The organism is Vibrio sp. Of14-4, from assembly GCF_022347625.1.
Lineage (GTDB): Bacteria > Pseudomonadota > Gammaproteobacteria > Enterobacterales > Vibrionaceae > Vibrio > Vibrio pristinus.
In genome coordinates this window covers 1-48,124 of the sequence record NZ_JAKRGI010000024.1, presented here as the reverse complement: position 1 = coordinate 48,124, position 48,124 = coordinate 1, and the positions used below count along the sequence as shown (strand labels likewise).

The window sequence follows — 48,124 nt, the reverse complement described above, 5'->3', positions numbered from 1 at the left end:
AACCCCAGCAGCAATGCTGGGGTTTTTTACTTTTATGAGCCCCAATCAATTATAAGGCTTTAAGACCTCACGGACATGTTGTCTGATAAATGGAACCACTTCAGATTCAAACCATGGATTGCGTCGCAGCCATAGCGTGTTGCGGCAAAGGTACTTAGAATTTAATCAGTGTATAAAAAAGCCGGCGAAATAGCCGACTTGATTAGATTGAGTAAAGGTGGTTATGCTTGCACTAATGTGAGTGCTTTTTTAGACACTTCACGTGCTGCTACTGTCATGTTTTGTTTCTCTAATGCATCAGCTAGGCAGGCATAATCTGCAAGGCTGGAACGAATTGACAGCGCTTTCTCTAAGTGACCTTGGGCATCAGCCCAATCGCCTTTTCTTAAATGGAACCGAGCTAAGGCACTATGAGCACAAGCGTTGCTATCGTCCTTTCTTAACATACTCTCAAGAAAAGCAATGATCGGATGAGTATCGGCTAGGTTCATATCCGGTAGCAGCTCATATAAGCTAGAGCTAGGGTATTTCTTTAAGTGCTCTTTTATTACAGTGAAGGCATTGGTGTCTGACTTGCGTACCATGAGTTGTTTCGCAAAGCACTCAACAAGATGGGTATCCGTTTTTAACTTGCGCGGTAAGTTATTCCAGTATGTTGAGACTCCATCGCTACCTTGCTGCTCTGCTATTTGCTCTAGTAAACCACATTGAGCTTGGCGATTGAGTAATATACGTTCTTCTTTGGAAATTATTTTGTTCTTTTCCAACACAGGCAGACTATCAAGTAGGGGTTGCCACATTTTGAGCTCTGTATGAATGCTTTTAAGCAATGTGAGGGCAACTTGATTATTCGGCTGATTGGATTTTAACTCTGATAGAGTATCAAATGCTGCTGCATAATCTTTTTCAGCGACCTGTTGTTTTGCACGTGTAAGAGCGACTGCTAACACAGAGTTGTCTTGTTGCGAAGCAAGGTCTAAGTATTGGTCTCGCTTTACTTTATCACCTAGCCCATGGGCGGCTTCAGATGCAACTAGATAGCACAACAAAGGCATGTCATGGTGATTCGCTTGGCGAGTAACTTGTTTCTCTGCAGATTTAAAATCACCTTCCAGCAGCTTGATAATACCTTCATTGGTGTGACGTCGAGCTTTTCTCACTTTTCGCACTGAAAAATAGTTCCAAGTTAATGAGCTCGCATAGAAAGCCTTTTTTATGACAAACTCTAAGCCAAATAAAATGAACACTCCAAGGGTTGCCAAAATTATCAAGGTTGTTACGCTCATTTCGAGGGTTTTATTGGCAACGGAAATAAGCACATAGCCTTGTTGACCCGCATATTGAGTGCCTATAAATAGTCCTGAGCCTAAAACAACAAACAGAAATGCTAGCCTAAACATTATTTATCCTCCGTGATAAGTGTTGCAACATCTCGACGAAGGCGATCTTGGATAACATCAGATAAAACCTGTTGTGTTTCAAGCTTAATTGGGTAATCAACATGAATATTCTGTTTACTTAGCATAGCTAGCGCACTATTAAACTCATTAACCATATTGGACTCTTGGTTGAAATAAGTGCTAGACCAATTGTCAGCTGTTGTTAGTGCTGTTGAATAGATGTTTTGTTGTTCAATGTAAACTGCTTTGATTGCAGTCTCGAGTTTGGCTTTGATATTTTCTCTTAGATAGAAATGCTGCTGTGGTGAGAGCAGTGGTATCGCACTACCATCTCGCGTGCGAAATGTAATGAAGTTTTGCGAAAAATCTTTAAGTGACGTTAGTAAATTCGATTTCCAATCATGGATGTCGCTTGAGACACTAGGCTGCTCATTTTTTTGAGTATCAGGAAGAATGGCATTAGCCAGTGGCAAGTTATCTACCTGCTGCTGCAACGAAGTGAGCCTAAGCACAAGACCATCTTTATCTATGATAGGAATGGATTTTAGTGTCATGATGTCATTGCTCATGGATTGACGTAGTGGTACCAAGCTAGGATCGTTTAGTGTCGCGATACGTTGATCTGCGCTTTCCATTAGCTCAGTTGCACTTGCTGCATCATGTTCAAGAAATAGTTTTCTACCAGCCAGTTTAACTAAGTAATCCGCTTCAGCAAGCAGCCAGTCGTTGGGGCGCCGCCCTTGAACATCAGCTAATGCGAGTTGCAAGCTATTGATACTTCTCTGTTGTTGAGCAAGGCGAGTTTCAGCGTTTTGTGAGGCATTTTCTACTTTTGAAACTGTTGCCTCTTGGTTGGCGTTTAATTCTTGCTGAATGGATGTCTTTGCTTGCAGTAGCTGAGCTTGTAGAGAGCTGACTTGTATTTGATATTGATAACTTTGTTTATAAGAGTAATAGGCAACACCACTTGGCAATACTATGGACAGAGCGATTGCAAGCCATCCGAGTCTCATTGAATTAGGGGTTGCTTTGTTGTGTATGTGCTCTTTCTTGATGTCTTTATTGGGTGCTTTTGCCTTATCTTTTACTATTTCTTGTGCTGTAATGTCTTTTTCAGGTTCGATCGAATTGTTTTTATCTTTGCTTGTCATTACATGTATTCCTGTTCTACTTTGGCTTGAGTGCAGCCAGTAAGTCCTTGTTTGAAGGGCTGCCCGTGGTGATCACGTCAAGAAAACCCAATTTTTGTGCCTCTGTTGCAATTCGTTGACTAGGAACGAAAAGCTGCAGCGTAACCACCCAGTTTTTCTGTGTTTGAGAGAGTTGTGAAACAAAGTGATTCAGTTGACCTAAGCTGGTGATCACTATTTGCTTAATGCGATTGTTTTTCCAACTAACGGTTTCAATATCAGCATCGAAAGTGATGTTCTCTCTTCGATAGATTTCGAGATAACTCACTTGTGCTCCTCGTGCGAGTAATGTGTTGTGAATTAACTCCCTACCTCCATTACCGCGTAGAATAATAACTTTCTTTCCATCTACTTGGCTTAGTTGCTTAAGCTCAAGCAAGTGCTCGCTATCTGATACATCAGGGTAGTGTACGTTTTGTTGGCTGTGTTTACTTAATACATGTGCTGTTTTATGACCAACCGCAATATAGGTTGATTTACATGGCCATGTACCAGAGAGTGCTTGCTGAGTGAAAGTAACCGCATTTGGGCTAACCGCTATGATTATATCGACCTCGGCTAGCTCTTTCTTAGCGTTATAGAAGTCCTTGCCAGATGTGATCTTGAGCAAGGGCAAGTAGAAAGCGCTGGTACCTGCTGTTTTCAGTAGTTGGCAAAGCGCTTGGCCTTGTTCTCCTGGACGCGTAATCAGCACAGCCATAGCGTTAGCCTTGCTTCGCGTATAATCTGGTTAGTATGTCACGAGCACCATTATCCAGCAGCTGATTTGCGAGTGTCACACCAAGTGCTTCTGCCTCATTCCTAGATCCTCGAATTTCACCTCGGATAATTTTTGAACCGTCAGGCTCTCCAACTAAGGCTCTGAGCCATAGCTCCTCTCCTTGCAAAACAGAGTAGCTGCCGATTGGTACTTGGCAGCCGCCTTCTAGTGTTAGATTCATTGCACGCTCACTCATAACTTTATCGTAGGTCGCTCTATGATTGAGCGGTTCAAGAAGTTTTATTAGATATTGGTCGTCAAGACGACATTCGATACCAATAGCTCCTTGGCCGACCGCAGGTAAAGATTGCTCAGGCTCTATAAAGCTACGTATGCGCTGTTCCAAATTAAGCCGCTTAAGTCCCGCAGCTGCTAGAATAATGGCGTCATATTCGTTGGAGTCGAGCTTATTTAGTCGGGTGCCGACATTACCTCTGAGTTCTTTTATCTCTATATCTGGGCGATACTCTTTGAGTTGACACTGTCTACGTAAGCTACAGGTTCCAACAATCGCTCCTTGAGGGAGTTGGTCAATGCAATCGTATTTATTGGATACAAACGCATCTCTGGCATCGTCGCGTTCGCAAATCGTAACTAAACCTAGGCCCTCTGGAAAATCAACCGGTACATCTTTCATTGAATGAACGGCTAGGTCGGCACGGTTTTCTAGCATGGCAACTTCAAGCTCTTTAACAAATAGGCCTTTACCCCCAACCTTTGCTAAAGGAGTATCTAAAATGACATCGCCTTTGGTAACCATAGTGATGAGTTCAACCTTCAGCCCTGGGTGTGCCGCTTGTAGCGCTTCTTTTACATAGTTTGCCTGCCATAGTGCAAGGGGGCTTTTTCGTGTAGCAATACGAATTGGGGTTGATTGAGTCATATTGGTATATTTAATGTGAGCTATAGATGCTCTAATCCTACCACTCTACAGAAAAAAATCTTACTGCTAGATCTTGGCGTTGGTTGATTCATTTCGGCCTAGCATATAATATTCAAAATTGTGTGATTTTGATCTCATTTATATATTGAACTATTGTTACTAAAGAGAGATACGTACCACACTATGACGCAAGCGTATTGATTAACAAAACAATGTTAATGTGGTCATACCTTTCTTTACCAATGGCAATAAAAGTGTTAAATTGATCACGTTTTGTCAGTGCTTTCGAATACTTTGTCATCAAGGCACCGTTAGGAATTTACAAGGATTTTACCTTGCAGGCTTATACAAAGACGCTTATCCAGAGACTAGATAATTTAAACCAGCAGCGCATTGAGCGTGCACTGGCTCTAATGGATATTCAAAGCCAGCATGTTTTTCACTTGATTCCAGCGCTCCTTCATTTCAATCATACCTCTATCCCAGGTTATTACGATGCTCATGTCCCGTTTGGGGTATTTGGTCTCGAGTTTAATCCGGTTCAGCAGCAATTTATCGATGATACTGAGCTCACAACGGGTCAACCTTTGGAGACATGTTCTCAACCAGCTATTTTAGCTTTGTATACCATGGGAAGCACCTCATCTATCGGGCAAAGTACTTCCAGTGACCTAGATATTTGGGTTTGCGTTTCACCAATGATGAGCTGCGAAGATAGGGAGAGCTTGTCCAATAAGTGTTTATTAATCACAGAGTGGGCACAGAACCAAGGTGTCGAGGCCAATTTCTTTGTGATGGATGAGAAGCGCTTTCTTACCAACCAATCAGAAGAAATGACGGGAGACAACTGTGGTTCTTCTCAGCACCTTTTGCTACTTGATGAGTTTTATCGGTCAGCCGTTCGTTTAGCTGGGCAAAGGTTACTCTGGCAAATTGTACCTCCAGAGATGGAAGAATGTTACGATGAATACGTTCAAGGTCTTTGTCGCCAAGGTATCATTGACTGTGCTGATTGGATTGATTTTGGGCAGTTAAGTCGTATTCCAGCAGAGGAATACTTTGGGTCAAATTTATGGCAGTTATATAAGAGTATTGACTCGCCTTACAAGTCAGTATTAAAGGCTATTTTACTCGAAGCTTATTCTTGGGAATATCCGCATACTCAGCTCCTTAGCATAGACACTAAACGTCGTTTTTTTGCGCATAAACCTGATCTCTATGGGATGGATGCCTACTATCTGATGCTGGAGAAGGTGACACGATATCTTGAACGTATCGGCGACCATGCTAGGCTCGATCTCGTTAGGCGTTGTTTTTACCTCAAAACACACGAAAAGCTGTCACGTGAGCCTGGAGTGGGCTCGGTTGCATGGCGTCGTGAAGCATTAAGCGATATGATTGACAAGTGGCAGTGGGATGAAAAGGTACTTGCCGAGCTTGATGATCGTCGCAACTGGAAAGTAGAGCAGGTTAAGGTAGTGCATCACACGTTGCTTGATGCACTTATGTTAAGTTATCGAAATTTAATTCAGTTTGCTCGTCGCAACGATATTACTTCTGCTATAAGCCCACAAGATATCAGTATACTGGCCCGTAAGCTCTATGCCGCTTTTGAAGTTTTACCCGGTAAAGTGACCTTACTTAACCCGCAGATCTCTCCTGATTTGCATGAACCAGATTTAAGTTTCATAGAGGTGCAGCCGGGGCGAACAAACAAAGCAGGTTGGTATTTATATAAACATCCGCTCAAAGCAGAGAGCCTCATTGGTCAGACATTTTTGGAACACAATGAATATCTCAGTAAGTTAGTTGCTTGGTCTTTCTTCAATGGTTTGATAACTGAATCGACTCGTTTGCACTCTGTAGTTCGAGGTGCACATCTTGATATTGATAAGTTTTATCAAATGGTCAGCGATCTGCGTAACACGTTTTCATTGCGAAAACGTAGGCCGACAATGCAAGCTTTAGCAAGCCCATGTGAAATTAGTCAGTTGGCCATGTTCATCAATTTTGAAGAAGATCCCACCAGTGAACTGAGCGGGCGTTCGCTAAAAGTTGATTTGAAGACCACCGATATCTTCAGTTTTTCAGACCAGCAGGTAAGTCTTGTTGGTAGTGTTGACTTAGTGTATCGCAATTCATGGCATGAAGTGCGCACCCTGCATTTTCGAGGTGAAACAGCTATGCTGGAAGCTTTGAAGACTATTTTGGGTAAAATGCATCAAGATGCGATTCCTCCGGAATCTGTGGATGTATTCTGCTATAGCAAAAATTTGCGTGGGGTTATGCGCAATATGGTGTACCAGCTGCTGGCTGAATGTATAGATTTGCGTTTAAAACCGATCGAGCAGGAGAAACGTCGTCGTTTTAAAGCGTTGAAAATTGCTCAGCAAACTTATGGCCTTTTCTTTGAGCGTCGTGGAGTTTCTGTTCAAGTACTAGAGAACTCAGTGGATTTTTATCGTAGTATCTCAATTAGTAAACTTAAAGGCTCTCCGTTGTTAATGTTGGACAAAGAACAGGAGTTCCAATTACCACAAATTGTCGATTGCTACGCAAGCGAAGGTCTAATTCAGTTCTTCTTCGAAGATAGCGAACAGGGCTTTAACATTTACGTGCTAGATGAAGCGAATCGTGTCGAGGTTTACCATCAGTTCAGTGGTATGAAAGATGAGATGATTGCCAGTGTTAATAGTTTTTATACATCAATCAAAGACGATAACCAACTGCCTACCCAATTGATAAACTTTAATCTGCCTCAATACTATCAAATTGTTCACCCTGCAGACGGTGAGTCTTACATCGAACCTTATCGTAATGACGGTACTAACTACGCTAAGTCTGATAAAGCAGTGAACGCGTAACAGCCTGTTGGCCACCCCAAGGTGTTGTTCGAGGCGCCAACACAGGCTGAGCCATTATGCCCAATCTATTTCTTCGTTGCAGTGCTTAACACATTCTTGCTTTACCATGGAGATAAGCTCTATCCCCGTTTTGGAGCATATCCACTTTGAATCGACCAAAGCAAAATGAAAGCCACCTGATTTAGATGCTATCCATATTTCTTTCATTGGCTCTTGACGGTTTATGATGATTTGACTTCGGTCTTCGAATTCTAGAGTCATCACATTACCTGAGGTTTCATAGTCAATATCTGCACCGGAATCATCAATCATTTCCTCGATGATCTGCATTTGAATATCTACCAACTGATGAAATTCAGTATCGTTCATCTTGTTACCCTATTGCTTTTCTAGAATGTGGTGCGATTATAGGGGGCATTGAAAGATTAATCACGATACAAGGCATGAAAAAATCACTCGTTGCTTTATTTGTTTTAACCCTTCTTGGTTTGACCGCTTGTGGTCAAACTGGACCTCTTTATATGCCCGAAGATGCGGCTCAAAATGAGCAGCCTTCACAACAATAACTATTTTTCACAAGGGATCGCATTTTGGATTACTTTAACTATCAGGATGATGGCCAGCTTTGGGCCGAAGATGTACCTCTCACTCAGTTAGCAGAACAGTATGGGACTCCTTTATACGTATACTCACGCGCTACACTTGAACGTCACTGGAATGCGTTTGATAAATCGGTTGGGGAACACCCGCACCTAGTTTGCTACGCTGTTAAAGCAAATTCGAATTTGGGTGTTTTGAATACTCTAGCACGTCTAGGCTCTGGCTTTGATATTGTATCTGGTGGTGAGTTAGAGCGTGTCATTGCCGCAGGTGGTGAACCTAGCAAGGTGGTATTTTCCGGTGTGGGTAAAACCTCACAAGAGATGGAACAAGCTTTAAAACTTGGCATTAAATGTTTCAATGTTGAGTCTGAGCCAGAACTTGAAAGATTAAACCAAGTTGCTGGTAAGTTAGGTTTGAAAGCACCTATTTCGTTGCGTATCAATCCAGATGTGGACGCAAACACTCATCCCTACATTTCAACTGGGCTACGTGACAACAAGTTCGGGATAGCTTTTGACAGGGCGCCAGCAGTATATAAATTTGCTCAAGGCCTTGAGCATTTGGATATTCAAGGGATTGATTGTCATATCGGATCACAGCTTACCGACATTGAGCCTTTCATTGATGCGACCGATCGTCTTTTAGCTTTGATCGATGATCTTAAGACTCAGGGTATAAATATTAAGCACCTTGATGTTGGTGGAGGCTTAGGGGTGATTTACCGAGATGAATTACCACCTCAGCCTTCAGATTACGCTAAGGCTCTGTTGGGAAGGTTAGAGAACCATCAGGATCTTGAACTCATCTTTGAACCTGGTCGTGCCATAGCCGCTAATGCAGGGGTTCTGTTGACTAAGGTTGAATTTCTTAAACATACAGAGCATAAGAACTTTGCCATCATCGACGCTGCGATGAACGATTTAATGCGTCCTGCGTTATATCAAGCGTGGCAAGATATTGTACCTGTCGTGCCAAAGGATGGACAAGCTGTCACTTATGATTTGGTGGGGCCAATTTGTGAAACAGGCGATTTTCTCGGTAAAGACAGATCATTGGTTATCGAAGAAAATGACTTGTTGGCCGTACGATCTGCTGGGGCATATGGCTTTGTGATGTCTTCCAACTATAATACTCGAGCTCGTGCTGCTGAGGTTATGGTTGATGGTGATAGGGTGCACTTAGTACGTCAGCGTGAAGAATTATCGAGCTTGTGGGCACTAGAGAATATTCTTGCGGAGTGATTTGATCATATGCATTTCCATTTTTCTAAAATGCATGGTTTGGGTAATGACTTTATGGTTGTCGATTGTATTACCCAAAACATCTTCTTTTCCCCTGATTTGATCCGCCGTTTGGCGGATCGTCATACAGGTGTGGGTTTTGATCAGCTTTTAGTCGTTGAGGCACCCTATGATCCAGAAACTGATTTCCACTATAGGATCTTTAATGCCGACGGGAGTGAAGTTGAACAATGTGGTAATGGTGCTCGATGTTTTGCTCGATTCGTGCGAATGAAAGGCTTAACTAATAAGTTCAGCATTAGTGTTAGTACTAAAAAAGGTAAAATGATTCTCAATATCGAGGATGATGACCAAGTTACGGTGAACATGGGTGTGCCGGAATTTGAACCAAGTAAAATCCCTTTTAAAGCCAAGCAGGTAGAAAAGACCTACATCTTACGTGCTGATGAACATACCTTATTTTGTGGTGCGGTCAGTATGGGAAATCCGCATGTTGTGACAGTGGTGGATGATATCCAGACTGCCGATGTTGACACTCTTGGGCCTCTATTAGAATCACATGAGCGTTTTCCAGAGCGAGTTAACGCAGGATTTATGCAGATAGTGAGTCGCAATGAAGTTAACCTCAGAGTATATGAACGCGGTGCTGGAGAGACTCAAGCATGTGGCAGCGGCGCGTGCGGCGCTGTGGCCGTTGGGATAGTGCAATCCTCACTGGACGAAACAGTGAAAGTTAATTTGCCAGGTGGTTCGTTAAAAATTAGTTGGAAAGGCCCAGGTAAACCACTGTTTATGACAGGTCCAGCATGCCATGTGTTTGATGGTCAGCTAAGCTGTTAAAAGAATAATCTGATAACGGAGTTAATGTGTCACAAGTTGAGCTAGAAGGGCTAACAGCTGAGATTGTTGCTGATTATTTGCGAGACCATCCTGAATTTTTTATCGGCCGCAGCGGGTTAATCGACAGACTGGTTTTACCCCATAATGAAAGTGGTACTGTTTCTTTAGCTCACTTGCAAATGCAGAGGCAACGTCAACGTATTGAAGAGCTGGAAGAAAAAATTACGGCTCTGATGTCACTGGCAAAAAGTAATGATCGAACTTTTCACGAGTTTATGGCACTTGAAGAACGGATTCTAAAGTGTGACAGCATGGTGTCTGTTATTGAAGTCGTTGAAGAGACAGCAAAGTCGATGGGATTAGTCGCTTACTTCCGTTTGTTAGATGTGCCTTCAACGCACTATTCTCTTAACAAAACTGAGTATCAAGGTTTCGCCACTAGTCATTTGAATGGTAAAAGTGCTTACTTAGGGCGGCTGCGTAAAGCTGATCGCATTAGGCTACTTGGGGATGGCATACAGGCCCCTGAAATGGGCTCTTATGTCATTTTGCCGCTAAAAAATAAATCACTTCAGGGCATTCTCGCCTTTTCAAGTAGTGATGGTGGGCACTTCCAACCTAATATGGATACGTTGTTTTTGAGGCACCTTGCGCTTGTTTTGTCTCATTTGATTTACACCTTACCATGGAAAAATGAGGCCTATGAAGCCACCAACCATTCCTCTTCCTAGTGATTTACAAGATCCATTGAATCGTTTCTATGAATACTTAAGAAGTGAAAAAGGACTGAGCCTACACACCCAGCGTAATTACAAACAACAACTAGAGGCTATGGCAGGGCATTTGGTCACGATGGGCTTAAAAGACTGGTCTCAGGTTGACTCCGCATGGGTTCGACAGCTTGCCAGTAAGGGTATGCGCGATGGAATGAAGGCGAGTAGCCTTGCAACACGATTATCATCATTGCGTAGTTTTTTCGACTTTTTAATCTTGCGTGGCCAACTCACTGCTAATCCAGCAAAAGGTGTCTCTGCGCCACGTAAACAAAGAACCTTGCCAAAGAATCTTGATGTTGATGAAGTAAATCAGCTGCTTGAAGTGAATGAAGATGATCCATTAGCCATTCGCGATCGCGCTTTGATGGAACTAATGTATGGTGCAGGGCTTCGATTGGCGGAGACAGTGAGTATCGATGTTCGTCATCTAAGCCTATCTTCTGGTGAAATTCGTGTAGTCGGTAAAGGAGACAAGGAGCGCAAAGTGCCTTTTTCAGGTATGGCAAGAGAATGGGTAACCAAATGGCTTAAGGTTCGCGCTAGCATCGCTAATGCTGATGAGCCAGCCCTGTTTGTGTCTAAGCTCGGAGGAAGAATTTCTCATCGTAGTGTACAAAAACGTTTAGCTGAATGGGGGCAAAAGCAGTCAGTGGCGAGTCATATCAGCCCACATAAGCTGCGTCACTCCTTTGCGACTCATATGCTAGAGTCAAGCCAGAACTTGAGAGCAGTTCAGGAGCTTTTAGGGCATGAGAATATTTCCACCACTCAAATATATACTCATCTCGACTTTCAGCATTTGGCTGATGTGTACGATAAAGCGCATCCCAGAGCGAAGAAAAAAGAGGAAAAATGATGAGGTTCTTTCGTCCATTATCCGCAATCGACGCTATGACTTTCGATTTGGATGATACTTTGTACGATAATCGCCCTGTCATCAGGCGTCTAGAAACTGAATTTGTCTCATGGTTACATAAACATCATCCTATATCAGCAACTCAACCTATGAGCTGGTGGCGACAGTTGAAAAAAGAGTTAGTTAGTCAAGATGCTTGGTTAGCCAATGATCTATCCTTGTGGCGCTATAAGCAGATTGAACTTGGTTTATACCGTTTAGGGTATGAAAAGCAGCAAGCTCAGCAGGCAGCAGACGAGGCCATGGAGAAAGTGCGTTACTTAAGAAGTGACTTTGAAGTGCCTCAGCAAACTCATCGAGTTCTGCAAGCCTTAGCCAAACAAATCCCTTTAGTGGCGATCACTAATGGTAATGTCGATGTTGAGCGTATTGGCTTGGCGGACTATTTCTCTTTGGTACTGAAAGCTGGGCAAGATGGGTGCGCAAAACCTCATCGACAAATGTTTGATAAAGCCATCGAGTATCTCCAGCTACCACCTGTTAAGGTATTGCATGTTGGAGACCATCTGCTGAGTGATGTGAAGGGTGCTAAAGATTGCGGACTGCAAACCTGCTGGTTCAACGACCAATCTGCACAGCTTAGTAAGCATCCGAGTGCTCGGATTTTGCCCGATGTCGAGGTATCTAGCTTGATTGAGCTTGCGTCATTAGTTGGTAATATAAACACTGATTAGTTATCTTTCAAAGTTGTTGTCGCTACTGTTTTCCCTTTGAAATGAACTGGGTAGATTAGAACTGATGGCCGCTTTTATCTGCATGAAATACCTTGTTGTAATGGTCAAGAAACAAGCGTAGCTTTTCGGCAGAGCCTGTATCACCGAGCGCTTGAACAATTTCAGCTCCTACTTCTAGGGTGCATAAGTGGCCAGGTTCTTGATTTCGGCGAAGTTGGTAGTTTGAAGCAGCACTTGTTTGCAGACTGACCTTTGGTAACTTTGCGAGCCATGGACTTTTACGTAATATTTTTTTTGCTTCCTGCCATGTGCTGTCAATGATGATAAAAAGTGGCTTTTTACCTTGTTCTTCACTTAGCTGTATGGCCTTCTTTACCAATTGGCTCTCTTCTTCCGGGAAAAGTAAAAAGGTTTGGTAGCTTGGGTCTGATATTAAAGACATGAGCTTAGAACAAGGCTTGTTTCTTTGCCAAATATGCCGACTGGTTGCTTGAATGGATTCAAGTAGCCAGCGCCCTGTATTAGTCTCTCGCGATTGCTCATTTTCATGCATCAAAATTGCAATGTGTGCACGGACATCAATTGATGGTAAGTGCTCACATACGCAATTATATTTTAGTCGACATAGGTTACAAGCAGTAGGCATGCTAAAGTTTGATTCCTCCTTGGTGAGGTGTTATGCCATCAGCAAAAAGCTGGATAGGGCTTATTTCTTGATAGTTAGCAACAGGCGCATTGCTTGGGTTAAGCGGATATTGGCTCCCATCAAACTTTAATGTGTGCTGATTGGGAATGGCTCCGCCACCACTAACAAACATCACGAGATCTCGCCAGTTATGATGACTGTTCGTGCCTAAGTTTAATGGCGTTTGCACTAATGTGATGCGGCTATTGAACTGCCACTCTCTATTAGTGTTACTAAAAATCAACATGGTACAGCCACCTGAACCACACCAATCTAATTGGACTAACAGCTCTTCTTGCCCATCATTATTCAAATCATACGTAAGCCAGCGATAACGTGTGTCGGCAGCGTCCTGATTGGTCTTGGTAAAGTAAGAACGTAATGCGTGGTCCACTTTAGGATTAAACTCGGCACTTGAAAATACTTTGTTGCTGTCTGATACAGTAGGTTTATCTGAGCCTATGTTTGCTGATTTGTAGAGGTTTAAGCCACCGTCAGCAATATCGTATACCACAGTTCCCACTTTTTCTTTTGTTGCTTTTAGCTGGCCGGATTCAAATTGAGTGTAGATGCGCTCAGAGCGTAACACTTGACCTTGTATATGAGTACTGACCACTTGGATTTGTTGGTTGTTTAGCTGCTGCCAAAACCCTTTTTCTACCGTGTCTTCACCGCCATTTTGGTAGCTGTATGTGGTGCTAGCAGTATGATCTGGATTTAATGTCAGGCTAACACTAAAGGCTGAGCTTTTAGTCGATTTGGCCTGATAAGTCGCGGCCCAGTTTAATGAGGGATCTTGATTGGAAAGTGTGGCACAGCCTCGATAGTTTTTATCACTAAGACTGAGTGATGCGATCCAGCCATATAGGCTATCACTCATGGTATCTGTACAGCTTTGTTGGTTGAGCTCTAGGTGTCCATTGCTGAACGTGTATCGGCGACGTTTTTGTTGAAGCTTGCTTGATTGTAAATCGAGTTCTTGTTTTGGATAGCCCATTTGATTAAAAAGTAGTGAGCTTTGCTTGAATTCTACTGACCAAAAGGGTTCATTACCGAAGGCTTTTGTTGGCTGAGCGGGTTGACTACAGCGTTTGGGGTTTTCTGCCGTCAAAAGGTTGATCTGTTCAACAACGAAGCGAGCAGAATAGTTGGCATCAATGCCTTTTTTATCTGCTGTCTCCAAGTGACCTATCATTTCTCCATATAAGGGAGCGTATGGGGAGGGGGCTAGCTTTTGTCCTTGTTGAAATCTGTCTTCTGGCATATCTAGCCAGTACTGCTGTTTACTGCCACAAGGTGCAATTGAGCGGACCTCATTACCTAAAACGACTTCCCCTCGTATAACGAACGATTGAGGTTTGATAGATGAAGGGTTACTGAGTGTAGCAAGTGGTGTGTCTGCTTGGTTAGACTGGAAACTAGAACAAGCTTGGAGTAGTAAAGCAGCTGTGACCACTACTGGGTTTTTTAACGCCTTCATGGTATATCTTCCTCGGAGTAAATCATTCGGACCCCATTATGGCATATTGGCTATTCAAAACTGAACCAGACACTTTCTCTATTGACACACTTCGCACACAGGTTACTTCCTGCTGGGAAGGTGTCCGTAACTACCAAGCGCGTAATATTCTTAGAGACAAAGTTAAAGTTGGTGATTTGGTATTCATCTATCATTCGTCTTGCAAACACCTTGGTGTGGCTGGAATTGCTAAAGTGATAAGAGAGTCCTATCCGGATCATTTCGCCTTTGACCCAGAGAGTGAATATTTTGATGCTAAGTCTTCAGCCGAGAATCCACGCTGGTTTATGGTGGATATTGAGTTTGTGAGAAAAACGCAGCGTGTGATCCCGTTATCTGTGATGAAAGCAATGCCAGAGCTTGAAAACATGCCGTTAGTGAAACCTGGCAGCCGCCTGTCAGTCATGCCGGTCAGTGACGATGAATGGCAGGCGATACTCGAAAAAGAAGCAGGAGCTTGGTTGTAGTTAAGCGTCTACGTTAGAAAAGGTGGGTATGCAGGTAGTGGGCAACTGCATCATTAGCATTGCTGCCTATCACTTCGTTATCTGGAAGAGCGTTTTTTACTTTGTCATGCGCCGTTTCCATTACAAGCCCTTTACCTGCCATTGTGAGCATTTCAACATCATTCATTCCGTCGCCAAATGCAATGCAGTTTTCAAGTGTTAAACCAAGAGACGTAGCGATAACTTTAAGCGCTTCACCCTTAGATACTTCGGCTGCCATTACTTCAAGGCACCAAGGTGTTGAGAAGGCGACATTGAGTTTTCCTGCAAATTTATCATTTAACAAGTTCTCAAATTGAACTAAATGTTCATGATCTTTATTCGGATGAGTAAAGAAAATTTTAGCAATGCCTGAGGTTGGTGCAGCATGGGAGTCAAACATCTCAACATTAAAGTCAGACTCACTATGAAAGATTGCGGTTGTTTCATCTTCACGGTTTAATAACCAAGTTTCGTCTTGATAAATGTGAATAAAAATATCAGGGTCTTGACGCACTATATCTATTACAGGTTGGACCAAGTCTGATGGTATGTTATTGCTGTACATCAGATTATCGTCTTTATCATGAACTCGAGCACCGTTAGAGGTGATCATGTAGGCAGGAATTCCTACCTGGCTTCGAATGCCAGCGACATCAATGTGATGACGACCAGTTGCAAAAATAAAGGTATAACCTTTTTGAAACAGCTCTTTCAAGGTGTGTTTGGAGAATTCGCTGAGTTTATGATCAGGTGCGAGTAAGGTGCCATCTAAATCTGAGGCGACGAGTTGAAAAGGGGTTTCTGTGCGTATTTCTGTCATATCATCCTCACGATTTATTGATAAATACTGCTTAATGGGTCTGAATCTTTATGGTACAGCAGTGATAAGAATAAAAAGAGGGTAAAGATGGCTTTGATTTTTTTCCTAGTTTGTCAATAACGGCGGTAAAAAGAGAGAATGCTATCGAGAGCTTGGTTTCGATATTCATCCTTTTCAAATAAAACCTCGTGGCGCGAGTGGTCGATGATTTTTAAAACACAGTCATGATTGTTTTTAATCACTTTGTTGTAAAACTTTAGTTGATCACAGTTGGAGACGATTTTGTCATCGCCCGCTTGCAGGATAAGAAGCGGATTCTTAATGTGTCTTGCCATAAGATGACATTTTTGGGCGGCCATAAGGCCTTGCCATACCCATCGATGGCTAGCGCCACCAATTTTAAGTTCCGGCTTTTGCTCGTACAAGGCTCTAAACCATTGGTAGCGGACTTGGCTTTGACTGAGTAGGTTTCCACCAAAGGGTTTTGGATAATAAGGTTGTTGTCCTGGAGCAAATTTTGGCTGGCTTGAAAGCAAGGCTATAAGCTGATTAAAAGGAATCGCAACCAGTTGAAGGTACCAAGGCAGATTGACACCAAACATGGGTGCACTTAGCGCAATAGCGGCAAAGGGATGTTGAGGGTATGTTTGAAGGTAACGAGCTACGATATTGCCACCCATGGAGTGTCCCATAAGGTAGCGACTTTTGTATTGCTCCAAATTAAAGTGTTGCACTAGGTGATGTAAATCATGAGTATAGTCCTCAAAATCATCAACGTAGCCCATCTGGCTGTCATCGATTAATCGCTCGGATAAACCCTGGCCGCGATGATCGAAAGAATAAATGTTATAACCTTGCTGGAAGAGGTCAAAGAAGAGTTCTTGATACTTCCAGACACACTCAATACGTCCATTGACGATCACAATGGCTTTGTTATGGTGGGCTGATGAAATTTTTATCCAGTACAAACGAGTTTTATCAAAGGATTGAATAAAACCTTCTTCACGTCTTGCCCATAGCTGAGCAATATCACTATTGATTACTTGCTCAAAATCCAACTCTTGGGTATAAGAGGGTTGAATATCTAAGGATGATTTATTCATAATCTTGGGTCTACTGCCGACACGAATAAAATTAATGAGTTTAAATTATGTGTCCCCAAGGTCGTTTAGTCGAGGAGAAAATACAGTGGATATGCATGTTTGGTTCGCCTATGTAGTCACAGCGGTTGTGTTTAGTTTGGCTCCCGGTTCTGGCATGGTAAATTCTGTTAGTAACGGTATTTCCTACGGTACCCGAAAATCATTGGCTGCGGTTGCGGGACTACAGATTGGCCTGGCAATACATATCGTGTTGGTTGGGGTTGGTATTGGCGCACTCGTCGCTCAGTCTGCCACTGCATTTACTGTTATCAAATGGTTTGGAGCGGGATATCTAATTTGGCTTGGGGTTCAAAAATGGCGAGACACCTCTACCTTGACCACTCACCACGCCGATAAAGCCTTGCCAGCCAGTGCCATGATGCGCAAAGCGACACTGATTAATCTGACCAACCCTAAGTCGGTTGTTTTTTTGGTCGCACTTTTTCCTCAGTTTATTGACCCTACCGGTGAGCAACTAACGCAATTCTTAGTTTTAGGTGTTACCACAGTCGTGATTGATTCCATAGTCATGGTTGGATACACGTCTTTAGCTGCGCAAATGGGGCGTTTTATTCGCTCCGATAAGGTCATGAGTAAACTCAATAAGCTATTTGGCTCCATGTTTATATTTTGTGGGGCACTACTAGCGACAACAAAAGCCTAGTGTGTGGTAGTTAATGCGTGATACATATGTAGCTCGTCAGCCAATTTTCAACGCTAGGCGACAGACATTGGGATACGAGCTGCTCTTTCGTGATGGGGAGCAGAATGCTTATCCCGCTCATATTGAGTCGAATCGAGCGACATATAGGCTGATTGTTGAGAACTTTTTATCTCTCGGGGTTAATCCTGCTTTGGTGCAATCACGTAGCTTTATTAACTTTCCCCATAAAAGTTTACTTAGGCGCTTGCCTCTTACTTTACCAAAGGACAAGGTTGTTATCGAAGTGTTGGAAACCTGTTCTCCCACTGATGAATTATACGAGGCAATTAAAGAAATCAGTCTTGCTGGATACATTGTTGCTTTGGATGATTTTGTATATAGCCAAGAGTGGGAGCGCTTCTTACCTTATGTCCAAATTATAAAGCTCGATATTATGGCTATGGGGTTAGATGAGGCTTGTGAGTTTGTTAAGCAGCATAAATCTCGCGGTAGTCGACGTAAATTTCTTGCAGAGCGTGTTGAGACTGAACAAGACTTTTTAACGGCTCGTTCTGCTGGGTTTACCTTTTTCCAAGGCTACTTCTTTAGTAAACCAGAGATGATAAAGCAGCGTTATATCAGCCCTGAACAGGTCATTGCAATGGAGTTACTTAGTGAAGTTTGCAAGATGGAGGTCGACTTTCAAAAGGTAGAAGCGATTGTGGCTAAAGATGTCGCTCTATCTTACCAATTGCTTCGTTTTGTCAATACGATGTCCGAAAGGTTAGCAGTGACTATTTCATCGTTTCGCCAAGCCTTGGTGTATCTTGGGGAAGATAGGCTACGAATTTTTGTATCGCTCGCCGTTGCCTCTTTTATCTCGATTAAAAAACCGAAAGAGCTTTACAATTTGTCTCTTCAACGTGCGCAGTTTTGCCAATTGATGGCCTGTGACAACCCATTTAACCAATATAGGGAACAAGCATTTCTTATCGGACTTTTCTCTACACTAGATGCCTTGTTGGATCTCTCTCTTGAAGAACTCGTTAGGCAGTTACCTCTCAACCAAACCATTGAAAAAGCGCTATTAGAGCGCCAAGGTCCTTATGGTATCTTGCTTAACTTAGAAGAGTGCTATGAGAAAGCCGATTGGCTCGGGATGCAAAGAGCGTGTCACCAGCTTAACTTGTCGGTTGATGAGGTCATGGCTCGAATATCAGAAGCACAACGCTGGAGCCGAGATATCCACCGGCTCGTTTGAACTCTCACAATTCATTCGATGAACTTTTTATGACAATGTTAATCTCCTATTGATTTTTCTTTTTTTATAAATAAATATATACGCATATTCGAATAAGGTTATATTATGTTGCCACATCAGTTTTTTAAATTACTTTCAGATGAAACCAGAGTGCGTTGTGTATTGTTGATCGAACGTGAGCAGTGTCTGTCTGTGGGTGAATTGACCGAGGCCTTGCAGGAAAGTCAGCCAAAAATCTCGCGCCATCTTGCTCAGCTTAGATCAAGTGGAATCTTAGTCGATATTCGTCAAGGACAGTGGGTTTTTTACCGACTAAGTAAAGACTTGCCTGGTTGGGTGAAGAAATTGGTCGATAATTTGGTTGCTTCACAGTGTTTAGCAACGCTATATCAGAAAGATGTTGAAAGACTTCATCGTATTTCTGGCCGACCAGTTTGTTGTCAGGATAGATAATAGGAGAAAGTGATGACTATTAAAGTTGGAATCAACGGCTTTGGCCGTATTGGACGGTTGGCTTTACGTGCTGCATTTGATTGGGAAGATATCGAGTTTATCCAGATCAATGACGTTGCAGGTGATGCACAGACGCTAGCGCATTTATTAGAGTTCGACTCAGTGCAAGGGCGCTGGCATCATGAAGTAAAAGTCGAAGCTGACGATATGCTGATTCAAGGACAAAGGATTAAAACACATCGCGAGAAAGATATTGATGCTGTTGATTGGTCTGGCTGTGATGTTGTGATTGAATCGACAGGTAAACATCGTAAGACCTCTTTGCTCGAGAAGTATCTAACTCAAGGCGTGAAACGTGTTGTTGTTTCGGCGCCTGTAAAGGAAGAAGGCGTTGCCAATATTGTAGTTGGTGTTAACGATAATATCTTTGATCCTGAAAAACACCGAATTGTTACTGCGGCATCATGTACAACCAATTGTATCGCTCCGATAGTTAAAGTGATCCATGAGCATCTCGGTATTGAGAAGTCGTCATTTACGACTATTCATGATTTGACCAATACTCAAACTATCCTTGATGCGCCGCATAAAGATTTGCGCCGTGCAAGAGCTTGTGGCATGAGTTTAATTCCAACGACCACCGGCAGTGCTACCGCCATTATTGAAATATTTCCAGACTTAAAAAACAAGATTAATGGACACGCCGTTCGGGTCCCACTAGCCAATGCATCGTTGACAGACATTATTTTTGAAGTCAAACGAGACACGACACCAGAGGAAGTGAACCAGCTACTCAAAGAAGCATCAGAAGGAGAGCTTCAAGGTATCCTTGGTTTTGAGAAGCGTCCACTAGTGTCCATAGATTACAAAGGCGATCAGCGCTCAACCATAGTGGATGCACTATCAACTATGGTGGTTGGTGAGCGGATGGTGAAAATCTATGCTTGGTATGATAACGAGATGGGGTATGCAACACGCACTGCTGAGCTAGTAAGAAAAGTAGGGCATGTGTGAGAGCAAACCAAGATGAGGCATAATCTGTGAGTGTACTTTTGGCTAAAAATATCCGCCAATATATGTTGGTGACGTTCAATTATTGGAACTTCACCATTACAGATGGCGCATTGAGAATGCTGGTGGTTTTGTATTTCCACGATTTGGGATACAGCACATTGGAAATCGCCTCTCTGTTTTTGTTTTATGAGTTTTTTGGCGTAGTGACCAATCTAGTCGGTGGTTTTTTGGGAGCTAGACTTGGTCTCAATAAGACCATGAACCTTGGATTATTGATGCAGATCATTGCTTTAACCATGTTGGCTGTTCCTACTGCATGGTTAACCATCCCCTGGGTAATGTTGGCTCAAGCTTTATCCGGCATTGCAAAAGATCTGAATAAAATGAGTGCCAAAAGCTCTATCAAATCTTTGGTTCCAGAACAGCAACAAGGAGCTTTGTATAAATGGGTCGCTGTTCTTACAGGGTCTAAAAATGCGTTGAAAGGAGTGGGATTTTTTATTGGTGGGTTATTACTCTCTTTAGTTGGATTTAGATATGCTGTGGTTTTGATGGCAGGAATATTGACCTTAGTTCTTATTGGCAGCTTGTATGGTTTAGAAGGTGATTTAGGTAAGGCGAAAAATAAGCCAAAGTTTCATGAAATTTTTTCTAAGTCACGTTCTATTAATATTTTATCTGCCGCACGCATGTTTTTATTTGGTGCGCGAGATGTTTGGTTTGTTGTTGCTTTACCTGTTTACTTAGGGAGTGTCTTTGGCTGGAATCATTCTTGGGTCGGTGGCTTTTTGGCCACTTGGGTGATTGCTTACGGCCTTGTGCAGGGTATAGCGCCAAAAATAACAGGCAGTTCTGAAGCTGGAGCACCGGATGGCGCTTCGGCGTTATTCTGGGCTGGCTTGCTCGCGGTGATCACAGGGGGTATCGCATATGGGGTTCAAATCGGGTGGCAGCCAGAGTTGGTCATTATTTTGGGTTTGCTCATGTTTGGCGCAGTGTTTGCGATCAATTCATCTTTGCACTCTTACCTTATCGTTAGTTATGCCAAAGGTGATGGCGTGTCTTTGGATGTGGGCTTTTATTATATGGCCAACGCGATGGGACGCTTAATTGGGACTATACTCTCGGGTTGGATATTTCAAATAGCGGGTCTGGCTGCTTGTTTGTGGGTTTCTTTTGTTTTTATTCTTATAACTACGTTAATTTCTATTCAGTTACCGAGCAGGCGTCACCAAGCTGCATAGACAACCATGGTTTTTATGACAGAAAGCTGACTGAGGTTGCATCTTGGTCGGCTTTTTTGTTGTTATATTTTTATGGTGGTTAAAAACGGTTGAAGAGTTGAAAATGAAAAGACGATGGATGCTATGTTTGATGTGGTTTTCTGTGCCTCTAGCCTACGGGTATGAAGGTGGTTATAACGATGCAGAAGTGCACTTTGTCGACTATTTTCAACGAACTGATGGCATCAAATACTTAGTGCACAATATGGACAAAAGCCATATTGATTATGCTTTTTTAATGGGGCTGCCAGTCATAAAAAAATGGAGCGCATATGACCCTAAGCCACCTAGGTATATGCAAGGAGACGATTCACCAGTTTATTATTATTCTCGTACTGATGATCTACTTTATCGTGCACTGAACACATCACCACATAAAGATAGATTTTTCCCTTTTATTACAGGGTTTAATCCTACAGATATGTTTGCCGCCGAACAAATAGAACAAATGATTGACGACAATCCCGGCTTTTGGAAGGGGATTGGAGAGGTCTTAACACGGCATGACAGCTTGTCGGCTTTGACATTAGGTGAACAGGCACGGGCTAATCATCCTGCTCTAATGAAGGTTTATAAGGTAGCAGCCAAGCATCATTTACCGGTGGTATTGCACAGTAATATTACTTCTGAACGTGAAAAAAAGCCGCTGTACAAACATGAGTTGGTGGAAGCTCTCGAGAAGAACCCCAAAACGCGCTTTATATGGGCTCATGCAGGAACAAGTGCGACATTGCTCAAGCGTCAAGATTTGTCTTTTCTTATTGATGAGGTTGCGCAGTTGCTGGAAGACTATGAGAATCTTTATATACTTGCCTCTTGGTCTTTACGTGATGTTATATTAAGCAGCCCCCAGTCTAAAGAAGAATGGGCATCTCTTATTACTAAATATCCGCACCGCTTTATGATGGGCTCTGATGTGGTGGGTCGATTTAGAAATACTGGCAAAGTACTGTCTGGTTGGGATGAAATCTTGGATGCCCTACCACCTGAAGTGGCAGATGATATGGCAAAGAACAATATGCTGAAAATGGTGAAACAATAAACTGGCTTTGTTAGCACAATGCAAAAGCACATCGCCTTGTGATATGCAAAAAAACATTATCACTAAGGTTTATGAACTGAAAATAGTGAACACCAATGTGGTATGGACATTTTGAGTCAGTCATTCCTTTTGTACATAAATCCAGAACTTACCTTGGCTTTGTCTTTGTAGCATTCTTCGAGACACATCACACGTTAGCCAGTTATTTTTCAGTATCCTGATATGGCTAGTCTTTGATTATTCTACATTACTAATGGATTGAAGTTAGTTATAGATAGTGAGCTTTGAGTGTTGATATTTGTCTGGAGGCTGGTTTTGTACGCTAATGATAGTAGCGATGGAGAGCATTATGTCTGATATAGAAAAGGTAGTAACGAGGACACGGAAGATTGAAACCTTGCTTCGTACACAGTATCACGCAGAGGGTAAGGGGTTACATCAACTGGTTACCAGCTGCGAGGAGCGCCTACCGCACGATGTTATTGGAAAGCTACGCTATATCGCAACTATTCGTAATAAAGTTGTCCATGAAGATGATTACCAATTAGAGAGCCGTAAGGACTTTCTTGCTGTGTGTGATGAATGTGAAAAAGAGTTAACTCCAAGAAGTAGCCGCTTTGTCTGGAGGGCCGCTATTACTCTAATGACTTTGATAACTTTGGCTGCACTTTTGTTCTATTATGCTCACTGGGACACTTTGTCCAAACATTTGTAGCTAAGCCTTTAAAACCGTAACTACGCGGGAAATAGTCAAATGTTGTTACTTGTCGAATAAATAATCCATGTTTGACTATAAAGCTATCACAAAACCAAAAGGGACGCGTTAGCGTCCCTTTTGGTTTAATTGGATATGATCTAGTACATCATTGGCAGTGTCATTAGGCCAACAACAACTGCGATCATTACAAGTCCTTGTTTTTGTGAAGAAGTAATCATAACCCTGCTCCTCGATGCTTATGTTTTAATCTATGATTCTAAGAATAGCAGTACTTTCGTAGTTTGATCAAGTGTTAATTATTATAAATCTCATGATATCAGCGGCTAAGGTCCTTAAAGTGAAAGATAAAGTTAGATTAAATCATGTTTAAAGCTGACTTTTTATATGTTTAAAATTTGTTTTTTAACTTTCTATCTTGCATCAAGTGTTTGATTTTTAATTATTTTTTAATATTTCTATCTTGGTTTTTTATATAGTTTACTATTTGTGGTGGTTTTAAGGTATACCAATGTCATGGTTAGGTAAAATGTATGATTAGTGGAGTTTTCTTATGAGCAAAACCGAAAGAGCCTTGGTTTTCTTCTGTGATTTTGAGTAAGTTAGGTTTTAATATAAATGTGTATGTTTATTGAACTTTCCGTTTTTTATTTAAGATGCTGATTTTGTTTTGTTTTTATTATTTTTTCATTTTGATTTTTAAGTTTTCTTTGGTTTTTTCTATGTGTTTGTTTTTTTTGTTTATAGATGGCTAAAATGAGTAGGTTTTCCATTTTTATTGTCACTTTTAGTTATAACATTGCTCAGTATAGAGCCTAACCCAGATCGAAATTTTGTCTTTCATTTCTGGACTTCTTTGCTTGCCTGCCTACACTGGCGACTTGATTTTGAGTAGGGGGAAGCATGTGGAGCTGGCTTTCAGTCGCGTTATCGGGGTTCATTAGCGTCAATGCTAACGAACGCAGCCAATATGATCAGGCTGCTGTGTTTAAAACACTTTCTCTTGGTATGCTGGTAATTATATTGTGGACGCAGGGTAGGCCTGATGATGTGTCCGTATGGTGGGTTACCTTGGGCATAGTGGTTTCTATGTTTGCCGATGTTCTATACATCTATAAAAAAAAGAAAAAGCTATGCTTTTCAGCGTTTATTCTTGCTCAGCTATGTTATAGCGCTGCTTATTGGTTGATGCTGTCTGGTGGAATAGTATGGTGGCTTCCAGCTATGCTGCTTGCGATCAGTGTCGTTGTGTTTTTTCTTATGCTGCCGAAAATAGATCGGGTCATTTTCCCCGTTGTCATTATGGGTATGGTTTTATTTCAGTTTAATTGGGCTGCAGGAGAATTATGGCTAACAGCAGAAACAGTGGCAAGCATGATGGGATTTGTGGGAACCCTTACATTGACGTGTTCTGCGGCGCTTTTGGCTGTACATGATTATAAACACTCTATCACCTATGGCCGTTATTTGATCTCTGGTAGTTATTTACTTGCCCATTCCTTGATTGTCGCTTCCTTAATTACTTGATAATCAAGCATTCGACGCACCAAGTATAAAGCCATGATAGATTGATCTAATAACACTGATTGATGGTTAATTGTTTTATTTATCAATGTGAGAGTTGATTTGCTTGCAATGATCAGAGTGCTCGGGCTAAATTTGGAGGCTCGCAACTCTCTGCCTTTGGAGGCTCATTGATGGAAATCCTTTCTGCTGCGACCATGCTATTTCTTATTATGGATCCGCTTGGCAATCTCCCTATCGTTTTATCGATTTTGAAACATTTGGACCCAAAGCGCCGACGCAAAGTGCTAATTCGAGAGTTGATTTTTGCATTGTTGATATTGATGTTATTTTTATTTGCAGGCAAGGCGATTTTGAGCTTCCTTCATGTACAGCCCGAAACATTGAGTATCTCTGGTGGAATCATTTTATTTATTATTGCGATTAAAATGATTTTCCCAAGTGCAGGAAGCATTACAGGCCTAGCCGCGGGTGAAGAGCCCTTCATCGTACCTATGGCGATTCCTATGATCGCTGGCCCTTCGGTCATCGCAGCCTTATTGCTTTTGTCAACGCAGCATCCAGATAATTTAGTGGAGCTATCCGCAGCTGTAATCTTGGCTTGGGGAGCGACGTTTTTTATTCTTATGTTTTATAGCTTCTTTCACCGAATTTTGGGAGAGCGAGGGCTTAAGGCGATTGAGCGTTTGATGGGACTTTTACTTGTGATGATTTCTACTCAGATGTTTCTTAACGGTGTCAAAAGTTATCTCAGCTAAAACTAAACCGCCGCTCATTGTGAGCGGCGGTTTAATATCACGTTACATCATATGTTTGCGGCGAATATCCAGCAGGGCGAATACGCCAAATATTAAAATTGACCACTTTTCCCACTTTGTCATCTCAATCTTGTCGCCAAATGCGCCAATGAAAATAGCCGATTGTAGGCCGTGCATCATGAACAAAAAGGCCGTTAATATATAGAGTGCAATGGCTGCTTTGCCTGGGAAGGGCATAAAAAAGTTTAGCAGCAGGATTAGCCATACAAATCCAATTGCCATTTTAGCCATTATCAGTAGTGCTTTCATAATATTCTCTTGTCGTCTTGAATTCTTAAAAATAGTCGATAGCTTACTTGTCCTGCGTGCTTTTCACGATGTAAATGCCAATTACTGGGAACGCCTTCCAGCTTAAGCTCTTTTTCTGTTTCAATATAAATCATGGCATCGTCTGCCAACCATCCGTTGTTTTCGAGCAGACAAACGGTTTGTTTCAATAAGCCTTTATGAAAGGGGGGATCGATAAAGACAATGTGATGGGGCGATCCAGATTGCTGCAGATAGCTCAGAGTATCAGTCTGGATGGCTTTGAGATTTTTGGCATTTAGCGATGAGATATTTTGCTTTAACTGTGCAAATGTACTTTGGTTGAGTTCTATCATAGTAACCTCTTCCGCTTGTCTAGAAGCAGCTTCAAAGCCCAAAGAACCAGAGCCTGCATATAGGTCAAGACATTTAGCATGAGGTATGTCTTGTGCCAGCCAGTTAAAGAGAGTTTCTTTTACACGATCAGTTGTTGGCCGTAACCCTTCTGCATCATGAACAGGCAATTTTCGCCCTCTCCATAAGCCACTAATGATCCGTACAAAACCGGAGGAAGGCTTTTTTTGTGATGTGTTTTGCTGGCGACGTCGTACCATAGATTCTTTGACCGCTAATAAAGTGATACTATACCCAGTCGCTCAGTGAGTTCGATCTGAGTAAAGCCCAAATTTGTTGATGATAAAGTGTATACCATCACACCTGTGCTGAAAACTTTTCACTTTGTTGTCATTTTTCTTTTCGTAATCGGGACAATACCCGATGAAAAGTGTCAGAGTAAGTTAAGACGATCTAGGATATCCCCAGATGACGGAAAAAAAGAAACGCGGATTACTTTCTTGGTTAGGTTTTGGTGAAGAAGAGCAAAATAGCCAAACAACCCATGAACAGAAATCACAGGACATCGCTGAAGTTGTTGAACAGGTAGAGGTTATTGAACAACCTGTACAAGAGAGTCAACAAGCATTACAAGACGTAGAACCACAACAAGAAGATAGAGCTGTTGAGCAACAGAAACCAACCGAGAGTTTTTTTGTTCGTCTAAAGCGCAGCTTGGCTCGAACGAAAGCCAATATTGGCGCTGGCTTTTTTGGTTTGTTCAAAGGGAAGCAGATTGATGATGAGCTGTTTGAAGAACTGGAAGAGCAATTACTGATTGCCGATGTTGGTATGGATACCACGCTAAAAATCATTGATAACTTAACTGAAAAAGCCTCTCGCCAAGAGCTTAAAGATGGTGAAGCCCTGTATGGTCTGCTTAAAGAAGAAATGGCGGGAATATTAGCAAGTGTTGAAAAGCCACTTGAGATTGAATCTGATAAAACGCCATACGTAATTTTGATGGTAGGTGTAAACGGTGTAGGCAAAACAACAACCATAGGTAAGCTAGCCAAGCAGTTCCAAGCTCAAGGTAAGAAAGTGATGTTAGCCGCTGGCGATACATTTCGTGCCGCAGCTGTGGAACAGCTACAAGTATGGGGAGAGCGTAACCAAGTTCCTGTGGTTGCCCAACATACTGGTGCAGACAGTGCTTCAGTCATTTATGATGCGATTGAATCTGCAAAAGCAAAAGGGTTTGATGTGGTTATCGCAGATACGGCTGGACGTTTGCAAAATAAAGCTAACTTAATGGAAGAGTTAAGAAAAATTGTCCGGGTAATGAAGAAAGTCGATGATACCGCACCTCATGAGATCATGCTGACATTGGACGCTGGAACAGGCCAGAATGCGATCAGCCAAGCAAAGCTGTTTAGTGATGTGGCGCCTTTGACAGGGATTACCTTAACTAAGCTAGACGGAACAGCAAAAGGCGGCGTTATCTTCGCTCTTGCTGATCAGTTCCAGATCCCTATTCGCTATATTGGCGTAGGAGAGAATATTGACGATCTACGTCCGTTTGAGACTCAGGAGTTTATAGACGCTTTATTTAGCCGCGAAGATTAGGCCTAGTGAGAGGAATGACGAGTGATAAAGTTTAAGCAAGTAAGTAAAGCGTATCGTGGTGGTAGACAAGCCTTACAGAAAGTGGATTTCTACTTGCGTCGTGGTGAGATGGCTTTTCTCGGAGGGCACTCAGGGGCAGGTAAAAGCACCTTACTCAAACTGATTTGTGCGATAGAGCGACCAACAGATGGTAAAATTAGCTTCAACGATCATGATATCACTCGTATTCCAAACAAAGATATACCTTTTCTACGTCGTAATATAGGTATTGTTTTTCAAGACCATAGATTGCTGATGGATCGTTCGGTATTTGATAATGTTGCCTTACCCATGCGTATTGAGTCTATTGCTGAGAGCGATATCAAGCGGCGGGTCTGTGCTGCGCTAGATAAAACCGGCTTACTCGATAAAGCTAAGTGTTTACCGAGCCAGCTTTCGGGCGGAGAGCAGCAGCGAGTCGGTATTGCTCGCGCTGTAGTTAATAGGCCTACGTTACTTCTTGCTGATGAGCCTACAGGTAATCTTGACCCAGATTTATCAAATCGAGTGGTGAAATTATTTGAAGAGTTTAATCGTGCAGGTGTAACTATATTGCTTGCCACTCACGATGCGGGTCTAGTGAATACTCGCCCACAATATCGTCATCTAGAGCTGAACCAGGGCTTTCTTAGTGAGGTAGAAGACTATGCCTAATGTGCGCAATCGAAAAACCGCTAAAGTTCGACCTCAAAATCATGTTAAGCGTGATAGTTTTATTGCGGTGCATATCAGGCAGGCGAAAGCGTCTTTTACACAGATATGGTCTCGCCCTCTAGGTAATGTTCTCACACTAGCAGTGATTTCTATGGCTTTGGCTATGCCTTCTGCTTTGTATTTGTTAGGGAAGAATATATCTGTTGCCTCAGTAAATGTGACCAGTCCTTCCAAAGTGAGTGGCTATATAAAAGAGCAAACTCCTGAATCTCGGATTATGGTCTTAAAAGATAAATTGGAAACTATGGATAAGGTTTCCAAAGTAGAATACATCTCTCCTCAACAGGGCCTCGAAGATTTGAGCCAGCACTCCGGCTTTGAGCAGGCGATATCATTGCTTGATGATTATGCTTTGCCTGGTGTGTTAGTTGTTACACCTAGTACTGAAAATAAAGCGGAAATAAAGCAACTAGCCTCCGACATTGCGAAAGAGGAGGAAGTCACTGATGTTCGCTTGGACGAAGATTGGCTAACGCGGTTGGATGCAATAAAAAAACTAGTGTGTGGGATTGTCATTACACTTTCAGTGCTTATGTTGGGTTCAGTATTTTTGATTGTTGGGAATACCTTGCGCTTCAATGTGCTTGCTAACAAAGAAGAAATCCAGACCATGAAGTTGATAGGCGCGACCAATGGTTTCATCTTGAGGCCATATCTGTATTCAGGCATGTGGTTTGGTCTCTTAGGTGCTTTATTTGCTTGGGCTTTAACGGTTTTAATTACGCTTGTACTCAATACAAGTGTGGAAGAGTTGGCCTTACTCTATGACAGCCAGTTTCGGCTAGTGAGTTTGAGTTGGGATGAAAGTCTATTATTATTAATGCTCGGAGTCTTCCTCGGGTGCTTGGCTGCAAAAATCTCTGCTCAGCGTCACCTGAAAGAAATTGAACCAGTATAAGCCTGTGTTGTCTCAAAACAGAGTCAGGCATAATGAGCCTTTTACTTGTATCAGCGAAAGGTTTATGCATAATAGTTCTGATATGATTGAATCTTGCTCACGTTAGATTCAACATTAACTGAACAAAACCAAACCCAGATCTCCTATTTAAATGAGGAAATGAATGACTAACCAAACATATCCAATGGCTGTAGTTACACAAGATAGTTTAGATAGTTATATCCGCACAGTGAACAGCTACCCTATGCTGAGTGCTGAAGAGGAACGTGAGCTGGCAGAGCGATTACATTATGATGGCGAAATTGAAGCAGCTAAAGGCTTGATTCTTTCTCATCTGCGCTTTGTTGTGCATGTTGCTCGGGGTTATTCTGGTTATGGCTTGCCAATGGCAGACTTAGTTCAAGAGGGCAACATTGGCCTTATGAAGGCGGTCAAACGTTTCAACCCAGAAGTTGGCGTACGTCTTGTCTCATTTGCTGTTCATTGGATTAAGGCGGAGATTCATGAATATGTCCTACGAAACTGGCGCATAGTTAAAATAGCAACGACTAAAGCTCAGCGTAAGCTTTTCTTCAACTTACGTAAGTCAAAAAAGCGTTTGGGCTGGTTTAATAATGGTGAGGTAGAAACCGTAGCTAAAGAGCTTGGTGTAGAGCCAGCAGAGGTTCGAGAAATGGAATCTCGCCTTGCTGCACAAGACGCTGCGTTTGAATTGCAAAGTGATGATGATGATTCTGGGGCGTCTTACTCAGCGCCAATGCTTTACCTTGAAGATAAGGCATCAGATGTTGCAGATAATGTTGAAGCGGCAAACTGGGAAGCTCATACCAACCAGCGTCTCAGTTTAGCGCTATCAAGCCTTGATGAACGCAGCCAACATATTGTGCGTTCTCGATGGTTAGAAGATAACAAGCTGACTCTACAGGATCTAGCAGAGACCTATAATGTTTCTGCAGAGCGCATTCGTCAATTAGAGAAGAATGCTATGAAAAAGCTTAAGCTTGCCGTTGGTGACTTCTAGCAAAAGTTGATAGTAATTTAAGAACCGAGATCGTAAGGTCTCGGTTTTTTTGTTTTTTGGGATCGACAAACTATTTCGATACTCGGGTGTTGGATCGAATTTTGCGATACTTGCCTGTGGGTAACTCTGTGAGAAATTTATTTGCTTAATGTAAAAAATACGGGTAAACAAAGGCTCTAGGGCTAATTTTTGATTGGGGATACTTTGTATGATCCACACAGAAAAATAAGGATCATCACTATATGTTGTGGATCGATTATTGTTTGTATACCTTATCAACGCAATCCACAGATTTATCCACAGATGGTAAAGAAATAGCCAAAAGTGGATAACCATATTGACAGAGTGTACTTGTTTACCACTGGATAGGTTACAATAGCTCTCAATATTGGTGTTTACAAAGAGGCCGTAGAATGGATCAATTTCAACATATCGATGTCTTAAGTGCGCAAGCGCTAGTAGAAAAGGGAAATGCGCGCTTAGTTGACATTCGTGATCCTCAGTCTTTTGCGGTTGCTCATCCTCCAAAAGCCTACCACCTGACGAATGAAACCATGGTTCAATTTATCGACGAAGTGGAATTTGAGCAGGCGATTTTAGTTATGTGTTACCATGGCATCAGTAGCCAAGGCGCTGCCCAATATCTCATAAACCAAGGTTATGAACAGGTGTATAGTGTTGATGGTGGATTTGAAGCTTGGCAACGTGCCCAATTGCCTATTGAATCAAATTGCTCTTAGGTATAAGCATGATAAGACTTGTTTCACTACCTAACCCTAGAATGGGCCAAGCTTTTATTGACTATATGGCGTCTCGACATATTCATATTAAGATGATGCCGGAAGGTAATGATCAGTTTATCTTATGGCTTATTGATCCCCAGCATCAGATAGAGACAGAGTCAGAGCTGCAACGTTTCCTAAAGAACCCTAACGACAGTCGTTATCAAGCTGCGTCTTGGGATATGGCTGAAAGCCGCACTAACCAATTTCGCTATTATTCTCCTTCAATAATGTCCATGCTTAAAGCAAAAGCTGGCCCAGTAACCATATTTATTATGGTCTTGTGCATCGTGATTTTTTTCTTACAGCAATTTGGGGCTGGAAGGGCCGTTTTTGCTGCACTGCATTTTCCTGCTTTAGCTGGGCAAGAGTGGCAGCTCTGGCGTTGGATTAGTCATGCGTTGTTGCATTTTTCTATTGTCCATATTGCCTTTAATCTACTTTGGTGGTGGCAACTGGGCGGAGATATTGAGCAAAAACTCGGAGCGAGGAAGCTGACACAGCTTTTTTTAGTGTCATCTGCTCTTTCGGGAGCGGGTCAATATTGGGTCGAAGGGGCTAATTTTGGCGGTTTGTCTGGCGTAGTATATGCGCTAGTTGGTTACCTTTGGGTGCTAGGGTACAAAGCTCCGCATCTTGGGCTGAGTATACCCAGACCTATTATTGGCTTTATGCTGGTATGGCTAGTACTTGGTTTTGTTCAGCCTTTTATGGCAATAGCAAATACGGCCCATTTGGTTGGCTTGCTTTGTGGAGTGATAATTGGTTTGCTGGATGCTGGAAGGATGAGGCAGCCATAGCCGCCTCGCTTTTATTTATTGATACAGGTATTTGGTAAACAATAGGTCTGCAATAACAGTTCTACCCGTTTCTGGTAATAAAATGGCGTTTAGCTTATCAACTAAGGTCTTGCGTAAATCTTCTCGTCCTGCCAGAGAAGTAATAGTATCGCCTGATTGTTTCCCGAGTAGTTCAATAACCGCGTCTCGTATCAGTGGTTGATGAAGTTCTATTATGGATAAATCAGCGCTGTTAGCTACCATGATGTCAATGCGAACCTGAATGTATCCGAGTTCTTTTCCCTTGGTATAAAAGTTGGTGGTGAGGTCGGGTTCAAGAGTAAAATAAGCCAGTTTATCTTCCCCTTCTTCTTCGGCTAATGAAGAAAAACTAAGCAGTATACTCAATGTAAACAATAACTGGACTAAGCAACGTTTAATCATAGGTTTGTCTTTTCTTTTTTCGAATGATGATACTAGAACCGCCAGACTCTTGTTACAATAGAACACTTTTAGAGAGTTGTGCACGAGACATTTAAGCGGTGGCTCTATAATTTAACCATCCTCTCATGCATTGGCGACAAAGCTACTTATTGAATACTAGTATGAATCAACCTAATGCGCTCTATTTATCTGCTCTTCGCCAAGCCGACTGGCAAGATCCTGATAAGTTCTGCTTCCCAACTCACATTTCGAAAAAATGGCTGCTAGAGAAAGGGTCACTGTCTCGTTTACTGGAAACTCACTGCCAAGTATTAAGTGTCGACTTGCTGCATAACAAAGTGGTTAAAGCAGAGAAACTTAATAGTCAGGAAGTGGAACTTTTGCAGCGAGAACCCTGCTTACTGAGAAAGGTCGTGCTCAAAGGTGATGGTTGCCCTTGGGTGCTCGGTCGAACTTTGATCCCAAATTCATCTATGGAGGATCATGAGTTTGATTTCACTATGCAGGGCGAGAAACCTTTGGGTTTGACGATATTTACTTCTGATGACATTAAGCGTGATTCTCTTCAGGTCGCTTGGGTAAAAACGTCTGATGGTGATTTCTTAGCACGTCGTTCTCGCTTATGGGTGAATCAAAAGCCAATGTTGATTGCTGAGCTATTTTTACCTAGCGCGCCAATATACAACAAGGAGAGTGACTAAATGATTGCTATAAAAGCACATGCATATTGGCAACTAATGCGAATGGATAGACCCATTGGTTCATTACTCTTATTGTGGCCTACATTATGGTCTCTATTTATCTCATCGCAGGGTATGCCGGACTTCAAAGTTCTGATCGTATTTAGTCTTGGTGTTCTTTTTATGCGCTCAGCGGGTTGTGTTATTAATGATTTTGCCGATCGCAGGGTTGATGGTCATGTGAAGCGAACTCATCAGCGACCCTTCCCTTCGGGTAGAGTCAGTGCCTTTGAAGCCATAGGCTTATTTTTGATTTTGTGCCTAATGTCTTTCTTGTTGGTTTTGACCATGAATATGTTGACAATAAAGTTGTCATTGATTGCTTTAGTTTTGGCGTTTATTTATCCATTTATGAAGCGCTATACTCACTTTCCTCAACTCTTTCTCGGGTTGGCGTATAGCTGGTCTATTCCTATGGCATGGGCAGCTCAGACAGGAGAACTCTCTCCTGTAGCTTGGTATATCTTTACTATCAATGCCATCTGGACCATTGCCTACGACACTCAATATGCGATGGTTGATAGAGATGATGATCTTAAAATTGGTATTAAGTCGACGGCCATTTTGTTTGGACGCTGGGATAAGTTAGTGATTGGTTTATTGCAACTGACTACGTTAATTATGCTTATTGCTTTAGGTTGGTGGTATGATTTAGGGCTTGCCTATTATTTGAGCTTGGTACTGGTGGCTGGTTTATTTGTGTTTCAGCAGCGCCTTACTTACTATCGTGAGCGAGAAAAATGCTTTAGCGCATTTTTAAACAATAACTATGTTGGCATGGCAATCGCTGCTGGGTTGTGGCTCAGTTTCTGGTAACGGCTAATCATGTTCCAAAGAAGAGGCAACCTAAACAGGTTGCCTCTTCTTGTTTCGACGATTGCTGTTATATACTTATGGCGTCTCTGATGCTTGGCAAATACTTTCTTTGATAGTCAAGCATACCTCTGGTGAGAGTAATGAATACAGTAGGTCAGCGAGCGCTTGGCTTTTTTCTTGGTCACAGCTTCCATCATTATCTAAATAATCTTGTTGCTTTAAAGTGGTTAGCATGGATGAAAATACACCCTTGTCGAAGAACTCTGGTGCATTAATACCGTGTAGACGTCCCAGTCTTTGGGCTATTTCCTGACTTTTTTGCTCCAAATCTCCTTTATTCAGATTTGGGCTGGTCGGTAATAGATTGAGTGTAATAGCATAGCGTTGAAGGGTTTCGGTAATTGTACGGCCCAGTAACATCAGCATTTGGATATTATCTTGTCTGATTGCCACATTATGCCGCCCATCCACAGTAACAAGGCCCAAGCGAGCAATTTCCTCAATCGTCGATTCAGTGAATTCACCTAACTTATCATCTTCAATACTTAGGAAGAGCTCTTGTTTTAGGAAAGGGTAAATCAAGGCAACATTGGTTTTAATCTTTTTCAAACTCAGCTTTTGGTGACGGATAAGGATCTGAGCAATCAAAGAGGGAATCGCAAATAGGTGGATAATATTATTGCGGTAGTAGGTCATCAGTATTGACTGGTTGCGATCAAGAGAGACTACGTCGCCCATACTGTCAGAGTCGATAACAAATTTGTCCAATGACTCTGCATGACAAACTAGTTCCTCAGCGCTTTCATTAGGCACGGTAAACGTAGAAGAATAGGGGGCATTCTTTAGCAGTGCCAAGTAGCAATCCACTTGTTTAATCAAGCTATCTCTTGATAGAGCACGTTGACGTGAGGCGAGCAAAGCTGTAGCGCATAACGTCAGAGCGTTGGTTGCCGCTGCATCGTTGATATGTGTCATGACTTTATTGGCAAGTACGTTGACTACAGGGTTTATCCATTGAGGTTTGGTGCTACCAACAGGATCTATGTCTTGTGTCCATTCTGGAACGTGCTCATTGAGATAGTGATTAAGCTGAATTGGTTCACCAAAGTTGACGTAGCCTTGGCCAAAATTACGCAACTTTCTAATCGTTTTTAGTACCAGTCCTGCATTTTCCTTTTCTTTTCTTTTCCCTCTCAGCTCTTTTGCATATGTGCTGACTTCCATGACATGCTCATAGCCAATATAAACTGGCACCAAGGTGACAGGGCGATTTAAGCCACGCAGCATAGCTTGGATTGTCATTGCCAACATGCCCGTTTTAGCTTGCAGCAGGCGACCAGTACGAGAGCGGCCTCCTTCACTGAAATATTCCACTGAGTAACCTTTGGAAAACAGCTCTGCCAGATATTCACGGAAAATAGTGGAATAGAGCTTATTACCTTTAAAGCTGCGGCGAATAAAGAAAGCGCCGCCGCGACGAAATATAGGACCTGCAGGAAAGAAATTAAGGTTAATACCAGCAGCAATATGCGGCGGCACCATACCTTCATGGTACAAAACATACGAGAGTAACAAGTAATCCATATGGCTGCGATGACAGGGCACATAAACTATTTCATGGCCGTCTTGAGCTAGTTTGCGCACTATTGATGCATTATTGATATTGAGGCCTTGATAAATACGGTTCCATAGCCAACTCAGTAGTCGCTCGCCTTTTTTAATCATTGAATAGGAGAAATCTGAGGCGATTTCATCCATGATCGAGTGGGCTTCTTTACGAGCTTTTTCAAGTGATATATTTTTAGTTTTGGCTTTATCTTCAATCGCCTTGATAATGGCTTTTGAACGCATTAAGCGAGCAAAAAGGACCTCTCTGTTGGGTAAGTTTGGTCCGGAAGCGGCTAATTTTTGGCGTGAGAAATGAATGCGAGCTACTCTTGCAAGCTTATGAGCAATTGATACGTCAGTACCGTGGGAGTCAGCCATATACCTAAGTGATACGACAGGACTGATTCTAACTAGACAGTCACGACCATACTTCAGGACGGCGATCGCTTTTTCTGGACCATTAAGCGCCTGTAAATAAGACGTTTTTTGTGATTCCTTTCCTGGTTTTCTTCCCCATAATACCGAAGTTGGGATAACTTGCACATCGAGTTTATTGTCATATTTATGCTGTTCAAGTAGCTCAGAAAACAGAGCAATTGACTCATTAGGCACATTATGATCGTTACTCATCACAGTTTGACGAGAAGAGATGAACACATAGCGCCGGAACGACTTACCATTGATTTCAATCGGAGTGAACAGATCGGGCAGACCCAACTGAATGACTTGCGCTTGGAGCGTAAGCAAATCAACACTCGACCGATAGGGCAGCGCATAAACTATGGGCTTGTTCAGATCAATACCATGATCTTCAATGGGATTGGAGGGAATGGTTGTTCCTTTTACCATCATTGATAAAGGCAGTTTTAGTAATGCACTTGGTAATGATTGTCCTGAAGACATAAGGTTTATAGCCTCGAAAAACAGATAAATCGCAGAAGCCACGCTGAGCTTCACCAACGCTGACTTTTTTGGGGTTGCAAGAATACCAGAAACTGGTCGAACCTTTTACCGTAAATTGAATATAAGCACGTCGATGTCACTTAATATTTTGAGTCTGTTGACTTTATTCTTACGGTCTTCATGCTAAGCAATATACTGTTGACCAAGCTAAAGTGTTGGGGGCAATATTTATTGATTTGCTATGAGGGAAAGCATGTGACACAGAAAACACTTCATGGATTAAAACGCATTAGAAATGCGACTCGATACTCGTGCCAAGGTTTACGTTCTGCATTTAGCAATGAGCCAGCTTTTCGTGAAGAAGTCGTACTAAGCGTCATCATGATACCCACGGCTGCGATCTTGGATATTACTCAGGTTGAGCGTATTTTACTCATTGCCACTGTTATCTTGGTTTTGATTGCAGAGCTTTTCAATAGTGCAATTGAAGCTGTGGTGGACCGCATTGGTCCAGAGCAGCACCCCCTATCTGGCCGAGCAAAAGACATTGGCTCTGCAGCTGTGATGCTAACTATGTTATTGACTGCTTACGTGTGGGCAGAAGTATTGTTTTTGTAGTCAAAAGGTTAACTAAATCAAAAAAACACCAATTGGCTTTTCATTTAATCGATTACTGGATATACTCACAGTTAACTGTATAAAAAGACAGGTGAGTCATGAAGCCACTAACACCACGCCAGCAACAAGTATATGATCTGATCAAAAGCAAAATTGAAGATACAGGTATGCCTCCAACAAGAGCGGAAATTGCGCGAGAGCTTGGTTTTCGTTCAGCCAATGCAGCAGAGGAGCACCTTAAAGCCCTCGCTCGCAAGCAAGCGATTGAAATTATTCCAGGAGCGTCTCGCGGTATTCGTATCTTGTTAGAAGACGCCGCCAATGATGCTGGACTACCTCTTATTGGTCAGGTGGCAGCTGGAGAACCGATTCTGGCTCAGGAGCATGTTGAAACTCACTACCAACTGGACCCCTCCATGTTTAAGCCTCAAGCAGACTTTTTATTACGAGTTAATGGTGAAAGTATGAAAGATATTGGGATTATGGATGGTGACTTGTTGGCTGTTCATAAGACACAAGATGTTCATGATGGTCAGGTTATTGTGGCAAGAGTTGATGATGATGTAACTGTGAAAAGACTTGAACGTAAGGGTTCAACTGTCCTATTGCATGCAGAGAATGAGGAGTTTGCTCCAATTAAGGTTGATCTCACCAGTCAGCACTTAACTATCGAAGGTTTAGCGGTTGGTATTATTCGTAATACCGATTGGATGTAGATCTTGATGTTTGAATCTCCACTGTTTGGTGTATGAATATCATAAACATTTAGATATATGGCTCATAGTTTTTACCTTTTAACTGAGAATAATTCTCAATAACTTGAATTATTAACTGATATTCATTATCATCTAACTCCTAATAATGGAGGAAGATGATAATGGTCGCTAGACAAAAGGTTTCAGGGCATCGTTACCAGGTTCCTGTTAATTTACTTCAGCCTCTATGGTTTCGTAGCCGAGAAAGCTTGGTTGACGATGGTTTAGTATATGATCCGATAGCAGCTACTGCTTGCCAGCGTTGTCAGCTTGCGCCTGAATGCTTATCAGGAGATATTGACCAGAAACAGCTCCTCCATGCCACTTTGACTCAGATTTGTGATGAGCGAGTGAGTCATTTTCTTTCCCAGCACCCGGATGGCTGGATAATCAATGTTGGTGCTGGTTTAGATACCCGTTTTTATCGCGTAGATAATGGACGTTGCCATTGGTTAGAGTTGGATGTGACAGAGAACTTATTATGGCGCCAGAAGTTATTCCATAAAAGTGAGCGTTACCAACATATCTGCGGTCATGTTGATGACCTATCTTGGCTTGAGCAGCTTCCAATTTCAGAGCAGACGCCAGTTTTAATTGTTTGTGAGCAAGCTTTGCTTGATTGCAATGAAAAGCAAGTGGGTAAGTTTATCCAAGCATTGGGACGCCACTTTGATTCAGCAATAGCATGTATAGTGCTAGCGGGCGACAGAGCATCAAGCCGGTTAGGGAAGAAAATGGGCTCAGGGGCATACAGCCATGGGTATGCATCGCCAGGAGATGCGGTACTTAACTATCTTCCTTGGTCTCGGTGGGTGAGAACCTTTTCTCCTCTTGATAGACATTGTGGTCGTTGGAAGTTTTGGCAGCGCTGGCTGACAAAATTTAGCTCTCTTAAGCACAGACTAACACCAGTAGTGATTCAGCTTCGCTGGTAATCCGGTTACAATTTCCACTCTCTAATACCAGATGGTGGATAATTTGAACATTTTACGACTCCTTTGTGATAAAGCGCTACATAAGCAAGTGTTGTTACTTGCTATCCCTATGGTGCTTTCCAATATCACAGTACCCCTTCTTGGTTTGGTTGATGCAGCAGTCGTTGGCCACCTAGAGCATGCTTGGTATTTAGGTGGTGTAGCTCTCGGCAGCACAATGATCAGTGTGTCATTTTGGCTGCTTGGCTTTTTACGCATGTCTACCACTGGTCTCGCAGCTCAATCCTATGGTGCAAGCAGCGGAAGGCAGCTTGCAATAGTTTTTACTCAAGGCCTTTTTATGGCATTGGGGTTTGCATTGGCTTTTATTGCTCTTCATTCATTTATTGCTGATTTTGTATTTTCAGTCAGTAGCGCCAGTGAGCAAGTGAAACACTATGGCCAGCAGTATTTCTCTGTTCGCGTATGGAGCGCTCCAGCAGCTCTAGTCAACTACGTTCTCTTGGGCTGGTTACTAGGGACACAAAACTCAAAGGCCCCTATGTGGATGGTGATCATCGTTAACTCAACAAATATTGCTTTGGATATTCTTTTTGTTGTGGGTTTGGGTTGGGAAGTAGAAGGAGCTGCCTTAGCTTCGGTCATTGCTGACTATAGCGGTATGATTTTTGGCCTTTGTTGTGTCTATAAAACATGGCAACAAAAACAGCTGCCAAAGCTGCTTACATTAGTGAAAGACACTTCCCATGGACTGAGTAGGTTCATCAAGTTAAATCGTGACATTTTTCTGCGTTCTTTGTGTTTACAAGCAACCTTCACTTTTATGACTTTCCAAGGTGCGAGTTTTGGAGATGATGTGGTGGCTGCCAATGCGGTGTTGATGAGTTTTTTAATGATTATTTCTTATGGTATGGACGGTTTTGCTTACGCAATGGAAGCCTTGGTGGGTAAAGCCTTTGGCGCCCAAGATAAACAGCAATTGAGCCGCTCTTTAATTGGCACCTTTTTCTGGGGTTTGGTGATTTGCGCGGGCTTAACTCTGGTGTTTAGCCTTGCTGGTTCTTCGTTGGTGGGTCTAATCACAGATATTTCTAAAGTAGCAGACACCGCTAATATTTACCTTCCATGGCTGGTGGCTATGCCACTTGTGTCCATGTGGTGCTTTTTGTTTGATGGAATTTTTATTGGTGCAACAAAGGGCCAAGAGATGCGTAATAGTATGTTTGGTGCTATGTGTGTCTTTTTCGGTTTGTTCTTTGTCTTCTCGGATATGGGTAATCATGCTTTGTGGTTAGCCATGTTGGGCTTTATGGCAATGCGGGGCATGAGTTTGGGTGTGATTTTTTATCGCCAATGGCGAGAAGAGCGCTTTTTTATGGTTTAAGTGACAGCCACTCCATCAGAAGTGGCTGCGCAGATCTACCACTTAAAATAAACGATTAAGACCATTCAAAGCGGCGACTCGATAGGCTTCTGCCATGGTTGGATAGTTGAAGGTAGTATTGACGAAATACTCTATGGTGTTTGCTTCGCCTTTTTGCTCCATGATAGCTTGGCCGATATGGATAATTTCGGCAGCGCGCTCACCAAAACAGTGAATACCTAAAATTTCTTTAGTTTCACGGTGGAAGAGAATCTTTAAGCTGCCAATATCTTTACCTGCAATTTGGGCCCGAGCGAGGTGCTTAAATGATGTGCGTCCCACCTCGTATGGGATTTTAGCAGCAGTGAGCTCTTGCTCGGTTTTACCAACCGAGCTGATTTCTGGGATGGTGTATATACCGGTTGGGATATCTTCAATGAGGTGGCTGTCTGCCTGCCCTTTTTCAATTGCTTGAGCAACGAATCTGCCTTGGTCATAGGCAGCGCTCGCAAGGCTAGGATATCCGATCACATCACCCACAGCATAGATATGCTCAACATCGGTTTGATAATTGCTATCTACACTTAGTTGCCCTCTTGAGTCAGCGCTGAGCCCTACGGCTGATAAGTTAAGCTTATCGGTATTACCGGTTCGTCCGTTGGCAAATAATAAGCAGTCTGCGCGCATCTTCTTGCCGGACTCTAAGTGGATAATAACGCCTTGGTCAGTACCTTCGATTTTTTCGTAGGTTTCATCATTTCGAATCACCACACCGCTATTCCAAAAATGATAAGACAAGGCATCCGATACCTCGTTATCGAGAAAAGACAGTAAGCGATCACGGGTATTGATAAGGTCAGTTTTAACGCCAAGCCCTCTGAAGATAGAGGCATATTCACAACCAATAACGCCAGCACCGTAGATGATGATATGGCGAGGGTCATGACTCAGGCTCAAGATCGAGTCACTGTCATAAATGCGCTCATGCATAAAGTCGACATCTTTTGGCTGATATGGACGTGAGCCTGTTGCGATAATAAATCGGTCTGCGCTGTACAGTTCTTCTGTACCATCAGCCTGTGCGACAGCAATGGTGTACTTGTCGGTAAACCGTGCGGTACCAAAAATTAAAGAGCACTGGTTACGGTCATAGAATCCTTGTCTTAGGCGCGTTTGTTTATCAATCACAGTTTTGGCGTGGCCTAAGATATTAGAAAAGGTAGAATGGAGACTGGTGTTGTTATGGCAAAAAAGAGGATTGTTATTAAATTCGATGATACGGCTGACGGCATGGCGAAGCGATTTTGAGGGGATTGTACCCCAATGAGTACATCCGCCACCCACGCTAGTTTCTTTCTCAACGATGGCGACATTGAGTCCCGCTTTGGTTAGCCCCATTGCAGCCCCTTCTCCTCCAGGACCACTGCCGATAACAATTACGTCAAAGTGGTTACTTTCCGCCATAACTTTTCCTTGGTTATACTATTTTTTACATTGCTTTATCGAGATTTTAACTGATTTCTCGATAATGCACACGTATTGAAGCCTTTAAGTAAGTGAGTAGGCAGAATAGGGCTGTTTTGATATTTGTCTATAACTACATCGCTAAATTTATGTTAAATGATTGAAAAGTTGGGCGAATTGGGTTTAATTACCATCCGATTATCAAAGGTGGTGATTTTGTCTTATGTCTTTGCTCTAATCATTGTATATTTGCTAGCGAGCAAATAATTCAATAACAAGTAGATGGCAATCATGGGAATCCGAGCACAGCAAAAAGAAAAAACGCGTCGTTCAGTCATTGATGCAGCTTTTAGCCAGCTCAGCGCTGAGCGAAGCTTTTCTAACTTAAGCTTAAGAGAAGTTGCCCGTGAAGCTGGGATTGCTCCTACCTCTTTTTATCGCCATTTTAAAGATATGGACGAACTTGGCTTAACTATGGTTGATGAGGGAGGCTTATTACTTCGTCAATTGATGCGCCAAGCTAGGCAAAGGATAGTGAAAGAGGGAAGCGTGATACGAACTTCCGTTGAGACCTTTATGGAGTTTATTGATAATCACCCCAATGTTTTCCGACTTTTGTTACGAGAACGTTCAGGAACATCATTTGAATTTCGAGCTGCCGTAGCGAGAGAAATTCAACATTTTGTTGCTGAGCTGACCGAGTACCTTATTAGTACTCGGATGTCTCGTGATGAAGCATACACTCAAGCGGAAGCCTCAGTCACATTGGTGTTTAGCTCAGGTGCAGAAGCACTAGATTTAGCCAGCCATGAACGGGATGAACTGGCTGAGAGATTGATTACTCAATTGCGCATGATTGCCAAAGGCGCTTTGTGGTACCGAAAAGAACGTGAACGTAACCGATTAAAAGGTGGAACAGAATAATGTCGAATGAAGTAAACCGAGTGGATACTGGCTCAGAGAAAAAAACCTTAATATTGGCACTTATTGCTGGTATGTGTGGTGATGCCTTGTTGTCTTGGGTAACAATGAGTGAAGTCTCTTTTTCTATTTTTCCTCTGATTGCGCTGGTTTTATCTGTGCAGGCTCTCTATCAAGAATACCTCCGCAACCCTGTCTCTGAAGACGTTCCGCTTGTCGGACTAGCTTGCTTTTTTGTCGGCGCTTTTGGCCATTCGGCGTTCGTTAAAGCCCAGTATCCAGATGCGGGTTCTAACTTTTTTGCCATCGTCGTCTCATTACTTCTGTTAGTGTGGATAGGTAAAAAGCTCGGCTTTATGGACCGGAGCACTCGGACAGAATGAAGCGGTGAAAATAAAAAACGAGCTTAAAAGCTCGTTTTTTTATTTTTGATGATAAATCTGCACTAAATTTTGCGTTCTAGCATGACTCCCGCTTCCATATGGTGGGTATATGGGAACTGATCAAACAGCGCAAAACGCGTAACTTTGTGTGTCTGACACAAAACATCTAAATTATCTTTGAGTGTTTCTGGATTGCAGGAAATATAAACAATACGTTGGTATCCTTGCACCATTTTACAGGTGTCTATATCCATGCCAGCTCTTGGCGGATCGACAAAAATTGTATTGCAATCGTAGCTTTTTAAATCCACGCCAGCATCTTTGAGGCGGCGAAACTCACGTTTTCCTTCGATGGCTTGGGTAAATTCCTCTGCTGAAAGGCGCAATATCTGCACGTTATCAATCTTATTAACCGCAATATTATATTGGGCGGACTCAACCGAGGGTTTGGCCAGCTCAGTTGCCAGTACACGTCTAAAGTTTTGTGCCAGTGCGAGAGAAAAATTACCATTGCCACAATAGAGCTCTAGCAAATCGCCTTGACTATCACGCGTACAGTCTATTGCCCACTCCAGCATTTTCTCGGCGATTTTTCCGTTTGGTTGAGTAAAACTGTTTTCTACTTGCTGGTATAGATATGGCTGCCCATTTACGTTTAGCTTCTCAATCACATAATCACGATCGAGTACAATTTTCATTTTTCTCGCTCGCCCAATGATATTGAGCTTATAGCCTTTATCGATTAGGCGCTGTTTCAGTGCTTTTGCGTTTTCAATCCACTTTTCATTCAATTGGCGATGATATAAAAGGGAGATAAGAATCTCACCACTGAGCGTTGAGAGGAAATCGACTTGGAAGAGCTTACGACGCAGTGAATCATTGCTTTTCATCTCATCCATCAAAAGCGGCATCACCTCATTGATCAAACCACTGGCGGCTGGAAACTGATCAACACGATATTTTTCACGCGTTTCCTGATTGAACATGATGTAGTAAAGATCATCACCCTCATGCCAAACACGAAACTCAGCGCGCATGCGATAATGTTGGCTTTCAGATTCAAACACCTCAAGCTTTGGCATTTGGTAACAAGTGAACATTTGCTCAAGACGCGCTTTTTTTTCGTTCAATTGTTCTTGGTAGTCTTGTGGGTTTACGTCAAGATTCGCCATGCTCTTTACCTTAGGTTGTTGCCCGTTGAGGTTGTATTTCATTTAGGAGCGCAGATTTTATTCAATCTCAGCGTTATGTCCAGCCCCATTCTAGGCATAGCCAGCATATAAAAGCCAAATTAGCGATATTAAAGTGGACAAACTACCGATTGCTTAATAACATCGTCGTCAAGCTGGTGCCATTTAGATGTATAGATGGCTGAAAAGGGAATCTGGTGCAAATCCAGAACTGACGCGCAGCGGTAAGAGAGAACGAAAGCTCCTATGACACTGAATGAGGCATCATTTGGGAAGTCGAGTGATTAGGCGGCATAGCCACGCTCTTGAGTCCGAATACCTGCCAGCGACTGAGCAGTGGTATTGGAGTGTATTACTCCAAGCTCGGTAGGACTTACGCGATTTAGGAACGATAACAATGAACCGAACAATGTTAGCGATGACAGTAGCATCGCTGCTCCCCCATGCCTCTCTTTTATATGCTCAAGAAACTTCTATCGATGAAACTATGGTGGTTACGGCGAATCGATTTGAGCAATCAATAAATTCAACTCTTGCCCCAGTCGTGGTCGTGACCAAGGAGGACATTCAGTCTACTCAAGCCAAGTCGATCGAAGAAGTATTACGCCGATTGCCCGGCATACAAGTGTCTAGTAATGGTGGTTATGGTCAAACAGCTAGCGTTTATATTCGAGGCACTGAGTCTGATCACGCGCTGATACTGGTAAACGGTGTTCGTGTGAGCAGCGCTACTGCGGGATTAACGGCCATTTCTTCTTTGTCATTAAACGGCGTTGAGCGAATAGAGTATGTGCGAGGTCCACGAACCGCTGTATACGGCTCGGATGCTATTGGTGGAGTAATCAATATAATTACCTCATACACTGGTGATGAAACTGAGCTATGGGTAGAGGGTGGTAGTAATAAGTATCAAAAATATGCTGTAAATACGGCTAATCAGATTGGAGAAAACGGCTGGCTCAAGGCCTCTGTTAATCGTGAAAAAACAGATGGGTTTTCAGCTACCAACGAAAACAGTTCAAGCTTTGATCCCGACAAGGATGGTTATGACCATACTGACTTGTTGTTAGAGCTGGGGGTTAATCCGACTGAAGAGTTAAGTTTTAAATGGAACACGAACTATACAGAAGGTGATATTGAGTTTGATTCTGGAGAACAAGAGCAAAAGCTCTTAAGCAGTTCAATTGTCGGAGCCTATAAAACGAACTCGTTGAGCAGCGAAGTGATACTAGCAGCTAGCAGAGATCAATCTTCTTTTATGGGCTCATCAGATAACTATGAGACCAATCGACTATCTGTTGCTTGGCAAAATGGTTATCAAATTAATGCTGACTTGTTAATGTTAGGTGGTGTCGACTGGGTCAATGACGATGTGTCTGAGTCCACTACAGAGTATGCTAAAACAAGTCGTTCAAATCTGGGTGTATATACTTCTGGACTATATTCAAAAGATAAAATGCAAGCAGAAGTGAGCCTGCGTATTGATGATAATGAGCAATATGGAGATTACACCACTTGGCAAGTGGGTTCAGGCTACAACTTTACTCCAATTTACCGTTTATCCGTGATGGCAGGTACCGCTTTTAAAGCGCCTACATTTAATGACTTGTACTACCCATCATCGAAGTGGGGGGATTATGCGAATCCTGACTTAACACCGGAAGAGTCTCTAAACTACGAGATTGCTTTGGATGTAACTCCATCGATTGGTGATTTTAGAGTTGCTTTCTACCAGAATGACATCTCTGATCTGATTTCGCGTTCGACAGATAAAAATGAAAACATTGCAAAAGCAGAAATAAAGGGTCTCGAACTTGTTGGAGAGTTTGCAACTGGTGCTTTATTTCACTCGGCAAGTATCGATGTAATGGATACTGAGAATAAGGAAACAGGTAAAGAGTTAGCTCGAAGATCAAAGTACAGTGCTAAATGGAATGTAAGCTACACGTATTATGATTGGAACTTTGATTTAAGTTATCTCTATCGTGGTGAGAGCTATGATGATGCAGCCAATAATACCAAGTTGGATTCATACTCTCTGGTTGATTTCTCAACTCATTACTATATTACTGATAATTTGATTGCTCGTGGCAAAATTGCCAACTTATTTGATGAAAACTATGAAACGTCATATGGCTACAACACTCAAGAGCGCAGCTATTTTGCAGGACTTAACTATAAGTTTTAACTTTAAACCGCCTTCGGGCGGTTTTGTTTAGTAGTTACCAGCCAAATCGACAATACTTAATCTCACTCATTTAATGAAAAGATTGCCAAATTTAGCTTAGTGAGTATGATTGGCCAATCGAATAGTGTGGGTTACCAAGTGTCGCAACAAACAAAAATCCTAATCTTTGACTCTGGAGTCGGCGGGCTATCGGTGTTTAAAGAGATAGAAGCAAAACTGCCAGCGCTTAACTACTTTTATATTTTTGATAATGCTGCTTACCCATATGGTGAGCTAGAGCATGACACTCTTACCGCGCGTGTTGAGACGCTGGTTTGTCAATATGTAGAAAAGCTCGAGATTGATCTTGTTGTGATTGCATGTAATACCGCCAGCACGATTGTTTTGCCCTCGCTGCGCGCCAGGTTATCTATACCTGTGGTCGGTGTGGTGCCTGCTATTAAACCTGCTTCCAGTCTTGCCAATAAGGCTATTGGCCTTATTGCCACCCCTGCCACTGTTACTCGCGAATACACCCATGACTTAATCAGGGACTTCTCTAAGACTAAGCCGGTGGAGCTGTTAGGCTCGACATTATTAGTTGATATGGCCGAGGAAAAACTGCGCGGGCGAGAGCTGTCGCAGCTTGAGTTACAGCAAGCGCTAGAGCCAATGGCAGGCAAGATAGATGTTGCCGTTCTGGGCTGTACCCATTTCCCTCTTATTAAACAAGAAATCCAACATGTACTGGGTGAGAATGTATTGCTGGTTGATTCAGGAGAAGCAATTGCTCGTCGAGTACAAGAGCTACTCGGAAAAGACGGCTTTAGTGATAATGGTGAAAAAGGGAAGCGTGAGATTTTCTCAACGGCTCCTCCATATGCTGAAGGAGCGTTGAATACAGCGTTACAGGAGTGGGGCTTTAGTCCTGTTCAACTTGAGATTTTGGATCGTTAGCAATTCGAACTTTTAGAGTACGCTGCATATAATCCTTTTCATTTAATCCTTCTATTGCTTTGACAACGTCTGTTGCAGCCATTACTACAAAACCAAACCCTCGCCTTTTTCCGGTTCTTTTATCCTTCATAAGGCGCACCGCAAAAACCTCACCATGCTTGGCAAACAAATCTTTTACGTGTGACTCATTTGCTTTATATGGCAGATTTCCTACATATAGGGTTTTCGTTGTAGTGTCATTGCTGGTTACTGGCTTAGATGAGGTGTTTGAAAATCTAATAACAAAAGTGGAAACAAAAACACCGACAACAAAGCTGAGCGCAGGGTGAACATCAACCTGTGAAAAGATAATTGCGCCCAATATAGCTAAGGCGGCAATCATTAACATTGATTTATTTGAACTCATATTGGGAAACAACTTCGTAAGTTAAGAATAAAATGCCTAAGCATTATTGACATAGACACACAGATCTTACGTATATGGTTGTTGTTTTTCCAACCTATTGGTGTGACATGACTCAAATGTTGCAATTTTATCCTAATTTTAAGCGATCTGTTCTATTTTCGAGCAATCAAACAATAAGATAAAAAAAAGCCTTGTGATCTTTATCATTGTCCATATAATGCCGCCTCACCGAAACGAAGCAGGGTCACCTCTGATTTATTCGGTACGACTGGAGAAGAAAGTGTTAAAAAGCTCTTGACTTTAGTGAAAAAATGCGTATTATACGCATCCCTAGCAACGCGGCGTGACGCCTTGTTAGAATGTTCTTTAACAAACTAAACCTATCAATCTGTGTGGGCACTCGTTGATGATAATCCAAAAAGATTTATCAATGAACTGAGTGACCAATCGGTAGTAATACCG

The 48,124-nt window shown here is 42.4% G+C and carries 48 protein-coding genes, 1 pseudogene and 1 riboswitch; of the genes and pseudogenes, 33 read left to right on the top strand and 16 right to left on the bottom strand.

Annotated features, from left to right (window positions below; genetic code table 11):
• Positions 1 to 221: 221 nt before the first annotated feature.
• Genes MHN79_RS18535 through hemC form a run of 4 tightly spaced genes read right to left on the bottom strand, consistent with a single transcriptional unit; the run spans position 222 to position 4,233 of the window.
• Positions 222 to 1,400 carry a heme biosynthesis HemY N-terminal domain-containing protein gene (locus tag MHN79_RS18535; RefSeq protein ID WP_239174159.1) on the bottom strand — a complete coding sequence of 393 codons (1,179 nt, stop codon included), beginning with the start codon at positions 1,398 to 1,400 and terminating at the stop codon, positions 222 to 224.
• Positions 1,400 to 2,551, bottom strand: coding sequence for a uroporphyrinogen-III C-methyltransferase (locus MHN79_RS18530; protein ID WP_239174157.1), 1,152 nt, complete (start codon positions 2,549 to 2,551; stop codon positions 1,400 to 1,402). The genes MHN79_RS18535 and MHN79_RS18530 overlap by 1 nt, the downstream gene beginning before the upstream one ends.
• 16 nt (positions 2,552 to 2,567) lie before the next feature.
• Positions 2,568 to 3,290: a uroporphyrinogen-III synthase gene (locus MHN79_RS18525; protein ID WP_239174155.1), complete on the bottom strand. Its 723-nt coding sequence runs from the start codon at positions 3,288 to 3,290 to the stop codon at positions 2,568 to 2,570.
• A 4-nt stretch (positions 3,291 to 3,294) separates the two neighbouring features.
• Positions 3,295 to 4,233 carry a hydroxymethylbilane synthase gene (gene hemC, locus MHN79_RS18520; protein ID WP_239174153.1) on the bottom strand — a complete coding sequence of 313 codons (939 nt, stop codon included), beginning with the start codon at positions 4,231 to 4,233 and terminating at the stop codon, positions 3,295 to 3,297.
• A gap of 335 nt (positions 4,234 to 4,568) precedes the next feature.
• Here hemC and MHN79_RS18515 point away from each other — a divergent pair, with 335 nt between their 5' ends.
• Entirely contained in the window at positions 4,569 to 7,097 is a 2,529-nt protein-coding gene (locus tag MHN79_RS18515; protein ID WP_239174151.1) for a class I adenylate cyclase, read from the top strand.
• A gap of 54 nt (positions 7,098 to 7,151) precedes the next feature.
• On the opposite strand, the gene cyaY is transcribed toward MHN79_RS18515, so the two are convergent.
• On the bottom strand, positions 7,152 to 7,466 hold the full coding sequence (gene cyaY, locus MHN79_RS18510) for an iron donor protein CyaY (RefSeq protein WP_160932825.1): 315 nt from the start codon (positions 7,464 to 7,466) through the stop codon (positions 7,152 to 7,154).
• Between cyaY and MHN79_RS18505 the strand changes: the two are divergent.
• From MHN79_RS18505 to yigB, 6 genes and pseudogenes are all read left to right on the top strand, one after another.
• Positions 7,446 to 7,663 (top strand): annotated as a pseudogene (locus MHN79_RS18505) (lipoprotein). The gene cyaY and the pseudogene MHN79_RS18505 sit on opposite strands and share 21 nt — an antisense overlap.
• A gap of 24 nt (positions 7,664 to 7,687) precedes the next feature.
• A complete protein-coding gene (lysA, locus tag MHN79_RS18500) occupies positions 7,688 to 8,941 on the top strand; it encodes a diaminopimelate decarboxylase (RefSeq protein WP_114787944.1) in 1,254 nt (417 codons plus the stop codon).
• A 9-nt stretch (positions 8,942 to 8,950) separates the two neighbouring features.
• A complete protein-coding gene (gene dapF / locus MHN79_RS18495; protein WP_239174149.1) occupies positions 8,951 to 9,781 on the top strand; it encodes a diaminopimelate epimerase in 831 nt (276 codons plus the stop codon).
• A gap of 26 nt (positions 9,782 to 9,807) precedes the next feature.
• Entirely contained in the window at positions 9,808 to 10,512 is a 705-nt protein-coding gene (locus tag MHN79_RS18490) for a DUF484 family protein (protein ID WP_239174147.1), read from the top strand.
• Complete coding sequence (gene xerC, locus MHN79_RS18485; protein ID WP_239174145.1) at positions 10,484 to 11,413, top strand: tyrosine recombinase XerC; 930 nt, start codon at positions 10,484 to 10,486, stop codon at positions 11,411 to 11,413. Before MHN79_RS18490 ends, xerC begins: the two co-directional genes overlap by 29 nt.
• Positions 11,413 to 12,147 (top strand): 5-amino-6-(5-phospho-D-ribitylamino)uracil phosphatase YigB, encoded by a 735-nt coding sequence (gene yigB / locus MHN79_RS18480; protein WP_239174163.1) that lies wholly within the window; start codon positions 11,413 to 11,415, stop codon positions 12,145 to 12,147. Before xerC ends, yigB begins: the two co-directional genes overlap by 1 nt.
• 55 nt (positions 12,148 to 12,202) lie before the next feature.
• Here the strand turns inward: yigB and MHN79_RS18475 are convergent, their stop codons facing one another.
• Positions 12,203 to 12,793, bottom strand: a complete 591-nt coding sequence (locus MHN79_RS18475) for a DTW domain-containing protein (RefSeq protein ID WP_239174143.1) — start codon at positions 12,791 to 12,793, stop codon at positions 12,203 to 12,205.
• A gap of 1 nt (position 12,794) precedes the next feature.
• On the bottom strand, positions 12,795 to 14,312 hold the full coding sequence (locus MHN79_RS18470) for a hypothetical protein (RefSeq protein ID WP_239174141.1): 1,518 nt from the start codon (positions 14,310 to 14,312) through the stop codon (positions 12,795 to 12,797).
• A gap of 38 nt (positions 14,313 to 14,350) precedes the next feature.
• Between MHN79_RS18470 and MHN79_RS18465 the strand changes: the two genes are divergently transcribed.
• Positions 14,351 to 14,818, top strand: a complete 468-nt coding sequence (locus MHN79_RS18465; protein ID WP_239174139.1) for an EVE domain-containing protein — start codon at positions 14,351 to 14,353, stop codon at positions 14,816 to 14,818.
• Between the two features lie 13 nt (positions 14,819 to 14,831).
• Here the strand turns inward: MHN79_RS18465 and MHN79_RS18460 are convergent, their stop codons facing one another.
• Both MHN79_RS18460 and MHN79_RS18455 read right to left on the bottom strand, forming a co-directional pair.
• Entirely contained in the window at positions 14,832 to 15,659 is an 828-nt protein-coding gene (locus MHN79_RS18460; RefSeq protein ID WP_114787951.1) for a Cof-type HAD-IIB family hydrolase, read from the bottom strand.
• 113 nt (positions 15,660 to 15,772) lie between these two features.
• Positions 15,773 to 16,762 (bottom strand): alpha/beta fold hydrolase, encoded by a 990-nt coding sequence (locus MHN79_RS18455; protein ID WP_239174136.1) that lies wholly within the window; start codon positions 16,760 to 16,762, stop codon positions 15,773 to 15,775.
• Between the two features lie 85 nt (positions 16,763 to 16,847).
• On the opposite strand from MHN79_RS18455, the gene rhtB reads away from it, so the two are divergent.
• The 9 genes from rhtB to MHN79_RS18410 all read left to right on the top strand — a co-directional run bounded on the left by rhtB (position 16,848) and on the right by MHN79_RS18410 (position 25,494).
• On the top strand, positions 16,848 to 17,465 hold the full coding sequence (gene rhtB / locus MHN79_RS18450; RefSeq protein ID WP_239174134.1) for a homoserine/homoserine lactone efflux protein: 618 nt from the start codon (positions 16,848 to 16,850) through the stop codon (positions 17,463 to 17,465).
• Between the two features lie 13 nt (positions 17,466 to 17,478).
• Positions 17,479 to 18,705 (top strand): EAL and HDOD domain-containing protein, encoded by a 1,227-nt coding sequence (locus MHN79_RS18445; protein WP_239174132.1) that lies wholly within the window; start codon positions 17,479 to 17,481, stop codon positions 18,703 to 18,705.
• 105 nt (positions 18,706 to 18,810) lie between these two features.
• On the top strand, positions 18,811 to 19,158 hold the full coding sequence (locus MHN79_RS18440) for a metalloregulator ArsR/SmtB family transcription factor (RefSeq protein WP_239174130.1): 348 nt from the start codon (positions 18,811 to 18,813) through the stop codon (positions 19,156 to 19,158).
• A gap of 12 nt (positions 19,159 to 19,170) precedes the next feature.
• Entirely contained in the window at positions 19,171 to 20,172 is a 1,002-nt protein-coding gene (locus MHN79_RS18435) for an ArsJ-associated glyceraldehyde-3-phosphate dehydrogenase (RefSeq protein ID WP_239174128.1), read from the top strand.
• A 26-nt stretch (positions 20,173 to 20,198) separates the two neighbouring features.
• On the top strand, positions 20,199 to 21,416 hold the full coding sequence (arsJ, locus tag MHN79_RS18430; protein WP_239174126.1) for an organoarsenical effux MFS transporter ArsJ: 1,218 nt from the start codon (positions 20,199 to 20,201) through the stop codon (positions 21,414 to 21,416).
• A gap of 103 nt (positions 21,417 to 21,519) precedes the next feature.
• Positions 21,520 to 22,497 carry an amidohydrolase family protein gene (locus MHN79_RS18425; RefSeq protein ID WP_239174124.1) on the top strand — a complete coding sequence of 326 codons (978 nt, stop codon included), beginning with the start codon at positions 21,520 to 21,522 and terminating at the stop codon, positions 22,495 to 22,497.
• Positions 22,498 to 22,846: 349 nt separating this feature from the next.
• Positions 22,847 to 23,212: a DUF4145 domain-containing protein gene (locus MHN79_RS18420; protein ID WP_114787958.1), complete on the top strand. Its 366-nt coding sequence runs from the start codon at positions 22,847 to 22,849 to the stop codon at positions 23,210 to 23,212.
• A gap of 903 nt (positions 23,213 to 24,115) precedes the next feature.
• Positions 24,116 to 24,739 (top strand): lysoplasmalogenase family protein, encoded by a 624-nt coding sequence (locus tag MHN79_RS18415; RefSeq protein ID WP_239174122.1) that lies wholly within the window; start codon positions 24,116 to 24,118, stop codon positions 24,737 to 24,739.
• Between the two features lie 170 nt (positions 24,740 to 24,909).
• Positions 24,910 to 25,494 carry a YhgN family NAAT transporter gene (locus MHN79_RS18410; RefSeq protein ID WP_239174120.1) on the top strand — a complete coding sequence of 195 codons (585 nt, stop codon included), beginning with the start codon at positions 24,910 to 24,912 and terminating at the stop codon, positions 25,492 to 25,494.
• 42 nt (positions 25,495 to 25,536) lie between these two features.
• On the opposite strand, the gene MHN79_RS18405 is transcribed toward MHN79_RS18410, so the two are convergent.
• Together MHN79_RS18405 and rsmD are read right to left on the bottom strand one after the other, a co-directional pair.
• Positions 25,537 to 25,803 (bottom strand): DUF1145 domain-containing protein, encoded by a 267-nt coding sequence (locus MHN79_RS18405; RefSeq protein ID WP_114787961.1) that lies wholly within the window; start codon positions 25,801 to 25,803, stop codon positions 25,537 to 25,539.
• Complete coding sequence (rsmD, locus tag MHN79_RS18400; RefSeq protein WP_239174118.1) at positions 25,800 to 26,414, bottom strand: 16S rRNA (guanine(966)-N(2))-methyltransferase RsmD; 615 nt, start codon at positions 26,412 to 26,414, stop codon at positions 25,800 to 25,802. Before rsmD ends, MHN79_RS18405 begins: the two co-directional genes overlap by 4 nt.
• 208 nt (positions 26,415 to 26,622) lie before the next feature.
• Here rsmD and ftsY point away from each other — a divergent pair, with 208 nt between their 5' ends.
• The 6 genes from ftsY (at position 26,623) to glpG (ending at position 32,013) form a co-directional block, all read left to right on the top strand.
• Complete coding sequence (gene ftsY, locus MHN79_RS18395; RefSeq protein ID WP_239174116.1) at positions 26,623 to 27,759, top strand: signal recognition particle-docking protein FtsY; 1,137 nt, start codon at positions 26,623 to 26,625, stop codon at positions 27,757 to 27,759.
• Positions 27,760 to 27,780: 21 nt separating this feature from the next.
• Positions 27,781 to 28,452, top strand: coding sequence for a cell division ATP-binding protein FtsE (ftsE, locus tag MHN79_RS18390; protein WP_114787964.1), 672 nt, complete (start codon positions 27,781 to 27,783; stop codon positions 28,450 to 28,452).
• Positions 28,445 to 29,410, top strand: coding sequence for a permease-like cell division protein FtsX (gene ftsX / locus MHN79_RS18385; RefSeq protein ID WP_239174114.1), 966 nt, complete (start codon positions 28,445 to 28,447; stop codon positions 29,408 to 29,410). Before ftsE ends, ftsX begins: the two co-directional genes overlap by 8 nt.
• A 163-nt stretch (positions 29,411 to 29,573) precedes the next feature.
• Positions 29,574 to 30,431, top strand: coding sequence for an RNA polymerase sigma factor RpoH (rpoH, locus tag MHN79_RS18380; RefSeq protein ID WP_239174113.1), 858 nt, complete (start codon positions 29,574 to 29,576; stop codon positions 30,429 to 30,431).
• Between the two features lie 413 nt (positions 30,432 to 30,844).
• A complete protein-coding gene (gene glpE, locus MHN79_RS18375; RefSeq protein ID WP_239174111.1) occupies positions 30,845 to 31,171 on the top strand; it encodes a thiosulfate sulfurtransferase GlpE in 327 nt (108 codons plus the stop codon).
• Between the two features lie 8 nt (positions 31,172 to 31,179).
• A complete protein-coding gene (gene glpG, locus MHN79_RS18370) occupies positions 31,180 to 32,013 on the top strand; it encodes a rhomboid family intramembrane serine protease GlpG (RefSeq protein WP_239174109.1) in 834 nt (277 codons plus the stop codon).
• A gap of 15 nt (positions 32,014 to 32,028) precedes the next feature.
• On the opposite strand, the gene MHN79_RS18365 is transcribed toward glpG, so the two are convergent.
• Entirely contained in the window at positions 32,029 to 32,436 is a 408-nt protein-coding gene (locus MHN79_RS18365) for a flagellar basal body-associated protein FliL (protein WP_152431471.1), read from the bottom strand.
• Between the two features lie 161 nt (positions 32,437 to 32,597).
• On the opposite strand from MHN79_RS18365, the gene MHN79_RS18360 reads away from it, so the two are divergent.
• The gene (locus tag MHN79_RS18360) at positions 32,598 to 33,137 is read left to right on the top strand and encodes a chorismate lyase (RefSeq protein WP_239174107.1); all 540 of its coding nucleotides are present in this window, start codon (positions 32,598 to 32,600) and stop codon (positions 33,135 to 33,137) included.
• Positions 33,138 to 33,992 (top strand): 4-hydroxybenzoate octaprenyltransferase, encoded by an 855-nt coding sequence (gene ubiA, locus MHN79_RS18355; RefSeq protein WP_239174105.1) that lies wholly within the window; start codon positions 33,138 to 33,140, stop codon positions 33,990 to 33,992.
• 75 nt (positions 33,993 to 34,067) lie between these two features.
• On the opposite strand, the gene plsB is transcribed toward ubiA, so the two are convergent.
• Positions 34,068 to 36,503: a glycerol-3-phosphate 1-O-acyltransferase PlsB gene (gene plsB, locus MHN79_RS18350; protein ID WP_239174103.1), complete on the bottom strand. Its 2,436-nt coding sequence runs from the start codon at positions 36,501 to 36,503 to the stop codon at positions 34,068 to 34,070.
• Positions 36,504 to 36,758: 255 nt separating this feature from the next.
• On the opposite strand from plsB, the gene MHN79_RS18345 reads away from it, so the two are divergent.
• The 4 genes from MHN79_RS18345 (at position 36,759) to dinF (ending at position 40,195) form a co-directional block, all read left to right on the top strand.
• The gene (locus MHN79_RS18345; RefSeq protein ID WP_239174101.1) at positions 36,759 to 37,121 is read left to right on the top strand and encodes a diacylglycerol kinase; all 363 of its coding nucleotides are present in this window, start codon (positions 36,759 to 36,761) and stop codon (positions 37,119 to 37,121) included.
• A gap of 98 nt (positions 37,122 to 37,219) precedes the next feature.
• On the top strand, positions 37,220 to 37,837 hold the full coding sequence (gene lexA / locus MHN79_RS18340) for a transcriptional repressor LexA (protein ID WP_160932878.1): 618 nt from the start codon (positions 37,220 to 37,222) through the stop codon (positions 37,835 to 37,837).
• A gap of 161 nt (positions 37,838 to 37,998) precedes the next feature.
• Positions 37,999 to 38,811 (top strand): class I SAM-dependent methyltransferase, encoded by an 813-nt coding sequence (locus MHN79_RS18335; protein ID WP_239174100.1) that lies wholly within the window; start codon positions 37,999 to 38,001, stop codon positions 38,809 to 38,811.
• A gap of 43 nt (positions 38,812 to 38,854) precedes the next feature.
• Positions 38,855 to 40,195 carry an MATE family efflux transporter DinF gene (gene dinF / locus MHN79_RS18330; RefSeq protein ID WP_275436619.1) on the top strand — a complete coding sequence of 447 codons (1,341 nt, stop codon included), beginning with the start codon at positions 38,855 to 38,857 and terminating at the stop codon, positions 40,193 to 40,195.
• Positions 40,196 to 40,237: 42 nt separating this feature from the next.
• Here dinF and sthA read toward each other — a convergent pair whose 3' ends face one another.
• Positions 40,238 to 41,638: a Si-specific NAD(P)(+) transhydrogenase gene (gene sthA, locus MHN79_RS18325; protein WP_160932884.1), complete on the bottom strand. Its 1,401-nt coding sequence runs from the start codon at positions 41,636 to 41,638 to the stop codon at positions 40,238 to 40,240.
• Between the two features lie 282 nt (positions 41,639 to 41,920).
• Between sthA and fabR the strand changes: the two genes are divergently transcribed.
• The gene (gene fabR / locus MHN79_RS18320; RefSeq protein ID WP_160932886.1) at positions 41,921 to 42,562 is read left to right on the top strand and encodes an HTH-type transcriptional repressor FabR; all 642 of its coding nucleotides are present in this window, start codon (positions 41,921 to 41,923) and stop codon (positions 42,560 to 42,562) included.
• Positions 42,562 to 42,942, top strand: a complete 381-nt coding sequence (locus MHN79_RS18315; RefSeq protein WP_239174099.1) for a YijD family membrane protein — start codon at positions 42,562 to 42,564, stop codon at positions 42,940 to 42,942. The genes fabR and MHN79_RS18315 overlap by 1 nt, the downstream gene beginning before the upstream one ends.
• 62 nt (positions 42,943 to 43,004) lie before the next feature.
• On the opposite strand, the gene trmA is transcribed toward MHN79_RS18315, so the two are convergent.
• Positions 43,005 to 44,114, bottom strand: a complete 1,110-nt coding sequence (gene trmA / locus MHN79_RS18310; RefSeq protein ID WP_239174098.1) for a tRNA (uridine(54)-C5)-methyltransferase TrmA — start codon at positions 44,112 to 44,114, stop codon at positions 43,005 to 43,007.
• A 157-nt stretch (positions 44,115 to 44,271) separates the two neighbouring features.
• A riboswitch (cobalamin riboswitch) is annotated at positions 44,272 to 44,474 on the top strand.
• A 55-nt stretch (positions 44,475 to 44,529) separates the two neighbouring features.
• On the opposite strand from trmA, the gene MHN79_RS18305 reads away from it, so the two are divergent.
• Both MHN79_RS18305 and murI read left to right on the top strand, forming a co-directional pair.
• Positions 44,530 to 46,320, top strand: coding sequence for a TonB-dependent receptor (locus tag MHN79_RS18305; RefSeq protein WP_239174097.1), 1,791 nt, complete (start codon positions 44,530 to 44,532; stop codon positions 46,318 to 46,320).
• Between the two features lie 105 nt (positions 46,321 to 46,425).
• On the top strand, positions 46,426 to 47,256 hold the full coding sequence (murI, locus tag MHN79_RS18300) for a glutamate racemase (RefSeq protein ID WP_239174095.1): 831 nt from the start codon (positions 46,426 to 46,428) through the stop codon (positions 47,254 to 47,256).
• Here the strand turns inward: murI and MHN79_RS18295 are convergent.
• The gene (locus MHN79_RS18295) at positions 47,222 to 47,662 is read right to left on the bottom strand and encodes an RNA-binding protein (protein WP_239174093.1); all 441 of its coding nucleotides are present in this window, start codon (positions 47,660 to 47,662) and stop codon (positions 47,222 to 47,224) included. The genes murI and MHN79_RS18295 overlap by 35 nt on opposite strands.
• Positions 47,663 to 48,124 lie beyond the last annotated feature (462 nt).

Bases quoted from the DNA above. Each gene is read 5' to 3' on its own strand.
- MHN79_RS18535 (WP_239174159.1), bottom strand. From the start codon at position 1,400: ATGTTTAGGCTAGCATTTCTGTTTGTTGTTTTAGGCTCAGGACTATTT.
- MHN79_RS18530 (WP_239174157.1), bottom strand. From the start codon at position 2,551: ATGACAAGCAAAGATAAAAACAATTCGATCGAACCTGAAAAAGACATT.
- MHN79_RS18525 (WP_239174155.1), bottom strand. From the start codon at position 3,290: ATGGCTGTGCTGATTACGCGTCCAGGAGAACAAGGCCAAGCGCTTTGC.
- hemC (WP_239174153.1), bottom strand. From the start codon at position 4,233: ATGACTCAATCAACCCCAATTCGTATTGCTACACGAAAAAGCCCCCTT.
- cyaY (WP_160932825.1), bottom strand. From the start codon at position 7,466: ATGAACGATACTGAATTTCATCAGTTGGTAGATATTCAAATGCAGATC.
- dapF (WP_239174149.1), top strand. From the start codon at position 8,951: ATGCATTTCCATTTTTCTAAAATGCATGGTTTGGGTAATGACTTTATG.
- xerC (WP_239174145.1), top strand. From the start codon at position 10,484: ATGAAGCCACCAACCATTCCTCTTCCTAGTGATTTACAAGATCCATTG.
- yigB (WP_239174163.1), top strand. From the start codon at position 11,413: ATGAGGTTCTTTCGTCCATTATCCGCAATCGACGCTATGACTTTCGAT.
- MHN79_RS18475 (WP_239174143.1), bottom strand. From the start codon at position 12,793: ATGCCTACTGCTTGTAACCTATGTCGACTAAAATATAATTGCGTATGT.
- MHN79_RS18470 (WP_239174141.1), bottom strand. From the start codon at position 14,312: ATGAAGGCGTTAAAAAACCCAGTAGTGGTCACAGCTGCTTTACTACTC.
- MHN79_RS18465 (WP_239174139.1), top strand. From the start codon at position 14,351: ATGGCATATTGGCTATTCAAAACTGAACCAGACACTTTCTCTATTGAC.
- MHN79_RS18460 (WP_114787951.1), bottom strand. From the start codon at position 15,659: ATGACAGAAATACGCACAGAAACCCCTTTTCAACTCGTCGCCTCAGAT.
- MHN79_RS18455 (WP_239174136.1), bottom strand. From the start codon at position 16,762: ATGAATAAATCATCCTTAGATATTCAACCCTCTTATACCCAAGAGTTG.
- MHN79_RS18445 (WP_239174132.1), top strand. From the start codon at position 17,479: ATGCGTGATACATATGTAGCTCGTCAGCCAATTTTCAACGCTAGGCGA.
- MHN79_RS18440 (WP_239174130.1), top strand. From the start codon at position 18,811: ATGTTGCCACATCAGTTTTTTAAATTACTTTCAGATGAAACCAGAGTG.
- MHN79_RS18435 (WP_239174128.1), top strand. From the start codon at position 19,171: ATGACTATTAAAGTTGGAATCAACGGCTTTGGCCGTATTGGACGGTTG.
- MHN79_RS18425 (WP_239174124.1), top strand. From the start codon at position 21,520: ATGAAAAGACGATGGATGCTATGTTTGATGTGGTTTTCTGTGCCTCTA.
- MHN79_RS18420 (WP_114787958.1), top strand. From the start codon at position 22,847: ATGTCTGATATAGAAAAGGTAGTAACGAGGACACGGAAGATTGAAACC.
- MHN79_RS18415 (WP_239174122.1), top strand. From the start codon at position 24,116: ATGTGGAGCTGGCTTTCAGTCGCGTTATCGGGGTTCATTAGCGTCAAT.
- MHN79_RS18410 (WP_239174120.1), top strand. From the start codon at position 24,910: ATGGAAATCCTTTCTGCTGCGACCATGCTATTTCTTATTATGGATCCG.
- MHN79_RS18405 (WP_114787961.1), bottom strand. From the start codon at position 25,803: ATGAAAGCACTACTGATAATGGCTAAAATGGCAATTGGATTTGTATGG.
- rsmD (WP_239174118.1), bottom strand. From the start codon at position 26,414: ATGGTACGACGTCGCCAGCAAAACACATCACAAAAAAAGCCTTCCTCC.
- ftsY (WP_239174116.1), top strand. From the start codon at position 26,623: ATGACGGAAAAAAAGAAACGCGGATTACTTTCTTGGTTAGGTTTTGGT.
- ftsX (WP_239174114.1), top strand. From the start codon at position 28,445: ATGCCTAATGTGCGCAATCGAAAAACCGCTAAAGTTCGACCTCAAAAT.
- rpoH (WP_239174113.1), top strand. From the start codon at position 29,574: ATGACTAACCAAACATATCCAATGGCTGTAGTTACACAAGATAGTTTA.
- glpE (WP_239174111.1), top strand. From the start codon at position 30,845: ATGGATCAATTTCAACATATCGATGTCTTAAGTGCGCAAGCGCTAGTA.
- glpG (WP_239174109.1), top strand. From the start codon at position 31,180: ATGATAAGACTTGTTTCACTACCTAACCCTAGAATGGGCCAAGCTTTT.
- MHN79_RS18365 (WP_152431471.1), bottom strand. From the start codon at position 32,436: ATGATTAAACGTTGCTTAGTCCAGTTATTGTTTACATTGAGTATACTG.
- MHN79_RS18360 (WP_239174107.1), top strand. From the start codon at position 32,598: ATGAATCAACCTAATGCGCTCTATTTATCTGCTCTTCGCCAAGCCGAC.
- ubiA (WP_239174105.1), top strand. From the start codon at position 33,138: ATGATTGCTATAAAAGCACATGCATATTGGCAACTAATGCGAATGGAT.
- plsB (WP_239174103.1), bottom strand. From the start codon at position 36,503: ATGTCTTCAGGACAATCATTACCAAGTGCATTACTAAAACTGCCTTTA.
- lexA (WP_160932878.1), top strand. From the start codon at position 37,220: ATGAAGCCACTAACACCACGCCAGCAACAAGTATATGATCTGATCAAA.
- MHN79_RS18335 (WP_239174100.1), top strand. From the start codon at position 37,999: ATGGTCGCTAGACAAAAGGTTTCAGGGCATCGTTACCAGGTTCCTGTT.
- sthA (WP_160932884.1), bottom strand. From the start codon at position 41,638: ATGGCGGAAAGTAACCACTTTGACGTAATTGTTATCGGCAGTGGTCCT.
- fabR (WP_160932886.1), top strand. From the start codon at position 41,921: ATGGCAATCATGGGAATCCGAGCACAGCAAAAAGAAAAAACGCGTCGT.
- MHN79_RS18315 (WP_239174099.1), top strand. From the start codon at position 42,562: ATGTCGAATGAAGTAAACCGAGTGGATACTGGCTCAGAGAAAAAAACC.
- trmA (WP_239174098.1), bottom strand. From the start codon at position 44,114: ATGGCGAATCTTGACGTAAACCCACAAGACTACCAAGAACAATTGAAC.
- MHN79_RS18305 (WP_239174097.1), top strand. From the start codon at position 44,530: ATGAACCGAACAATGTTAGCGATGACAGTAGCATCGCTGCTCCCCCAT.
- murI (WP_239174095.1), top strand. From the start codon at position 46,426: ATGATTGGCCAATCGAATAGTGTGGGTTACCAAGTGTCGCAACAAACA.
- MHN79_RS18295 (WP_239174093.1), bottom strand. From the start codon at position 47,662: ATGAGTTCAAATAAATCAATGTTAATGATTGCCGCCTTAGCTATATTG.